The following is a 55,468-nucleotide window of genomic DNA, read 5'->3' on the forward strand; positions in this document are numbered from 1 at the left end:
TAACAGAGAAAAAATATCCACATTATAGTGTGGCGAAAATTAGTGAGTTTAATGGGGATTATAATACGAGACTTACGATTGCAAATGAGTATACTGGGCAACAAAAATATGTGTATTTAGATAGTAATAATCAAATTGTCGGAGATCAAAACGCAAGCGAAACATTTGCCAATGTAATGAGGGAATTACATAGTTCTCTTTTAGTTGGTGGTACTGTCGTCAACTATACTGTAGAACTTGCGGCATGCTGGACAATCTTCTTAATTGTTACTGGGCTCTATATGAGTATACGCCAATTCAAAAACACACCAGCATCCAATAAACGAGAAAAAGCAAAACGACGTCATTCTATTATCGGTATTATATTTACAATTCCACTCGTTCTGCTAGTCGCATCTGGATTGCCATGGTCAGGATTTATGGGTAACCAAATTTATAAAATCGCATCGTCGAATGAATCGATTGGATATCCAAAGTTGTATATGGCACCGCCTGAATCAAAGGTAAAAGAATTGCCATGGGCAACAAGAAAAGAAGCTCCTCCTGAATCGAATTCAAATGAACCGAAAGCAATTTCTGTCGATGAATTACAAAAAGGAATTGAAATAAAGAAGCCATATGTTATCTCACTACCAGCTGATCCGAAAGGTGTATTCACCGTTTCGAAATCAAGCGGTTCCGGTATTACAGGTATGGATGTGGCACCAAATGAAGAAATAACAGCTTACTTTGATCAATATAGCGGAGAACTCATTTCAAAAACGGACTATCGTGATTATGGCTTATTTGCACAATGGTTCACTTACGGTATCCCGCTTCACGAAGGACATTTATTCGGATGGCCAAATAAAATATTATGCTTACTAACGACATTATCTTTATTACTTCTCATTTATTACGGAATAAAAATGTGGTTCGCAAGAAAACCAAAAGGAAAATTAGCAGCACCGCCAAAGCAAAGAGATAAGAAAAGTATATTCGTTTTCTTTATCATGATGGTTATACTAGGCGCTGTCATGCCTTTATTCGGACTATCTGTTTTAGTTATTTTCGCAATTGAACTTCTTATATATGTATTTGCAAAAATACGATCATAATGAAAAAGCATTTGTACTCTCGTGTACAAATGCTTTTTATTTACTATTTTCTTTTTTTCTACCACTTATTAAAAAGACAATATCTACTATAATAATCAATGCAATAATAACTTGGGCTACATAATCCATCGTTGTAGGACCACCAGCTTTATTCATCATCACATACATTCCAGTTACAAACGAAATGGAAAGTAGGACGAGTAATGTTACTTCAATATTGTCATATAGATTTTGAAACAATCGCTTCACTTCCATCACCACCTTTACCATATTATAACAAAAACCACTCTACAAGAGTGGTTTTCTTCATCACTGCGCCATTTTCTTTCGGTACATCTTCCCGTTCCAATAGAAGAATCGTGAAGTGAGGCCTCCGTATTTTACAATGCGCCGCGCCATTTTGTGCATATTCTTTTGTGCTGATACTTTTTGATCTGATAAATAAATACCAAGTAACCCTCGGCTTATGAGACGATGAAACTTCGCATGAGGCAAATCACCAATGCTCTTCTCTGCTTCTTCTACAAAATGTTTCATACGATCTAATATCGCTTGCTCGTTTTCATAATAACTACAGAAATTCAAATCCCCGCCGGCGCGGTCTTCTTCTTGATCGATGAAATAATCAAGTAAAATGTGAAGTCCTTGTACGTATGGGAAGTATCCTTGTCTAATTTTCGCAATATCTTCATCATGTAATTCATCATGAAATGCATATGCTACAAGACAGAAGATTCCAAGTGTAGAACCAGCACATGCTGAAAATTCAAACCAGCTCATTTCAGGTAAATTTTCTTTATGTGCTTCAAACCATGTTTTTAAGCGTGGTTCTCTTTCGTCTAACTTCACGTGTTTATGAATTTGCAAATCACAATAATAACAAGCAAGTTCATGAAGAACAGGAGCAATTTTGTCATAGTGCTTCGTTTTCTTTAAAACATCTTGGCATGTTTCAACAAGTTCATCTAAGTAACCACCATCGTCTTGATCATCACGATAGCGATAATAATTACCGCCACCTTCTACTTCAGGTGATAATGCCATTAACATAGATTCATGCAGTGCGGCAAAATCATTCGGATCAAGCGATGTACTGCGGTCACATAAATTATCTAAATAATCGCTGATTGTTTGATACGCTACGATAAAACGAATGCATTCCTCTCGGTGCTCATTTGCTAACAGCGCTAAAATACCACCGCCTTCGCAATGAAACGTTTTATTCTCAATACTTGCGATTGCCTGACTATGAAGCTCATCATTCGGAATATGGTAGGCACGCTCTTTCCACACCGCTAGCTCATGGTGTACTACCGGAAACACATCACGGTATACTTTCGCCATGAGCGTTATGGGATTACTCGGTACGTTCACTTCTTCCTTCATCTCCTCTATTCAATGTACAAATAATTTACTTATTTGTTTCTATTATGTTATTGATGCGTATTTCAGTAAATGACTGAATATAATTCAAAATTTCATCACGCTCATACTCATTTAATAACTCGTGATAACAATTCGGCCATTCTTTAAAAGCCTTATCACTCATTTTAACATTATCAAACCACATGCGGACACGTGTTTTATCTACAAGTTTATCCTCACACGCCTGCATTAGCAAGAGCGGAACATCTGGAAAATCATCTATTTTTTTATGAGCAATTTCGATAGACTTAATCAATTCACTATACCAACGTACTGATACTTTGCGCAAGAACAATGAATCATTCTCCATTGCGTCCCGAACTTCATGATTACGAGTAGACATTTCCACTGTAAGATTCGTTGCAAATTGCAATTTTGGTGCAACAAAATTTAATATTTTTGAGGCAACTTGAAGCGGTGCTGAAGGTCCAGCTACTAAGCCTAAACATGGCGAACTTAAAATAATGCCGTCTACATCTTCTCTCTTCGTTTCTTGCATCATACGAATGACAATAAGACCACCCATACTATGACCAAATATAAAAATAGGTAACCTATACTTTCTTGCCTCTTTCACCCACAATTTAACTTCCTCTATGTATTCATCAAATGAATCAATATGTCCTCTATTTCTTGAAGTCGTTCCATGTGACGGAAGGTCCCCCATTACGACGTGGTAGCCGCTATGATTCCATGTTTCCGCAACGGATTCGTAACGTCCGTGATATTCCATTGCGCCGTGCACGATAACAACGACAGCTTTCGCTTCCTCTGCTTCATAATTCCACATACGGACCTCCTCCATTTCACTCTTTCTCATAATTTGATACACTGAAACTAGTCTCTAGGAAAGGAAGACTTTACATGATATATCCTTACAAAGAAAAAAATCCGAAAATTGCGAGTAGTGCTTTTGTCGCTGATTATGTTACGATTACAGGCGACGTTTCCATTGGTGAAGAATCAAGTATTTGGTTTAATACAGTCATACGCGGTGATGTTTCACCAACAATCATTGGAAACCGGGTAAATGTACAAGACCAATGTACACTTCACCAAAGCCCGCAGTATCCTCTTATTTTAGAAGACGACGTAACCATTGGGCATCAAGTTATTTTACATAGCTGTCATATTAAAAAAGATGCTTTAATTGGAATGGGATCTATTATATTAGATGGTGCTGAAATTGGTGAAGGAGCCTTTATCGGTGCTGGAAGCCTCGTTTCACAAGGAAAGAAAATCCCTCCAAACACATTAGCATTCGGTCGCCCAGCGAAAGTCGTTCGTGAATTAACAGAAGAAGACCGTAAAGACATGGAGCGAATTCGCACACAATATGTTGAAAAAGGCCAGTACTATAAATCATTACAGAAGTAACTTTTCCAGCTGCCATTAAAGTGGCAGCTTTTTATATAAAAACTAACTTTTTCTTTACAAAACATTATTACTCCCTCAATAAAATCTTATTAAAATAAAAGCTAATATCTCCATATATATGTAAACGAGGGAGGAGAATTTTCATGAAGGTCAGTGGACTGTATAAAATAGAATGTTACATTTTCAAAGGAATTAACCGATACTTTGATCAAAAAACATTAAATATCTTTTTCAGCAATATTACTCATATCGGTGGTGCTACTTTCTCAATCGCACTCACACTTTTCTTTTTAATTTTTGCAAAAGGGACTTTGCATCAAGCTGCAATCGCAACTGCTATTTCTTTAGCAATTAGTCATATTCCTGTACAAATATTAAAAAGATGGTATCCGCGAAAACGCCCTTATTTAACAATTCAGGATGCAAAATATCCAGTCCATCCATTAAAAGACCACTCTTTCCCGTCTGGTCATACAACAGCCGTTTTCTCTGTCTTTATTCCATTTATTTGCTATAATCCAAACTTATTTGTTTTTCTATTACCGTTAGCATTATGCGTTGGTATTTCTCGCATTTATTTAGGGCTTCACTATCCGTCTGATGTATTCGTCGGTATGTGCCTCGGCACTTGCTCTGGCATCATCTCTTTTTATCAATTCATCCCACTTTTCACATAAAGGAGTGATATGATGAGAGTCGCCATTTTTACCGATACTTTTACGCCACAAGTTAACGGAGTTGCGAAAACGTTAGAGCGATTAACACGATATTTTCAGAAAGAACAGATCGCCTATTCTGTTTTCGCCCCTCAGCATACAGCTGAAGATAATTTCGTAGCTAATGTGAACAAGATGAGAAGTATCCCGTTAACAATATTATATCCAGAATGTCGTTTTTCTTTTCCTACTCCGCGCATTAAACGAGAACTTCTTTCCTTTAAACCTGACATTATTCACATTGCCACACCTTTCAACATGGGACTTTGTGGATTGTATTATGCAAAAAAGTTAAACATCCCAGTTGTCGGTTCTTATCATACTGATTTCGATGCTTATTTACACTATTACAAAATTGAATTTCTCTCTAATATGCTTTGGAACTATTTAAAATGGTTTCATAGTCACATGCAAAAAAATTTCGTTCCTTCTTTTGAAACGTTACACCAACTAAAAAATAAAGGCTTTCAGGCCCTCTTCATATGGGGACGGGGTGTAGATTGCACACTCTTTCATCCATCTTACAATACAGACCTATTCCGAAAAAAATATAATATTACAGCAAAGTATGTCCTTTCCTATGTTGGACGGATTGCCCCTGAAAAAGATATTGATACGTTGCAAAATATTATCGCTAAAACAGCACATACTCGAAACGACATTCATTGGCTCATTGCAGGAGACGGTCCTCTAGCAACAAATTTGCGTGAAGCTGTCCCAAAAACAAATGTAACCTTTACTGGATATTTACAAGGTGAAGATTTAGCTGAAGCCTATGCTTCTTCCGATCTAATGATATTTCCATCTGCTACTGAAACATTTGGGAACGTTGTACTTGAATCGCTTGCATGCGGTACACCTGTCATTGGTGCAAATAGTGGCGGGGTTAAAAATATTATTACAGATGGAAAAACAGGAGTTCTTTGTCCGCCCAAAAATGAGGACGCATTTCTATCATCCATTTATCTTTTATTGCAAAATGAAGAAAAACTTGAGCAGATGGGAATAGTAGCTTCATCTTATGCGAAATCAAAAAGCTGGGATGAGATCTTTCGTGGCTTACTTAACCAATATGAAGAAGTCCTTCAGCATAACGCATCAGAGTTGCTTGCTTAAATAGAAAAACTCCCTTCAAAAAAACGAAGGGAGTTTATTACACAGTTGTAAACTTTACTTAAATAAATGATACACAAGGTGAAATATCATAGTATTTCTATATTCATTATAACAAAAACAAACATAAACAAACATACTTGTAATAAAAACCCATAAAAATTAATATATGGTTATACAGTGTTTAAACTGTATAGTGATTTTAAGAAATTCCCCTTAAAATCAACTTACTCACATACCTTTATACAGTAATTGTTCCCCAATTTCTGTATACAAAAAAACCTTTCATTCATTTGAAAGGTCTTTTTGAGCCTGCACATATTCTTCTTTCGTATTCACATTCATAAACCAATCCGCATTCGCTTGTACATCTTCACCAGCAATATATTTCACATTACATTGTGATAAAAGCTGGCCCATACTTCTTTTCTCTTCCTGAAGCAAAGCATAAATCTTTTCTTTCACGCGGTTATGATACGCTGCAAGTAACGGTTGTTTCCTTCCATTAATAATAGGTACGACTGCATCATATTCATCACTCGTTTGTTCTAATAAAATGGTAAACCATTCTTGTGAAACATTTGGCGCATCGCAAGGCATAATAGCATACCAATCTGCTTCTATGTATTTCATTCCTGATACAATTCCAGCAAGTGGGCCGTTCCCTTTATAGTGCGGAATATCTTCTATAACAGGAACTTGTACGAGTTGCTCTACTCGCTCTTTTATATCAGAATGACTAATGACTACAACCTCTTGGAGCGTCCTTGTCATCACTTTCAAAATATGCTCAATAAACGTACTCCCTTGCCAGCTCGCTAACGCTTTCGGCTCACCGAATCTACTCGACATACCGCCCGCTAATACAATTCCAGCCCATTTACTCATTGGCGATGCAGCTCAAATGTAATATGACCTAATTCTGGTAAAATTAGCTTATTCATCGCAAGGCGAACTGCTCCACTAGATCCTGGCATTGAAAAGACAACTTTGCGCCCAATTGTACCACCGATCGCTCTACTTAACATTGCGCTGCTTCCGATATCTTCTAAATAACTAATCATGCGGAACAACTCACCAAACCCGACAATTTCTTTATGTAATAACGCTGATACTGCTTCAATCGTCACATCACGCTTCGTAATACCAGTTCCGCCATTTGTTAACACAACATCAACATCTTCTCTATGATAACCAGCTAACACTGCTTGCTGAATACTTTCTTTATCATCTTTTACAATTTCATAAGAGGTCACTGTATGCCCTGCCTCTTTTAACAATTCATGTAATAGTTGTCCACTCTTATCTGTCTCTTCCGTACGTGTATCGGAAATCGTCACGATTTTGCAGCGCACTTCTTTTGGCGCTTGTTTTTTATGTTCAGTTACGCTCATTTTTTATCTTTCCTTTCATTTTCTTGTAAAATTATGCATGAAGCAAAGAATTCAACATGATACAATATAAGTATATTTATCCATATAAAGGATCTTTACATGATTCAAAATATAAAACGATACGTACCCATTATACCATTCCTAATTATATTATCCCTTTTTCAATGTATCGCTTACGAATTCGATATTAACTTTTTAAAATTGCATGTACTTTTGCCTGATGGTGGTATTCGTTACTATTTGACTAGCACATTAATTCCTCTCACACTTGCCTATATAATAGATTTTATTTTTAAACGTTCTATCTCTAAATAAGGAGGTCTACATATTATGGAACTTTATAAAAAATTAACAACAACATTTATCCTCTTATTTGTCGCTTCAATCACTGTCGGCTTTTCCTTAAAAAGCGCAATCCCATACGCTACATTAGTAAGTATTATATTCGCAACACTATTTTTACTCAGCAGTGCCTTTTGCGCGGGTAAAGCACGTCAAATGAAAGGTTGATTACATATATTCCAGAAGAAACCAATCCTTTGTAAATCATGTGAAAAAGAAATACAAACGTATGAAAAAGCATGGATTCATATGCCCTTTCCAGCAAGTGGTATGACTAATATGAAAAAGTATATTGAGCTAGACGGCGAAGTGTATTGTAGCTCATGCATTCAAATTAGAAGTAAAACAAAATAAAAAAAGCTTTGCGCTCACCGCGCAAAGCTTTTTTTCATATATTATAGACCAGCTTGCTCTTTTAAAGCTGCAGCTTTGTCTGTACGTTCCCATGTTAGGTCTACATCAGTACGTCCGAAGTGGCCGTAAGCTGCTGTTTGTTTGTAAATTGGGCGACGTAAGTCTAGCATTTTAATAATACCAGCTGGGCGAAGATCGAAGTTGTTACGAACTAGTTCTACTAGTACGTCTTCAGATACTTTACCAGTCCCGAATGTATCAACTGAAATTGATACTGGTTGTGCTACACCAATTGCGTATGCAAGTTGTACTTCTGCTTTGTCAGCAAGACCAGCTGCTACGATGTTTTTCGCAACATAACGAGCTGCATATGCTGCAGAACGGTCAACTTTCGTTGCATCTTTACCAGAGAATGCACCGCCACCGTGGCGAGCGTATCCACCGTAAGTATCAACGATGATTTTACGTCCTGTTAAACCAGCATCACCTTGTGGTCCACCAATTACGAAGCGGCCAGTTGGGTTAATGAAGAATTTCGTTTCTCCATCCATTAATTCTGCTGGAACTACAGCTTTAATTACATGCTCTTTTAAATCGCGATCGATTTCTTCCCATGTAACATCTGGATGATGCTGTGTAGAAATTACGATTGTATCTACACGTACAGGTTTACCATTTTCATCATACTCAACTGTAACTTGCGTTTTTCCATCCGGACGTAAGTATGATAATGTGTCATCTTTACGTACTTCAGTTAAACGGCGAGCTAATTTGTGAGCAAGCGAGATTGGAAGTGGCATTAATTCTTGTGTTTCATTACATGCGAAGCCAAACATTAAACCTTGGTCTCCCGCACCAATTGCCTCAATCTCAGCGTCAGTCATTAGACCTTCGCGTGCTTCTAGCGCTTGGTCAACACCCATAGCGATGTCAGCAGATTGCTCATCGATAGATGTTAAAACTGCACAAGTTTCTGCATCGAATCCGTATTTTGCGCGTGTGTAACCAATGCCTTGAATTGTTTCACGAACGATTTTTGGAATATCTACGTAAGTAGAAGTCGTAATTTCCCCCGCTACCAATACTAAACCAGTTGTTACAGTTGTTTCACAAGCTACACGTGCATTTGCGTCCTTTGATAAGATCGCATCTAAAATTGAATCAGAAATTTGGTCACAAATTTTATCTGGATGTCCTTCAGTTACAGACTCAGATGTGAACAGATGACGTTTTTTTGTCATGTGGTAAACCTCCCTACAGTAATTGTATATATTGTACGGAACTCATCCTTAATTTGCCACAAACTGCGACATACATTTATTCTCCCACACAAGCATACAGAAAAACCTTTCCTACTTTACATAGAGGAAAGGTTTAATTTGCTACTTGCATACTGCTTTTTGCCCTTTGCTCTTATCGTTCGAGACCGTTAGCCTCGCACAGGTTTTAGCACCTATTCACCTGTATTTACCACTACAAATGAGGTTGCTGGGCTTCATCGGGCCTGTCCCTCCGCCAGCTCGGGATAAGAGAGTATCCGTCCCAACCTATACTAAAGAAATGATATTCATTTGTCAATTAATATTCACATTTTCCTGAAAGTTTTTCTCAATACGCCTGGAATGAAATATTAATAAGGAAATAATACATTCACACAAACAAAAAGAAATAAATAGTATACATTATTTATATAATTGTGTTATACTCTTGTTGGGGATTACGAGAAATATTTCATTAAATGAAAAGGATGGTATATAAATATGAGTACTGTGAATGTCCAAATTGGTTTACACGAATTATTGAACGGAAGCAATGCACAGATTCAACTAAGTGTTCCGCAATTAGTGGAAAAAGTATTAATGCGAAATGAAGGGAAATTAACTTCTACTGGTGCCGTTTCTGCTTCAACAGGAAAATATACAGGACGTTCTCCTAAAGATAAATTTATTGTGAAAGAAGCATCGGTTGCTGACAAAATTGCTTGGGGAGCAGTGAATCAGCCGATCTCTGAAGAACATTTTAATAAATTATATACTAAAGTTTTAGAATACTTAAAAGAAAAAGAAGAGTTATTCGTCTTCAATGGATTTGCAGGCGCTGACCGCAATTACCGCCTACCAATTCAAGTTATTAACGAATATGCATGGCACAATTTATTTGTACATCAATTATTTATTCGTCCAACTGAAGAAGAATTAACAACTCATGAATCAGAGTTCACAATTGTTTCTGCACCGAATTTCAAAGCTGATCCAGCTGTTGACGGTACAAACTCTGAAGCATTCATTATGGTTTCATTCGAAAAACGTATCGTACTAATTGGTGGTACAGAATACGCTGGAGAAATGAAAAAATCAATCTTCTCTATTATGAACTTCTTACTACCTGAACAAGATATTCTTTCTATGCATTGCTCTGCAAACGTAGGTGAAGAAGGCGACGTAGCACTATTCTTCGGTTTATCTGGAACAGGTAAAACAACATTATCTGCTGATCCACACCGTAAATTAATCGGTGATGATGAGCATGGTTGGTCTGATAACGGTGTATTCAATATTGAAGGCGGTTGCTACGCAAAATGTGTAAACCTTTCTCACGAGAAAGAACCACAAATTTTCGATGCAATCAAATTTGGATCTGTTTTAGAAAACGTTATCATTAATAACCAAACGCGTATCGCAGACTATAACGATACTACTTTAACAGAAAATACTCGTGCTGCATACCCTATGCATGCGATCGACAATATCGTACTGCCAAGTGTTGCTGGACACCCAAATACAATCATTTTCTTAACTGCTGATGCATCTGGCGTATTGCCTCCAATCAGTAAGTTATCAAAAGAACAAGCTATGTATCATTTCTTAAGTGGTTACACTAGTAAACTAGCAGGAACAGAGCGCGGCGTTACATCTCCGCAAGCAACATTCTCAACTTGCTTCGGTTCACCATTCTTACCACTTGATGCATCTCGCTATGCTGAAATGCTTGGTGAAAAAATTGAGAAACACGATGCGAAAGTATTCTTAGTAAACACTGGCTGGACTGGTGGCGAATACGGCATTGGTAAACGTATGAACTTAGGTTACACTCGTGCAATGATTCAAGCAGCATTAAGCGGCGAACTTGCGAAAACTGAAACAGCTAAACATGACATCTTCGGTCTTGAAGTTCCACTTCACGTACCAGGTGTACCTGACGAAGTGTTAATGCCTGAACAAACTTGGGCTGATAAAGCTGCTTATAAAGAGAAAGCAATCGAACTTGCAAGCGAATTCAAAGAGAACTTCAAAAAGTTCGACAGCGTTTCTGAAGATATTATTAACTTAGGCGGTCCAATCGCTTAAGTACAAACTTTCTGTTGGAATAACCTTTTTACTCATATGAATAAGTGTCGTGTAACCGTAAAGTTTCGCGTACTCACCGACAAAACCCAATGCGGCTTAACGGTTATACACACTTACATAAAAAAGAAGCTTACGTTTTTAACGTAAGCTTCTTTCTATATCTTCTCTCTTCATCTGTGACTTAGTTCATGAAATTACAGAAAATTCATTTTATATTCATTCATTATTATTTTTTTATGATACAATTTACATATGCAGGAAAGGATGAGGCCTATGAAAAATTTTTCTCGTACAGGAAAAATTTTATTCAGTTACGGAGCGATCCAAATGTTTTGGGGACTTGTGATGCTTAATGTTAATTTATTTGAGCATACAAGTGAAACGATAAAATATATTATTCTAATTACCGGAATAATTTGTTGTATTATATCCACCTTTTTTAAAAAACATAAGAGTCATACTAATACGTGATTTCATGTTAGCTTATAGGAAGCAGAAACCTGTATTTTATGCAAAATTATGCTTCCTATTGTAACTACCCCTCGCCGGTCCCTCTATTCCATCTAAAAAGAGGCTTTTCATCTTTTTAGCTCTTTGTTAATTCTTCCTCATCTTTCATACTATAGTAGCCTAAATTCACAACGATTAAGAAATAACCACCCAGAATCCCTACTGCAAATGCCCACATAACCATGTGGTGCTCAATTTCGTACATAATAACAGCGCCCAAAATGGCAGCTGCAAAACGATTAAACATACCGAGCGTCGGTGCTTTCGTTTTCTTTACGATACTATCTCCAAGCTTCTCAATTCGTCTCCCTAAAAGCCAAACACAATACATACTTACGATAAGTCCAATTCCAGCACCTAGAAAATGAGCTGAAAACGGTGTTAACATCCAGCCTAGTAAAAGAAAACCTAGTAAATAATACGATTGAATTTTAAACGATCTTAATGACATACTAATCATGCTGTTCTCCTCTTCAGTAATTTTTATCTATCCAACAAAAGCTGTATAACTCATTTCTTTCGAGTTCATACTACTTAAAATTCATTTCACTCAAATTAAAAACAACATAAACAGTGTGTTTATGTTGTTTAAATGTTTTCAGGAAATAATATTATACAAGATTTCAAACATCATATTCACATAATTTGTGACGTTTTTCCAAACATTTTTCGTCCATTTATGAAAAAAGTGATATCAATTTCTGAACATACGGATATGATGTAATAAGTACACAAATAAAGGGGGCGTCTAATGATTTATTTTTTAATGGCTCTCATTCACCTCATTATCCCTGCACTTATTGGACTTTCATTGTATTGGTACACGAAAAATCATAGTATTTTCTACGCTGTCCTCGGTGTTCTTCTTCCAGGTATTATTCTTATCACACTCTTCCGTATTCCATTTTTAAACTTAATTCCACTTATTACTGCTATCTTATTTCTCGTCTTCTTACCAAAAATAAAAAAATAGGAAAGCAGATCATAGATGATCTGTTTTCCTATTTTGATATAGGTTCCCTCGCAGTAGAATGAATTTTTACTTTCTCCGATTTCACAAACCATAGACCGAAGAAAATAATAATTCCACCGATTATTTGTTGAAATGATACATATTCATTTGCCCATACAGCTGCAAATAAAACAGCTACAAGTGGCGTTATATACATATATACCATCGTATGTGATGCGCCAATTTTTTGAATACCAACATACCACATCACTAAACCAAATACTGTTACAAAGAAAATGGAATATAGTAAAGCGAATAGTGTCATTCCATGTGTAATGTGAAATGGCATTATAAATACATGTGGTCCACTTAACAATAAAAGCGGAATCGCGCCAACTAATGCTGACCATGCGGTAACACGTAGTGCTGAATATTTTTTAATTAATGGACCTGCTAAAACAGGATAAAGCCCCCAGCATATTGATGTAATAAGTCCAATTCCGTTACCATAAAAAGAACTAGCCAGCGAATGCCCTGCTATTAAAACTAATGCTGCCCCACCAAAAGCAATGATAGAGCCGATGACCTTTCTAGAAGAAAACTTTTCTTGTTTCAAAAAAATAGCAAATACAGTTGTAAAAATAGGTGAAATAGAAATGAGTAAAGAGGCATTTGTAGCGGACGTATATTTGACAGTTTCCATAAATAATGTTTGATACAGTACAATACCTACAACACTAACGATGATTAATCTAGGTATATCCTTTCGTTCCATATAAACCGACTTTTCAATAAAAAATGTAAGGAGTAACATAAGCGGTGCCGCCGATATCATCCGAAGTGCAGTAAACTCAATTGCTGTAAATTCTAAAAGTCCATATTTAGCAATCGTAAAATTAATCCCCCAAATAATAACGACACTTAAAATTAATAACTCCATCCCCCATTTTCTCATGCGTATCCCCTCCGCAAATAAAATTATACAGAAAATTCAATCACATGTACATTTCATTATGTGAAAAAATCTTTGTATTGTATGGAGAGGTTTTCTTTGTTTAGTACATGAAATTATATCAGCGACTTAGACAATAAAAAAAGATGGTCCAAAAATATTTTGGAACCACCTTTTCTTTCTTATACTCGAACGTGTAACTTCATATTTGGATTATAAAATTGGCTTGGGCTCTTCAGCTGAAAAGTTCCTCCAACTTCATGCCAATCAACTGTTAACTTATCATCCATAAATACAAGCTTTGTGCGATCTGCGATAAAATTCATTACGCTAGATTCGATATCCACATCGCGCTCATCTTTTTCTGCTACAGCTACTAAATCGATAATTCCGCTCATGACACAACCACAACCCTCATTATCGTAAAATAACTTTATATATTTCGTTTCATCCGGAATCATATCCATAATCTTTTTATATGCGGCTTCTGTTACAGTAACGTACATATGTTAATGCTCATCCTTTCTCGTATCATTCATATATTGTACCACTATTTTTCTAAAACATTGTATACAGAAAATTAAGACTAATATACAATATATGTCATAAAGGAGGTTGTATCACTTATGTTCAAATTACTGCGATACCCCATCTTCTTAGGGCTACTCGGTAGCTTTTTTATTTCTAGCGGAATGGTATTACAACATATACTTCCCTATTCTCCTTCTATTGGCTGGATTTCTTTTAAGCAGGAAAAACAAACATATCACTCATCGTTAAATCTAGCACATTTCTCCCCTATTTTTGAAATCTAGACATACAATACAATCGAACACACAAAAATATAAAATTCATACTATGTATATAGTGGTTCTATTTTTAAAACTAGTTTTTCAAAATATAGAAAGGAGAACATACATGTACCCACGTAATTGTTTTAGTTGCGACGGCAGACGCAATAGTGGCTCTACCGGAAACACTGGGCCCACTGGTAGCACCGGACCTACTGGTTCTGCCGGGCCTTCCGGAGCTGGTTTCCAAAGTACTACCGCCTTTAGTCTAGCAGCCGCTCCCACCTATAAAAAAGGAGATCACTCTCAAATAAGTGATCTCCCTTTTAAAAATAGTTTTTCATGATATCGGCAATATAACCTTCACAGTCGTTCCAACCCCAACTTCACTTTCAAAACTCATTTTACCGTTGTGGTCTTTAATAATTTTTTCTGTAACTACTAAACCTAAACCTGTTCCCGTTTCTTTTGTTGTGTAAAAAGCTTCATTTAGCTTCGGAATTTTGTCTTTTGGAATACCGCAACCTTCATCCTTAACTTGAACAATGATTGCATCTTCTACAGTCACTTTAATCGTAATCGTTCCGCCAACTGACATTGCTTCAATCGCATTTTTAATTAAATTAAAAAATACTTGCTTTAATCGTTTTTCATCGCATGTAATCGATGGTATGTCTTTACTATAAATACCTTGTATGTGCACTCCTTGCTTTAAAGCAGGCTTTCCCATAACTCGAATAACATAAGCGATAATTTCTTCTATATTATGAACTTCTGATTCTAGTGATTTAGATTTCTCAAATCCACTAAGTTCTGTAGCGATTGTATGAATTCGCTCTACTTCTTGTTTCATAATATCACTATATATTTTATCCTCAGGATATTTATTCGCTTGCTTATTAACAAATTTATCCAAATTAGCTAGAGGTCTTCTAATTTTGTAACCAATAACTGTAGCCATTTTCCCAACAGTTGCTAGCTTTTCTGTTTGTTGTATTTCTTTATCCATCATCTCAAGCGTACGAACGTAAGATTGAAACCTTAAAAACATAATCCAACATATGATAGTAAATACGCTATATAATGCCATCGGGATTAAAACGAGTGACGAGTGAATAAAGATTCCTATAAGAGCATATTTTCCAACAAGTATGCTCGGAACTAACAAAAAATATCTTTTGTTTACAAAGAGTGGGGCAAATAAAATAAAAAATCCTTCTACTATATTCCCACCATCAAACTCAGCATCACTACCATAGTAAATCATAAAATTATGGATAAAATCTAATAGGTTATATCCAATTAGAATAATATATTTCACTGCAAATAGATTCTTCCATTTCATGAAGTATACTCCAATACAAAACAAAATCACCATCAGAAAATACAGCCATAAACCTAAACCATCTTCAAATTTTCCTACTCCTTCTTGCCCGCCCCCTATTAAAGGTACAATAAATTCGTAGGCAAGATCGTACACAAAAAATATAATGAAAAATAAACTTAAAAATATTTTCAATGCCTTCATTTCTTCATGTTTAAATATATCGTCTTTATTCATATCGTAACTCCTAGCTTTTCTCCCTCTTGGATCTCACTATTTCCACGCTTTTTTGGGAGAATGATGTCTATTCTAGTTCCAATATCTCTTTCACTTGAAATATGTAATTCACCAAGATGCTGCTCGGTAACAAGCCGATTCGCTACCGTAAGTCCCAGGCCAATTTTATCTTGTTTCGTTGTATAAAAGGCTTCTGTAACACGAGCTAAATTTTCTTTCTTAATACCGTAACCATTATCAATTACACTTAGCATTACATAATCTTGTCCTTTGTTTTCTAACCGTAACTCTAATGTGCCACCTTGCTCCATTGCCTCCAGAGCATTTTTTATGACATATAGAAAGACTCCTCTTATTTTCCGCTCATCACATTCAACTTCTATCGTCTTTTCTTCCACATTAGAAATAAACTGGACGCTAGATTCATTCATTTTTTCGCGAACAATTTTTACTGCTTGTAATGCAATTTCACCTATATTATATTTCTTATAAATAGGGAGTTTACATGTAGCAACTTCCATCAATTCACTTATCATATTATTCATATTTTCTATTTCAAAAATCATCTGTTCGTAAATAGGATCCTCCCCATGCTTCTCTCGTTGTAATTGCGTAAACCCTTTTAATGAAGCAAGTGGATTTTTAATTTCATGTCCCACTGTCGCTGCCATTTTTCCGATTACTGCTAATTTTTGTGATTCACTAGCAATCTTAATACTTTCCTTTACCGCTGAAAGGTATTGTATAAATCGATTTAAAATGATGTATGCCGCTATTAATACGAGTGTATACATAATGAGGAACATAAATCCTTTTACTTCCTTTAATACGAATAAATAAATAACATATTTCCCTACAATTGTCGAAAGTACAAACACAAAATATTTTTTATTTAAAAATATAGGTACAAAGAAGATGAAAATAATTTCTATTATATTTACTCCATCAAATGCCGCCTCATTATAAAGCATATACGAAAGTATATTAACGATTTCTATTCCTATGTATGCAAATACACATGCATATTTAACAAGGTTCGCTTTCTCTTTTTTTATTAAATATACATTCACACTGAGTATTGCAGTTCCGCAAATAACTTGCCATAGTATGCTATGTCCCCTATCCGTTAATGATTTATTTTCTAATATGATTGCATAGAAAATTTGGTATGAAACAACAATGACATATAGCACCCATAAAAAAATTTTTGCATTCCTTTCTTCTTCTTTATATGATAGAAAACTTCCTTTCACTTCAACACCCCTTCAAAATAATATCTCGAAGAATACCATTTATTATAATAAATGATTTTCATAGACAAACAAAGATAAATCGAACATTTGAGGAAAATCATCCCAATAAAGCAAAGTATCTTCAGGCTATATAAGCATAAAAGCTATAAACAATAATACGTATATTATGGGAGGTGTTTTATGTGGACGGCAAAAAAAATAAAAAAACAGAACAACTTAAATCCTTCACGCGTGAGAATGAAGGAAAGAAAATGACGACAAATACAGGTGTTACCATTTCAAATGATGAAAATACTTTAACCGCTGGTGATCGTGGTCCTACCCTTCTAGAAGATTTCCTAATGCGAGAAAAGCTTGCTCATTTTGACCGTGAACGAATTCCTGAAAGAGTCGTTCACGCACGTGGATACGGTGCGCATGGTGTTTTCGAGCTATATGAATCTTTAGAAGAGCTAACAATGGCCCACTTTTTACAAGACCCTTCAAAAAAAACACCCCTTTTCGTTCGCTTCTCTGAAGTGGCTGGATCAAAAGGTGCGAATGAAACAAATCGAGATGTACGAGGATTCGCCGTTAAATTTTATACAGAAGAAGGAAATTTTGATTTAGTCGGAAACAATATTCCTATTTTTTTCATTCAAGATGGCATTAAATTCCCTGATCTTATTCACGCCCTTAAACCTGAACCGCATAATGAGATTCCACAGGGACAAACAGCACATGATACATTTTGGGACTTCATCGCCAATAACCAAGAATCGGCTGCGATGATGATGTGGATTATGTCTGATCGTGCCATTCCAAGAAGTTTTCGAATGATGCAAGGGTTTGGCGTTCATACATTTCGCTTAGTGAATAAAAATGGAAAGTCACGATTCGTAAAATTTCACTGGAAGCCGAAGCTCGGCATTCACTCATTAATTTGGGATGAAGCGCAAAAATTAGGTGGTGCTGATCCAGATTACCATCGCCGTGATTTATGGGAAAATATTAATGCTGGAAACTATCCTGAGTACGAACTTGGCATTCAAATTTTAGAAGAAGAGGATGAATTTAAATACGATTTCGATATATTAGATGCGACGAAAATTTGGCCTGAAGAAGATTTCCCCGTTAAAATCATCGGGAAAATGACATTAAATCGCAACGTCGAGAATGTATTCGCTGAAACGGAACAAGTCGCGCTTCATCCAGGAAGTATCGTCCGTGGTATTGATTTTACAAATGATCCGCTCTTACAAGGTAGGCTCTTTTCTTATACAGACACTCAATTGGCACGCGTCGGTACAAATTATCAAGAATTACCAATTAACCGTCCGATATGCCCATTTCACAACAATCAAAGAGATGGTGCATCTAAATATATAATCGACAAAGGAAAAATTGCTTACCATAATAATTCCTTAGCAAATAACACTCCTTACACTGTCCCCGGTACAAAGGGGGGGTTCGTTACATATCCTTCTACTGTATCAGGGCATAAAACGAGAGAAACAGCCGCTAGTTTCAAAGATCATTTCTCTCAAGCACGTTTATTTTGGAATAGTATGAGTAACGTCGAAAAGGTTCATATTATGCAAGCCTTCTCCTTTGAATTAGGAAAAGTAAAAAGTAAATCGGTCCGCCAACAAGTCGTAACTATGATTGGGCATATTAGTACTGAATTAGCTACGTTAGTCGCTGAAGCAATCGGAGCAAAAGTCCCAAATATTCAAGAATCGGGCGTTACGAAATCATCGCCAGCACTCAGTATGGCAAATACGACATTTAGTCCTAATACATTACGAGTAGGTGTCATTGTTGCAAATGGATATGACGGACAAAACGCGCAATATATACTAAATCAATTCAAACAAGTTGGGTTGCAGCCAGTAATTGTTTCCGAGCGATTAGGTATTGTGCAAGGAACGCAAAATGTACGTTGGGACGTGAATGACACTTTCTTAATGGGATCTTCACTTCTTTATGACGGGCTACTTCTTATTGGAGGAAACCTTGATGAACAGTTTCTTAATAAAGCGAGTTCATTTGTCGTAGAATCATATAATCACTTTAAGCCAATTGGTGCCTTTCAAAATGGATCTACCGTTATTCAATCTTTAAATATTGAAGGAAAGCCTGGCGTCCTAATAGAACAAAATCCTACGCAACTTGCAAATGAATTCATTAAAGCCATGACGAAACAACGCTTTTGGGATAGAGCATATGAATAGGTTAGGGGGATAATTTATGTTTGTTACCGTCGAGAAAGATGTGCATATTTTTGTGCAAGACGTTAATCCTGGACCCGATAGTAAAACCGTGTTTTTCGTTCATGGCTGGCCTTTAAATCATCAAATGTACCAATATCAACTCAATGTGTTACCACAGCATGGTTTCCGCTGCATCGCTATGGATATACGCGGAAACGGGCAATCTGATAAACCGTGGACTGGTTACACTTACGATCGTTTAGCAGACGATATCGCCATTGTTCTCGAAGCACTTCAAGTAGAAAATGCTACATTAGTCGGTTTCTCAGTAGGTGGTGCTCTTTCTATTCGGTACATGTCCCGCTATAATGGCCATCGTATTTCTAAACTTGTATTAGTCGATGCTGTTTCCCCCTCTTTCGTTAAAAATCAAGAATCGCCCTATGGTGTCCCAAAAGAACAAGCAGATACCCTCATTAATCAAATGTATGCCAATATGCCAAAATTTTTAAATGATGTATCTTTATCATTTTTTAATAGAAACTTAGGATCTGCTACGTTAGAATGGTTTTCTTATCTCGGTATGCAGTCTGCTTCCTACGCTCTCATCAAAATATTGCAAGCAGCCGCAAATGAAGATGTAACGAAAGATTTAAGTAAAATTAACGTCCCAACAAAAATATTCCACGGTGTTCACGATCAACTTATCCCTTACAAAAGCGCTGAGCTCACGCAAAAGCGGATTAAAAATTCTCAGTTACATCCTCTTACAAATAGCGGTCACGGCTCTCCAATCGATCAAGCGGATGAATTAAATGCAGAACTTATAAAGTTTTTGCATTCATAAAAATCTATACCAAATCGTTTCGATAGGAACGCAGTTTTTGAAAAGATTAAAATTCACATATTTCTCACAAATCAATCAATAAAACGATTACATTTTCATTTATACTAAATATACAGGTAATACTCCCTAAACCCAGCTTGTCTGGTTACCCCGTTAAATACTTTGAACTACCCCCACTTAACACTCTAACGAGCTGTTTGAAGTGGGGGATTCCTACGAACACCAAGGTATCCCTCAGTTTTATGAGTAGGCAATCCCCGTAATCCCTACGGTTAGGAGCCTTATGGCCTCTTTTCTCAGATTTTCCGCTGCATTCACATCTCTATCATGATATATACCACAAGAAGGACACTTCCATTCACGCAGGTTCAGGCTTTTCACATCTTTATTTTTGTAGTCGCAATGCGAACAAGTTTGGGAACTAGCGAATGTTTTCGACACCACAATCACTTGTTTCCCATACCAGCGTGCCTTATACAACAACATCGCTTTGAATTGTGACCATGATACTTCTTGAATCGCTTTCGCTAGTTTGTGATTCTGTAACATATTCGATACTTGCAAATCTTCTATCCCAATCACATCGTGGTTTTTGATGATCCTTGTAGAGAGTTTTTGCAAGTAATCCGTTCTTGCATTTTTGATTCGTTCATGAATACGAGCGACTTTAATTCGCTGTTTATGCCAGTTCGCTCCGCCTTTTGTACGTCTAGATAGAATACGCTGGGCATGAGCGAGTTTCTTTTCTAATACCCGAGACCATTTTGGATTACCGAATACCTCACCCGTTGAAAGAATAGCAAAGTTTTTCACACCAACATCTATACCAACAGCGGAATCGGTCTTCGGCAATTCTTGTACTTCTGCTTCAGCAAGAATCGAGACAAAATATTTTCCACTTGGATTCCTTCTGACAGTAGCACTCAAAATTCGTCCTTCTACCTCACAACTTTTGACAAATTTGATAAGACCAAGTTTCGGTAACTTCAATTTATTATCTATAATCGCAATGTTTCCATTTGTATGTTTCGTTGTATAGGATTGGACTTTATTGTTCTTCGATTTAAACCGAGGTGCTTTGTTTTGTTTTTTGAAGAATCTTGCATACGAGTCAGCGAGGTTGTGAAGAGAAGATTGAAGAGCGATACTGTCCACTTCTTTTAGCCATACAAATTCTTTTTTGAGAGTAGGTAATTGCGAAGAACAAGTGCCATAGGATAACCCTTTTCCTGTTTCTTTATATCTATCATTCCACTTTTCCAAAAAGTAGTTAAATACAAATCGTGAACAACCAATTGTTTTCGTAATAGCTATTTTTTGTTCTAAACTAGGATAGATCCGAAACTGATACGCTTTATGGATAAGCATCGCTTTTCACCTCACTTCCTTTTTTTATTTGTTTACAATCTTTTTCACGATATGCATGAGAACGATATCATGATGTAGCAAAAAAATACTAATCACGTATCATTTCTTCTTTTTTGTCGAAAGTCCTCTGTCCCTTTCAAAAAAATATACAAATGAAAGAAATTTTACAATGAAACCATTTCATAGATATAAAAATGCCTCGGAGATATAACATTTTCTTTCTATAGGAACGAACTGATTAGAATACCGGTACCTCATACTGATTCTTCACCAAAAAGAACCTTTAGGCTTTTTCCTAACCGTCATTCAGCTCCCACCTACTCATTGGACCATGTCCTACCCATTTCCTTGAGGTGGCAGTTTTCTGTCGGGAAATGATAAAAAAAGAACTTGTATCGTTATACAAGTTCTTTTTGTTTTTCTATTTAAAAAGTATATCTTTACTATACTGCTTTCCAGCAAGTAAATCATATTGGATCATTTTATATTGCTCTAACATTTCTTTTTGTTTCTTTGTTAAATCTGTTATCTCTTCTCCATCTTTATTAACCTTTAACTCCTCTTTAAGGACTGGTATTTCTTTATGCATTTCTGATAAAAATTGATAAAACGGTGATTTATTTATCCCTGCATAATCAAAAACAAGATTAGAAAAATAAATTGGACTTACTAAACCTAAATTGTCATTTGGCAAATCGAAGTTTGCGTACATTAACAATGGCGTTTCTGACATAGCTAATCTTTCATTTAGAGTTTCTTCATTTTCTATATATCCAGCTTCTTCATAGATAGCTTTATTTACCCCTAATATCGGTAAGTGATCTCCAAAGAAAACCAATATAGTAGGCCTTTCTAGCTCTTGAATTTGTTCTACTAAATATTTTAGAGCCTCATCAGAACGACGTACACCCTCAGTATATGTTTCTAATTCTGCTTTCGATCCCTCTTCTGTTAATCCGCTAATTTCTATTTGCTTTTCTTCAAATCGTCCTGGATTGAATGGGAAATGATTTTGCATCGTAACTGCATGAATAAACGTAGGTTGCTGTCTCTTATTCAATTCCTCTATTATTTCTTTACTAATAGATACATCGCTAATATAATCCCCATCTACCTCTACGTTTTGCATTGTATCTTCTGCATTGAAATTATCAATTCCTAAAACATTATATACATCATCCCGCTTATAAAATGACCTTCCATAAGCATGAATTGCATTCGTATAATATCCATGTTTTTTCAATTCACTTGCGATAGACGGAATTTCTCTTTGTCCTGTCACCGCTTGTTGATATGGTATAGAACCTTGCTTTAAAAAGCTCATTGAATAGCTCGTTAACGCTTCAAATTCTGTATTCGCTGTATTTCCCCCGAATACAGGAGCTACTGTTTGTCCACCCGGAAAATTCTCAATATAGTGATGTAAATTCGGCACCGGATCTTCGCTAAATGAAAGATTCGTTAGCTTTGTTGGATCCCAAAAAGCTTCACTCATGAAAAATATAATATTTGGCTTCTCGCTCTTTTCTTTTTTCCCTACATTGCTTCCATATTGTTTCTTTATATTATTTGAAATTTGTTGCATAGTTTCTTTTGAATATTCTTCTGGCTTCTCAATGACAGTTGTGTCTAAGTTACTGACAAATCCTAAAACAAAACCATTATCAGTATAGTTTACATTTTGATTCCAAGCCACGAAGGTTACCCCGTATTTTTGCAATACATTACTCATAAATGTATTAGGATAATTACTATATGCATACACCATAAACGTAGAACCACATATTAAAATAATTCTCGTAATTATATTAGGTTTTATCACTGGAATATGCTTTCGTATATACATAACTAAATATACAAGCAGAGTAATCCCGAATATTCCCAAAAATATAGTCCACCAACTAAAATAGTCCATAACCATTGGTATAACGGACTGCATTTGAGTAATCTGTATGAAATCAGACGGATAGAATGGATCTCCTCTAAAAATAAGTTTAAAATGGTTCACAATACCAAAGATAATTAACACCAAACTTGTTATCGTGACACTCAAAAAGATTCGTCCAAGCAAACTATACACAAAAACATATATCATATAAATAAATAATAGGCTTAGTATATACTGTCCGTATCGCTGGTAAATCCAGTTATTAACTAATACAAGGCTCATATTCTCCTGCATCATGATATACATCCAATTCATTGTATGGGCAATTAAAAATAGTAAGGCGTAAGCTCTAATAGCCGGCCTAAGTTTATGACCGATGCCTTTATTTAAATGAATAATGTATAGTAGTACACCCCACAAAACAATAATAAGTATACTTAGCTGTATTTTCCCATTAAAAAATTCTTTAGTTCTCTCGAATTCGAAAGATCTTAACATAACAAAAAACAGCGTTTCTAAACAAATCGCCCACATTCCACTAAGAATGATAGAAATTAATAGATTCTTCCTCGGCTCTTGAGGAGAAAAACTAAGATAAAATTCATCTCTTCTTCGTTGTCGTGTTAAAAAATCAAAACGCAATTTATTCCCTCTTTCCTTTACCCCTTCGTCTCGCATCAACAAACATATTGTCATATACAAAATAACATATTTGTATACAGTTAGTCTCCCTATGTGTTTGCATTATACACATGTATCCTTAATTTCCCCTTAAAAATACAGTGAAACTTTAATAAGTCCGAACCATTCAAGATTGAACGGGATAAAACTTCTTCGCTCTATATTCTAACAGCATAAATGAACTATGCTTCACAAAATTATTACCATAAAAAAAGAACCTACCAACACTGACAGGTTCTCCTTCAGTCTAACAGACATGAGCATATGTATTATATAAGAGAATACATCCATACTTTCCATATAATACATACAAGTACGATAACTACAAAATCAAAAAGATCTAATCTTGGCCCCTTTTTCATATTCATCTCTAGCCACATATGAATCCATTTTCTTTTTGTATATTTTTGAATGTTTTTCTTTGCAAATCGATAAACGAGTACTTGCATAATAAAAAATCCGACTACGAAAATGAACAAGAAAATGAGAAAATCGACCACAAAATTCCTCCCTATTTTTGCAGCGATTTTTCTACTATTTGATTTCTCAAAACCCACTCTTCAAATTGAGCACTTCCAAATTCCCAGCTAAGATCACGAGCATGTACAGAAAAAACGTAATGACCAGCATATTCGTCCATAAATCTACCTGTCTCAATCTCATCTTTCTGAAGACCATATGCTCCAAAATTAAAATACACATCCCACACGTCTTCATTCTTCCGCTTATAAGCAATCGATTCCATATCACATTCTGTTCCGAAATAATCAAGATGTAAATGTACGCTATCATCATATTCGTACTCCATTTTATCACCCCTTATATTTGTACTTCTTTATCACCCAAAAAATTCCTGCTATCTACACTCACATATGGGCACTTACCTACATATCATGCTTGTAGAGTGACTTCTAGGAGGTGTCATATAGTGAAAAAATTTATAGCTGTTTTTTGCATCATGTTACTAGCTGTTTTCACATTTGCTGCTTGCAGTAGTAAAAAAGAAGGTACGAAAGAACAAACTCAAAACATTCGCATCGGCGAAGTTACCCATTCTCTCTTCTACGCCCCGTTATATGTCGGGATTGAAAAAGGATTTTTTAAAGATGAAGGATTAAATATTGACCTCCAAACAACAGCTGGCGGAGACAAAACGATGACCGCCCTATTATCTGGCGGAATCGATATTGCTCTCGTCGGTTCTGAAACGTCTATTTACGTTCATCAACAAGGAGCAAAAGACCCCGTCATTAACTTCGCACAACTTACACAAACAGATGGAACATTTTTAGTTTCGCGTAAAAAGTTAGACTCTTTTAATTGGAATGACGTAAAAGGTGTTACGTTTTTAGGACAACGTAAAGGCGGCATGCCGCAAATGGTTGGAGAATACGTTTTAAAGAAAAATGGCATTGATCCTCACAAAGATACGAACTTAATTCAAAATATCGAGTTTGCTAATATTGCAAATGCCTTCGCATCTGGTACAGGAGAATTTGTACAGCTCTTTGAACCGACTGCAAGTATACTTGAAAAAGAAGGAAAAGGTTATATCGTCGCATCTTTCGGAGCTGAATCTGGCACTGTTCCTTATACAACGTTTATGGCAAAAGAAAGTTTCTTAAAGAAAGATAAGGCTGCTGCTGAAAAATTCACACGTGCGCTCTATAAAGCGCAACAATGGGTTGATACACATAGTCCAGAAGAGATTGCTGATGCTGTGTCTCCATTATTTAAAGACACTTCAAAAGACATTACAGTAAAAGTAATTGAACGGTATAAAAAGCAACATTCTTACGCGACAAATCCGCTATTAGATGCTGAAGAATGGAAACAGCTCCAAACGATTATGAAAGAAGCTGGCGAATTACAAAAAGAAGTTCCACATGAAGCGCTCGTCAATACAAAAATTGCCGAAAGCGTTATTAAGAAATAGAGGCGAAGTGTATGAGTTTTTTACAAATACGTAACGTTTCTCACTGCTTTTTCGCAAAAGAGAATGCCAAACTGATTCTCGAAGATATGAGTTTACAAGTGGAAGAAGGCGAATTTATTTCTATACTCGGTCCAAGTGGTTGCGGCAAAACGACACTCCTCTCCATTATTGCCGGGTTACTTGATCCTATTGAGGGCATCGTCTTTTTAGATGGTGAGCCTATTACAACGAAAACTGCATCTATGGGGTATATGTTGCAGCAAGATTACTTGTTTCCTTGGAAAACAATTGAAGAAAATATTATGCTTGGACTTCACACCCGAAAAATTTACAATGAACAGACGAAAGAACATACTTTACAACTTTTAAAGCAAGTCGGTCTACATGATGTAGAAGAGCAATACCCTCATGAACTGTCCGGCGGTATGCGTCAACGTGCCGCTCTCGTTCGAACGTTAGCGACCGATCCGAAAATTTTATTGCTAGATGAACCTTTTTCAGCTCTCGATTATCAAACGAAGTTGAAACTAGAAGATCTCGTCTTCACATTATTACGTAACTATAAAAAAACATCACTACTTGTAACACACGATATTGAAGAAGCCATTGCGATGAGTGATCGTATTTATTTACTACAAGCGAACCCTGGAAAAATCGCAAAAACATTTATCGTCCCAGAAAGCATCCGTTCCTTATCACCGTTAGAATCACGCCACCACCATGACTTCCCAAACCTCTTCCAAGAAATATGGAAGGAGCTGGAACGCCTTGGATAATATAAAGCAACTACATGAACAGTTTCGGAAGAAAGAACGTAGGCGCGCATGGTTAGCACGCTCACTGCAGCTTTTACTACTCATTCTTTTCTTTGCACTATGGGAAATAGCTAGCAAAAAAGAGTGGATTGATCCTTTACTCTTTAGCTCCCCTTCAAGCATTTGGGATCTCTTCCTTAGTAAATGGATTGACGGTTCGCTTTGGGTTCACATATGGACGACATTACTTGAAACAGGAGTAGGCTTCATTCTTGGAACAGTGCTCGGCGCTATTATCGCTACTTTTCTTTGGTGGATGCCACTTCTCGCTCGCGTGCTCGACCCCTATCTCGTCGTCCTAAACGCCATGCCAAAAGTGGCACTTGGACCTATTATCATTGTAATCTTCGGTCCAAATATTTCTTCGTCGATTGCAATGGGAGTAATCATTTCCATCATCATTACCATTCTCGTTATTTACAGCGCATTTCAAGAAGTCGATTCTAACTATATAAAAGTGATGGACACATTTGGCGCCAATAAGTGGCAATGTTATAAGCAAGTCGTTCTCCCTGCATCCTTCCCAGCAATTATTTCCACGTTAAAAGTGAACGTTGGTTTATCATGGGTCGGTGTTATATTCGGTGAACTTCTCGTCTCTAAACAAGGTCTTGGCTACTTAATTAGCTACGGATTCCAAGTATTTAATTTCACGCTCGTCTTACTGAGCGTACTACTCACCTGCGTCCTCGCAACACTTATGTATGTGTTTGTTGAGGCATTTGAAAAACTTTTAATTGGAAAACGAAAAAGAAGCTGACTTAGGGCGATAAACTATAGTCAGCTTCTTTCTTTACCTTTTATCACACATCTTTGTTTCATTTGTAACGTTTCCATCTGCAACCGTAACTGTATGGAAACAATCTTTCACACGTACTGTAACGACATTTTCTTTTCGATCTATTACATGATAATCATCATACTTTTTATTTAATGCACTACGAATTTGCTCTCCTTCAAAAATCGGAAAACCGTGAGACATTACCCAAATGAGACCAGCAACCGCAAGAATCGTTTTCATACGTTTCATTACCTCCTTGAGAGTAAACTTATAGTCCCTACAATATGCGCATTATAATTGTGTCTAATTTGTGACATTTTTATACTAATTCTCTTTTAAAGCTTCAGTTCCTTCTTCTTTTTAAAAAAAGACAGAATTTTCAATTTTATCAACAAAAAAACGCAAAGAACTAAAATTCTTTACGTTTTATTGGCTAAAATATATACCTCTCATTATTGTCCGCTTTGTTGTTCGATCGTTTTTGAGATATCATCTAATCCCGACAACACTTCCGCTCTCATTTTTACAAGCTCAGGGAACTGATAGAAGAACGCAATTTTTTTATACTTTAACTCCGATCCCCCTTTCACCTTTTTTGAATCTTGCAAAATAAATGCTGTAAACGTATCTGCAATATCTTCCGCTACATTTGTCGTTCCATACTGTGATACAAAATCCTCATGCTTTTCTTTAAAAAATTCAATTTGAGTTTCTTCACTTTCTTCCACTTTCTTTTCTGTCCACTCCTGCTCAATGTCCTTCCAGAAAGAGTTATAAAATTGATTAATATAAGATTTTCCCTTCGCACATCCCTCTTGTAAGAAAAGAGTTTCACAGTTATTTCGGTACGTTGAAATATCTTTATCTTCTTCAAAATCCTTTACATACTTTTCATCTACTGGTATTTGCTTATGCCCGAGCGTCAACACGTGAGCCGTCTCATGAATTAATGTTTTCATCACTTCATCGATATTTACTGCAGAATCAAGCGTATCTAAGCTTAGGATCCAATCTTTCGGATTCTCCATACTAGGCATAACGTGGGCAACAACACCGTCATAACCGTCCGTTATTAAATCAAATTCTGTTATATTCCCTCGATATTTAGCTGGAATGAGCGTACGGTACATATCCCATAAGTCTTCATGATAACCTCTATCTTGACGCTGTTGTAGCACCTCTTCTTTCGCTTCTTTATCTTCAGCGAATACTTTATTTAAACGTTTCCGTTCTATTTTTTCAAAATAAGGATCTACAATTTCATCACCATCAATATAATAAGAGGCTAAAAAGAAATAATTTTCGTCATCCTCTTTTTTCTGCTCTGCCTCTTTCATATCCTCATTTTCATGCTCTTCTATATCATAATCTTCTACTGCTTCAAGCTCAGATAATCCATCTATTTTTTCATATACTTTTTGAAGTTTATTATCTCCTATTTCCACGCATTCTTCTTCTGTTTTACAAACTTCTTTTTCCTTCATACTCTTCATAGAACTATCGCATCCTGCTAGTAAACCAATTGCGACGATAAACCCTACTAACTTGCCATACAGTCTCTTCATATAAACCTCCGTCGTTCCATTCTACAAAAATATCATAATCATTTTTTAACGAATATGCGATAATTAATTATAAAAATTGTAAGGAGGTTCCCCATGATTCGAGCAGTCTTCTTCGACTTAGATGGAACACTTTTAGATCGGTGCCAATCTCTAGAACAATTTATTTATGATCAATATAATCGCTTTGCCTCTCACTTAATGAGCATAGAAAAATTAGAGTATTGTTCTCGGTTTCTTGAACTCGATAATAATGGATATACGTGGAAAGATAAAGTATATGCTACTCTCCTTTCTGAATACAATATTACCACTTTAACGCCAGAGCAACTGCTGCACGACTACATTACAAATTTTCAACATCATTGTATCCCTTTCCAAAACATGCATGAATTACTTCAACGTTTAACACAACAAAATATTAAAATTGGTATTATTACAAATGGCTTTACTGACTTTCAAATGAGCAATCTCCGCGCACTAAACATACATACGTATACAAATACAATTCTCGTTTCCGAAGCGGAGGGAATAAAAAAACCACATCCTGAAATTTTCGAACGAGCTTTGCAACAGCTAGACGTTAAGGCCGCAGAGTGTCTTTACGTTGGAGATCATCCAGAAAACGATGTGCTTGGTTCTGAACGAGTAGGAATTCTTGGTGTTTGGAAGAGAGATTCGTTTTGGGGTGACTTTGAACATTCACGCACGGTGAACGATTTGTTGGAGGTGCTTTCGTTTTTAGAGGTAGAGATGAAAACAAAATAATAGTTAATAAATTATATCAGCGATTTTTGCAATATATTGACTTACCGACAAAAAGTGACAACAAAAAGAGGAGGTCGCTACTCTAGCGACTCCTCTTCCTTTATGATTCATATACTGTAAACTGCGGTTTACTCGGATGATCCTTAACTAGCGCATCATCTGGAAACTTTGAAACTTTTTGATATAAGGCAATGTCACCGATACAACTCGCTGTTAGTAAAATTCCTAAAAATGAGAGTGGCTCCAGATTCATAACTAATCCCAATACAATTGGCAAAATTCCAGTCGGTAAAAACGGTAACATTAACACTTTCTTCATTTGCTTTACTGTAATTTCTTTTTTAGAATGAGCGTATGCTACACCTAATTTCCAATTGACGCCCCATGTTAGTTCACTCCACGGAACACCTCCGATATAACGAAATCCAATTAAATGTATTGCCTCATGAATACAAACGAAAACAATCATTCCAATAATCAAAAGAAACATAACGGGCAAGGTAAATTCAAATTGAACCCCGCCTGAAAGAAATATATGCAAATAACCAATTCCAAACGCCAAAGCGAATATTATAAGAAATGTATAGATATTTAATTTAACCATCGAAACAGTAACAGTCGTTTCTTTTCTTTTATCCATCTTTCCCCTCCTAAAATGTAAATATATCTTTACAAAAATTGTATAATATATCCAAAACAATGTAAAGATATATTTACATTCATTCTTACAAAAAAAAAGAAACCAGCCACTTTACTTCGTAAAACAGCCGATTTCTTCTATATGTTTCATCGTACGCGCCAATACATCGTCGCGCATTATAAAGCTAAATTTTCTATCAGTTTTAATATTATCAGGAATGTCTGTTAATAAAACAGACCCTTTCGTTTCTTCGTAATGCGTATGCTGCTCTACCGCACTAATTGTTGCAAAATAAATGTTTTTAATGATTATTTTGTCTTTTCCAGATACTTTATATTGTCCTAAGTAAGTTAAATCAGAAACTATGCCGCCAGTTTCTTCATGAACCTCTCGAACTGCCGCTTCTTCCGGTGTTTCCCCTAATTCTACTTTACCACCTGGAAATTCAAGACCGCGACGTAAATGATGCGTTAATAACCATTGATCCCCGTACCGGCATACAACCCAAACATGCTTTGGCTCAGGAGAAAATGGATAACGTTCAAACGATAATTGTACAGTATTGTGGTAATAATCTTTAAATTTGTACATGCCATTACTCCCCTATTGATGGTTACAAGTTTTTCCTACCACAAATTGTAGCATATTCTCGCTTTTCTGCATAATATTATCCAATTACAATCCATTGATTATTCCCATTTGCGCGACTAATTCTTTCGTCTCATGATTTCCTAAATCGTAAATCATTTTATATGCTTTTTGTAGCTGTTCATCATATCGGTCATTATTTGAATCGTGATGATACTCAACAAAAGGAACGTGAGAACGTACAAATGAACCTAAATCCTCTACATATGCTTGATCAAAGTACTCTCTTAACTCCGTAATTTCCTCATCACTTGCGGAAATCTCAAAATTATACGTATCCGCCGTCTTCACTTGTGAAATTTGACCGTTTCCTATTGATATATAATATGTTTTTTTCGTCTCCATGTAACACCCTTCTTTCATCCTTTTAATTTCTATTGTTTTCATCAATTACAAAATTATGTAAAATAAAGAAAAGGAGGGATTCTATGTTCAAAATATTAATTATCGGTATTATAATCGTCCTAGTCATACTAGTACTCTCCGTCATGACGATTAATAAAGGCTATGCATATAAACATTCCGTTGATAAACCAGAAGATAACCCTTATACAAAAAACAGCAAGAAGAATTCATAATACGCTTCATATACTACTTATTTTAGCCCACATCATATCCAGCATTCGTTTACTGGCAGGTCAACATAACTTTCTACTACTTTCACAATTTCTATTAGGAGTTTTACTACTTCTTATTACCATTGAGCAAATAAGGAAAAAGGATTCAGGAACTAGATTTATTTGTATTGTTGCAGGTGCTTTCATTTAGATTGTTATCATCATTACCTACATAAACTAGAAGGAGGGCTTTTATGTTAAAAGGCGTTCGAATTACTTTTGCACTTATCACTTTATCTATAGCAACCTATAGTTTTATTAGCGGTAACAGAGACATTATGCCTTACATGTTCATTTTCTTAGGGGCTATGGCTTTCACTATAGGTTTAGAGGAAATAAAAAAACAGAAACAATCTAGCAGCATGCTTGCTTTCATGGCCGGAGCTGGTGCTTTATTACTTGGCTTCTCAGAAATATTTCGGTAAGTCGTTTATTTAAAAAAGGGGGAAATAATATGCTAAAAACCTTTCGCATATTATCCGCTCTTATCGTCATCGTTCTCGCTCTATCCGTAATATTTACAAACGCACTTGTTACAATGCCTTATATGCTCATCGCCTTATCTGTTATGACCTTCATCATGAGCGCAGAAGAAAAACAGAAACAAAAGAAAGTACATAGTACACTCTCCTTCTTTTCTGGCGTATTCACTTTAATCGTTGCTATTGTTATTATTTTCTCTCGGTAACTTCTCTTTCTACTAAGGAGGGCTAAAATGCATATTAGACAAATACAACTCATCATCGTTTTTATTACTTTAATCTTATGCTTATACAGCACCTTTACAATGAACTTTCAAATCTTTTCACCTATCATTTTGTTCCTCTTTAGTTTATATGGCATTTTAGTAGGAATTGAGACGATTCAAAAACAAATTGGAACTATTAGCATCGGCTTAAGTCTTTTTACGATTGTTTTTGTTATTCCATTTATAATGTTCTTTTAAAGGAGGATTACATGTTAAAAAACATTCGAATTATAATCGCCACTATCGCTCTTTCTCTTGCACTATTTAGCCTATTTGCAAACTTCACTATTCTTTTACCTTACGTGTTTATTCTTTAAGTATTATGTTTATCCTGTTTGGAATTGATGAAATGAAGAAACAAGAAAAAGCTAAGGCATTTGTTTATTTTCTCGGTTCTGCCTTTGTTTTATATGTTGGGGTGTCTAGTATACTTTCATAAAAAAGAGGTCGTCCAACACATATGTTAGACGACCTCGTCTTTTTATTTGATTCATAATATTGTCAGTTTTTGTCGGCAAGTCGATATCCAGTGTCGAAACGTCGATATATTAAAAAAATCGTTGATATAATTCAAGTTGCGTTCGATATATTCGAAAAATCGTCGATATAATTTTATTTATTATCGTGCTACAAAAAAAAACTGCCCTTTCACAGGCAGTTTTCCCTTCTTATCCCGATTGGTTCAACTAATAATCAATGGTTGATAGGGCCACTCCCCCATCAACCATTGATTAAAGTTTCACTTTATCCAAATACTTTCTCAAGTTCATCTTTATCTTGGCTTAACCAGAAGTTCATTAAGCGTTGTGCTCCTTCTAAATCGTGAAGCTTCGCTTGGCCACATTGTGTTTCATTTGCAGCTGGAATTTCTGTAATTTGAACCGCATCTTTTAATGTTAGTTCTAATAAATCAATAATTTCTCTAACCGTTGGTGTTCCGCTTACTACAAGATAATATCCTGTTTGGCAGCCCATTGGTGAAATATCGATAATATCAAAATGCGGATAACGATCAATATATTTACGTAAATTAAATGCTAATAAATGTTCTAACGTATGAATAACATCTGGTTTCATTGCTTGTTTATTCGGTTGGCAAAAACGAATATCGAATTTATTTACAATACCGTCACTACCTACGTTGTGAACTCCACAATGTCTTACATAAGGCGCCTTTACAATCGTATGATCTAATTCAAAGCTTTCTACTGATGGCATACAACATCTCTCCCGCTTTTAATTTAATTCCGTTATATCCAATATGATATAACGGAAATCAACATTAGTAAAGTATTATGTACAGTCGTGCTATAATACTTTAAGACTATGCTGAAAAGGAGACCATTATGAAACAGATTTTTATTGGGATTATACGCTTTTATCAAAAGTTCATTTCTCCGATGACACCACCAACGTGCCGCTTTTACCCAACTTGTTCTCATTACGGATTAGAAGCATTTCAAAAACATGGTGCTCTGAAAGGATTTTGGCTTACATGCAAGCGTATATTAAAATGTCACCCTTTCCACCCGGGAGGATTTGATCCTGTCCCAGATAAAAAAGATGACAAAGTAAATTCTTAATTGTCGTAACCATTCACAACTAAATCTAATTTTCCTGTGTCAGGATCTATAACAAGACCGTGAACAGGTACTTCTTCAGGAAGTAATGGATGGTTGCGAAGTATTGATACGCTATGTTCTACACTTTCTTCTACACTAGAGAATCCTTGTAGGAATCTTTCTAAATCGATTCCAGAATAACGAAGTGTATCTAATTTCTCTTCTGTTATACCGCGCTCTTTCATCTTCTCAATTGTACTGCTTGCTTGAATTTTTGCCATACCACAATCGTGGTGACCAACTACACAAACTTCATCAGCACCAAGTTCATATACAGCAACTAAAATACTACGCATAATACTTCCAAACGGATGTGAAATAACAGCGCCTGCTACTTTAATAATTTTCACATCACCGTTACGCATATTCATCGCTTTCGGTAATAATTCAACAAGACGAGTATCCATACAAGAGATAATTACCATCTTTTTGTTTGGAAATTTACCTGTTTCGTACTCTTCGTATTTTTTTTCTTCAACGAATTTTTCATTGTATTGTAAAATCTCTTCTAATGACTTCATAGTAAAGAACCCTCTTTTCTCTCATTTACATTACTTATATAGTGTACCAAAATTTAAAAAACTCAAAAAGGATATTGCTTTATAGTAAGAAAAAGATATTTTCAGATAACCGACATAATTCTTTCAAAATATACACACACCTTTGTAACAAGTCCCCTCTATTTAAAACGTATTTTCACTATAAACTGATTGTAGATAATGTAAAAAAGGAGTGAATATTCATTATGTCCGACGTTCTGTTACTGAGTCGTTTTCAATTTGCAATTACTATTTTTTATCACTTTTTATTTGTACCTTTGACAATCGGACTTGTTATTTTAGTGGCATGTATGGAAACTCAATACGCCCGCACATTGAATCCAACATACCGCAAAATGGCAAATTTCTGGGGTAAATTATTTACAATTAACTTCGTAATGGGGATTATAACCGGGATTACGATGGAGTTCCAATTTGGAACAAACTGGTCTGAGTACTCCAAATATATGGGAGATATTTTTGGATCACCTCTCGCAATCGAAGCACTCGTTGCCTTCTTCTTAGAATCTACTTTCATGGGAATATGGTTATTCGGTAAAGACAAAATTTCACCAAAGTTCCGTGCCTTCTGTATGTGGATGGTTGCACTTGGAACAAATATTTCCGCCCTTTGGATTATTACAGCAAACGGTTTTATGCAAAACCCTGTTGGCTACGTCGTACGTAACGGCCGCGCTGAACTAAATGATTTCTGGGCACTTGTGACAAATCCATATGCTTGGAACATGTTCTTCCATACTGTAATTGGTTGTTATATCGTTGGTGCTTTCTTCGTTATGGCAATTAGTGCTTATCATTTATTACGTAAAAATGAAGTGGAGTTCTTCAAAAAATCATTTAAGTTTGGCTTAATGTTAGGTTTATTCGCTGCAACTGTTACACCGTTTATGGGGCATCAGTCTGGTGTATCAGCAGCTAAGTATCAACCAGCAAAAGGTGCTGCGATGGAAGCTGTTTGGGAAACTGGAAAAGGACAAGGCTTTTCGATTGTTCAAATTCCTGATGTAAAGAACGAAAAGAACTTTGAATTCCTTACTATTCCGAAACTAGGAAGTTTCTTCTATACAAACTCATTTGATGGCGAAATTGTTGGTTTAAAAGATATCCCGAAAGATGAACGTCCAAATGTTAACCTCGTGTACTATAGCTTCCGCTTAATGGTTGCACTTGGTATGTTCTTTATGGCATTAACTTGGTACGGTTTCTACTTAAATCGAAAAGGAAAACTAGAAAACTCAAAACGTTATTTAAAAATTACAATATGGTCTGTCTTACTACCATATATCGCAATTAACGCTGGTTGGATTGTTGCCGAAGTAGGTCGTCAACCATGGACAGTTTATAAACTAATGCGTACAGCAGAATCTGTATCACCTATATCTGTTCCACAAATTTGGTTCTCATTAATTAGTTTAATCTTGTTCTACACATTACTTTTAATTGCAGATGTATACTTAATGCTAAAGTTCGCGAAAAAAGGACCAGCAGCATTAGAAGAACCTGCTACTGAGGGAGGTGCAGCTCATGTCTCATGATATGCTTGCAATCATCTGGTTTGGTTTATGGGGCGTGATTTGGACAGTTTACTTCATTCTTGATGGGTATGCACTTGGTAACGGAATGATTTTTCCTTTCGTTGCGAAAGACCGACAAGAACGAAATCAATTACAAGAAGCAATCGGCCCATTCTGGGGTGGTAATGAAGTATGGTTAATTACAGCTGGTGGCGCAACATTTGCTGCTTTCCCAGTCACATATGCAAATATGTTTAGTTATTTATATACACCACTATTTTTAGTATTACTCGCACTGTTTGCTCGTGCTGCTGGACTTGAATTTATGCATAAAGACGATTCACCAATTTGGCAAAAAACTTGTAAATGGGCATTTACAATTGGTAGTTTCCTAATCGCCTTCTTATTCGGTGTTACATTCGCTAACCTTTATTACGGACTACAAATCGGAAAAAATGGCTATGAAGGAAATTTACTCAGCTTACTAAATCATTATGGTATTTTAGGTGGCCTGTTCTTCACTGCTATATTCGTCGTATCTGGCGCCCTTTGGGTTATGATTAAAACGACTGGTGAAGTATCTGATCGCGCTTATAAAATCGCAAGACCATTTTCAATGGCAGCTGCTATCATTTTAGCTATTTTCTATGTAGCAACTGCAAATCGTACAAATTTATTCCAAAACTTCACAGAATATCCTGTACTATTCATTCTGCCAGTACTTGCAATGTTAATGAGTGTCCTCGCACTTATTATGGTGTACAAACATAAAATAGGTCTCGCATTCACATTCGTTTGCTTAACAATCGCAATGTTTATGACAACTGGATTTGCAGGTATGTTCCCAAGAATGTTACCATCTCGTATTAACGATGCTTATAGTACAACGCTATATAACGCAGCTGGTAGTCAATTAAACTTAAAAATTATGTTCTTCGTTGCAATGGTTATGGTACCAATTGTTATTGGATATCAACTTTGGAGCTACAGTATCTTTAAAAATAAAATTCATAAAGACTCTGCTAAAGGGTATCACTAAAATAAAAAAGACACTTCGTTGAAGTGTCTTTTTTACGTATGATTTTCGATAAGATGTTATATTTCCAATCTAACAACTATAATACAGAAGAATCATTAACAGCTCACAGCTAGATTGTAGCACAGGGCAAGTTCATCATTTTATGCAATTTTACATATTTATCTATAAAGTAAACTGTATTCCTTGATCGTTCACATCGCTATCCCTTACATCTGCTGTACTAATACCACTAAATGTTTGTACTTTTTTTCCTGTATTCGATGATCCTGATCCATTATAAGCTTTCGTTTTTTCAATCGGCTGCACGTTATATTTATCTCCTAAATTAATCGTTCCGTTACAGTTTTCAATAATAACACCTTCCACAACTGACGGCATTTTGTCACCTACTTTCATTTCCTTACTTTTAGTTTATGAGAATTGCCTAAAAAAATAGCATGTTTCCATAAGAAAAAGCACTCAGGTTGAGTGCTTTTTTATTTACCGCTCTTCTCTCTCTCACAAGCAATTCCATCGCCATCACGATCTAAATGCTTACCATAGTACGGACTATCTCTTGTAATATCATAAAATCCAGCATCGTTTGCTTCTTTACAATTAGCAAAGCGCTTTGGCTCTTGATTTGCTCCTGGTCTTTCCTCATATGGTAATGTCGCATTATATAAGAACTGTACATATTGCTCACGAGTCACATCATCACCAAACCCAGAAATTCCATTTCCGTACCCACTAACAATATTTTTACTTGTTAAATCTAAAATTGCTTTATAAGACCAATGCCCTGTTGGAACATCTTTGAAAATAATACTTGCTTGTGCCGTTCCAATAGATGTAAAGGGAGTTGTTACGACAATCGCGCCTGTTAAAAATATTTTCTTTAAATTCATTCTAAGATCCCCTTTTACTTCCCTTAATAACCATTTAACACAATAATAAGTTATTAGAATACAATTTGTCATATCGTGTCGAACACAAAAAAGAATCCTGCTGGATTCTTTTTTGCTAAGCATGAATGGCAATTTTGGAGACAGTTGACTTCTTCAAAAATTTATTAGGGGTAATATTTTGAAAAAGAAAGCCTTTCATATGTAGGTTATCACCACTGGAATATATAGTAAATTGATAATGTTTATACGGAAGATTGCTAATGTTTAGTATAGATACTTTCCACTATATTAACAGTGAAAAGTATCTACATGAAACAACAAAAAGGTGCCTTCAAAGAGGGCACCTTTCATAAACAGACGCTATAAAACAGAATTATTTATTGTTATACGATTGTTAGATACAAAAAGTAGAGGGAAATGTTTGTAAGAAATTCTGCTTTATATAGTCTGCCTACCACTTATATTTTAATCCTCTTCACTTGAAAATAAATATAATATGCATAATTACATATCAAAAAGAAAAGACACTCCATAGAGTGCCCTTTCAACCATTTTACTTCTAATAAATCACCTTACATACATTTTAACATATGTATCCATACATTTTATTGAGAAAATTCGGAATCATTTTTCCTTTCATTTTCAATTATAAAATCATGTAATATAGAAGGTATGTCAAATTATTATACAAATTGAGGTGTACTATATTTATGTATTTTGGAATCATTCCTCTTATATTGTTTATTATTTTTCTTATCTCATATTTAAAAGATCCACGAAAAATAATAAATGGCTTTTTATTTAATGCCTTTTTCTGTTCATTTCTATTATTTTGCGCTATAGCCTCATATGAGTCTGGTAGTAACTCTTTACATTTTATCGTTATTATTCCCATGTTAGCGCTAATTGTAATGATACCTTTTGCTATAGTCGCTTTAATGTTTGGACTATTTCTTAATGCAAAAATTTTAATGCAACGTGAAGGAAGACGCTTCACAAACTCTTTAACTTTACTTGCTGCTTTAGGGATTTTATTCTTTATTATGCTCGCTATCATAAATCCCGCAAATTTATTCTCAGAGCATTTTCAATTTATTTTCACTGCGATTTCGCTTATAACTATTTATTTCTTTGTACATTTGTCTAACTTCTTAAGCGCATATTTTTTATATCAATTCAACAGACCAAGGCGTAATCAAGATTTCATCATCGTTCTTGGTAGTGGCTTAATTAATGATAAAGTACCGCCTTTACTGGCAAGTCGCATTAATAAAGCAATCGACTTTTATTGGAAACAAGCCGCTGTAAATACACCACCAACAATCATTTTCTCTGGCGGACAAGGTCCGGATGAAGGCCTTCCTGAAGCAGAAGCAATGCAAAAATATGCTGTTGAAAAAGGAATTCCGATTGAACATACAGTGCAGGAAAATCGCTCTGTCAACACATATCAAAATATGTCGTTCTCTAAAGAAATTATGGATTCTTTAAAACCTAAAAGTAAGTATAAAAGTATTTTTACAACGAATAATTTCCACCTTTTCCGCGCTGGTATATATGCAAGACAAGCTGGACTTAATAGCCAAGGAATTGGATCAAAAACAGCATTTTATTACTGGCCTAACGCAATGATTCGCGAATATGTCGCAATTGTCGTTATGGGACGTAAGCGCCATATGAAAGTGTGCGGGACTATTTTAGGTTTCGCTTTATTCCTAACAGTAATTAGTTTTATTGTTTCTTAACATTCTCCCATCCTTTCATAAGGATGGGATTTCTTATACTTATTTCAAAAATATTTTAAAGATAATATGGTGATAATATTCCCTGCATACATCCATTAAAGGAGAATTTTTTCAAATAAAATGTTAAAATTAAATTTAGGTGTGAATTACGTAACAAATAAGAAACTAGTTTGAAACGAGGAAATTACATGGAGAAAATTATCAAAAACAAGCCCAATAAGCTAAAAATTGCTTCAAAAGCTTTGATGATTATTATTGGGGCATTTATCACAGCGTACGGATTAGAAGCAGTATTAATTCCAAATAACGTATCAGACGGTGGCGTGACTGGTTTAAGTATCGTTAGTTCAAGATTATTTGGATTGCCATTAGGTGCTCTAATCGCAGTTATTAACATTCCTTTCGTTTGGTTAGGATATAAGCAAATCGGTAAAAGCTTTGCTATTTATTCCATTATCGGGATTGCTTCATTAGCAATAGGTACCGTTGTCATGCACGGAATACCAGCTATTATTGAAGGCGATACACTACTCGTTACAGTTGTTGGTGGTATTATTATCGGTTTCGGTATGGGACTAGCATTACGTAACGGCGGCGCATTAGATGGAATCGATATGCTAGCTGTATTACTTTCTCGTAAGTTACCTTTTGGAACAAGTGACCTTATTTTATTCTTAAACATGTTCGTATTTATTTTTGTATCAACAGTATTCGGTCTTCAAGGAGCTATCCTTTCGGCAATTGCTTACTTTATCGCTTCGAAAGTGATTCATATCGTTGAAGTTGGTTTAAGTGGTTCGAAAACATTTAAAATCATCACGAAAGAACCTGAATTAATGGTAGAAACAATTCGCGATCGTTTAGGCCGAAGCGCAACGTATAACGAAGTATACGGTGGTTATTCAAGAGAGAAATTCAAAGAAATTTCTTGTGTAATTAACCGTTTAGAAGAAAGTAAAATGAAAGACTTGATTAATGAAATCGATCCAAATGCCTTTATTACAGTTTATGACGTAGCAGAAGTAAAAGGCGGTAACTTTAAGAAACGTGATATTCATTAATCATTATGAATAAAGAGGGTGTGCCAACAATTTGGTGCACCCTCTTTTTATTATGAAGTTGCTATTGTTGTCAGTTTTGTCGGTAAGTCGATATATTTCAATAATTGCCGATATAATTTTACTCCCCCCATCTTCCCCCTCTCTTAATCCACGCTACATATTTTTGAAAGGCCGGCAATTCATGTTGAAAGCGAAGCGGGACATATAGAAAGAGAGTACATGTACATAGTATCCATAGAACACCTACTACAAAGTGAAATTTCATCGTTGTGCTAATAAACAAACTGAGGAGTAAGACGAGGAACATAATCAAACTAAGCCTTTTATATATAGTCATAACAATCTCCTCCTTATAACTTAATTGTACCAACTACAAGGGATTAATTTCCATAATAAAAAAGACCGAAAAGCAAATTACACTTTTCGGTCTCTATAACTATCTTCTCTTCGTAATCTTTCCTGAACCACCAACCCTCGTTTTCGGGGGAGATGTATTCCTTGGCGGCGTTTTAATAGATGATTTCGGCTTCACATCTGATCCGCTCGAGCCACCTGGTGTTTTTGTAATTTTCCCTTTGCTTCCAGTAGAAGGTGGAGGGGTACTACTTCCTTTTTTCGTAATACTTCCTGTATCTCCTACAGAAGATTTCGAATCTACATTATCCCCTCGCTTAATGATAGATCCTTTCCCTTCCTTCGTAATTGGAGGCGGGGTTTTCTTTTCTTCTTTCGTAGGTGGTCTTTCTGGAACAACTGGTTTATGATTTTGTCTGTCATTATATCCTCGGTAATCACCGGATGACGATTTTTTTGAACCGAATATATCGTTTAATATACTTCCCATAATATATCCTTGCAGGAAGGATGGTTGGTAATTTTGACGAACAAATTCTTCATTACTTACTTCAATTAACGTATCAGATGGTTTCTCTTTATCCTTTTGCAAACTATACATTTTATCAGAATAAACGAGGAACATTTGATTTTCATCTTCTTTAGATGCTTGCTTCGGTTTCCTTTCAGCTATAAGTTCCTTCGCGACTTCAGGAACTGACCGATTGGCGGCCCTATACACGTAAGATTCTTGTTTACCTTCTTTTGCGACAGATTCAAGTGGATAACGGTCTTGAATCGACTTTGTCTGTCCGCCTTGACAACCTGATAAGGCATATCCAGCAACAACAAGTAATAGAACGATAGCAAGTATAGGGATTACGAACGATTTAATCATGGTAAACAATCGGTTTGACATGATTACGCCCCCTTACGTTGCTCTTATAATTTGTACATCAGCAGGAATAATTGCTTCTCCCTCATACATCATTGTGCGACCATTTTGCCATTCAATACGTAATAATTTTCGGTTATCTGATTGGAATTCCCATACGTACTGTTCCTCTGAAGCAGAGAATGGTGTTTTCCCCATCACAACAACACGTCCGTTATATTGCTCTTCCATGTGGTACTCCGTATCATCCATTTCAATTGTTGTCGGAATTTCATCAATCGAATCTAAACGACCATCAATTGGTGTATATAATTTGTAATACGTATTTTCACGGTCTTCAATTTTTAAATAACGAATATCTTTCCCGTCTTGCAGTGTTAAAACAATTTCTTTACGAGAATGCATACTCGTTTTCCCAGTTAATTCGTACATGACTAATGAAACTTCAATCATATCGCCAGGAGCTAACGTTAACAAACTTTTCTCTGTTTTCGGCGGCTCTGGGCTCTTTATTATATTTTTAATTCGTTTAAATAAACTCATGATTTACCCCTCCTTCTCTCTTTATAAACAAGCACCTAAAATAAGTGCACCAACGATATGTAATGATCCGGCCAACATCGCATGCGCAACACTGCCTTCTTTCGTGCCTTCTTCTAAATCTAAACCAGACATTTTCTTTAACACAAATTCGATAAACATTTCTACCACTAATAAAATAACGAAAGAAACTGCTGATGCAAGTAGCGCTTGCCATAAGTCATTTGCTTTCGTTATCGATTGAGATAAAATGTACCCTTGCGCGAATAATTTCATAACGAAACGCGTTGTTACAGCTGTATTCCCATTCTTTATTTCTTTTAAATCATTGTATTTAGTAAAAATTGAATCAACCCACATAATTGCAAATAAAAGTACTGCACTCGCTCCAGTCCATACAAGCATGGCTAACACATTTGTCCATGTCATTGCAAAACCTCCTCTAAAAAGTAATAGAAAACCGACATGAATTCTCTTCAGACATGTCGGTTTCTTTGTCTATTCTATATTATTTCTCATACTGCTTCATAATACGAGCTAATTCATCGTCAACAGCAGAATTTTTGTTTAAGCTTGCGAATTCATCATCTAATGACTTTTCTTTTTTATAAACTTCGCCACTTGCTTCTGCTTCAGCCTCCAATTGAAGAGCTTTCTCTTCCATACGGCTTAAACCAGCTTTTGCTGAGTTTGAATCAAAACCAGACATCGCCTGATTAATATTCTTTTGTGCTTTCGCCGCATTTACACGTGCTACAAGTGTTTCACGTTTATTTTTCAGCTCTGTTAATTGCTTACGCATTTCTTCTAACTTCAGGCGAAGATTATCAGCAGCAGCTTTGTTTTGCTCATAGCTTGCTTTATATTCATTCATCTTTTGCTCTGCATTTTGTTTTTCTTCAAGAGCACGACGCGCAAGATCAAGATTGCTTGCTTGAACAGCCATATGAGCTTGCTCTTCACGTTTTTTCACAAGTGCTTCTTGCTCTTCAAATAATATTTTAAATTTCTTCTCAAGTGCAATTTGAGCTGCTACACTTTTCTCAGCTTCTTGTACATCCGCTTGCATATCGCGTAAATATTGATCCGTCATCTTAACTGGATCTTCCGCTTTTTCAATTATTGAATACACATTCGACATTGTTAAATCTCTTAATCGTTTAAATACAGACATCCAAATTCCTCCTATGATATACCTCATATTTTAAATTCACTACTTGGAAAAATAAAAATCTCCCTTAACAGTAAAGAATAGTCATTTTTACAGCTATGTGTTTATTATAACAAAACAAAGATGTACTTACATGTTATTTCCAAAATACATCCAATATAATATGACATTCTAGATACAATATTGCATTTCTAATATATTCTCATTATTTCTCTTTAAAATTAACTTACTTTTGTGCACTTTCACTAAATTACATAAGTGTAATGTTACTGTAAGCTAACTCGATAGTTACGTTGCAATATTTCTTATACACTAATACCAGAAGCAACGAACAAGCTTCTCATCATTTCAGAACTAATACAAAAATGTATTTACTATAAAACAGATAAAAGGAGAAATCATCATGAAAAAATTAGTAGGAATCGGGTTAGCAGCAGCAATTTCACTTGGAGCATTATCAGGTTGTTCTTTATTAGGAGAAAAAGCGAACGGCTTTGTACTGTACGGATCAGAAGAGCAAGTTCAGCAAATTACAGATAAAAACAAAAAAGAAGTGAAAGAAAAAGACTTCTATAAAATGAAAATGACAACATTAGACGGTAAAAAAGTTCTTGTCATGGATAAGAAAACTGGTGAAGAACTAGTGAAGAAAGAATTACTTAGCAAAGTTAATGAAAAAGACGACACGAAACCACTTGATAAATTACCAACTGTAACGACAGAGCAAGGTGTATTATTTGCTAAAGAAAAAGTAGAAAATGCTACACTTGATGGAGCAAAATTAAAATACGAAGGCAATACAATTATCGGAAGTGGCCGTGCATATGCCGACATGTTCGCGATTGTTGACGATGCAACTTACGGAAATGTAAAAGGCGATGAAAAATCTGTTGGGGTATTAAAATTCGATAAAGACCCTAGTAAAGAATTCCCTGGCTACAACGGCGTAGAAGCTTCTCAACTTGTAAAAATTAAAAAGTAAAACAAAAAAAGCTTTGCGAAATTCGCAAAGCTTTTTTGCTATTTATGAGCAACTTGCTCCATATCCGGACTACAAGTTTGCGACTGACATGATTTATTTAAAGAACATGCTGCGCATTTTCCTTTTTTACTTCTCTTTACAAAATTTACTAACGTGTATGCTGCATAACCAAAAATGATAGCTCCAATTATAATATTGACCATCACCCTAATACATCTCCTTCTAGAATCCGAGTAAGGATCCAACTTGGTATATAATGAGCGTTAATACATAAGCAACAACGAGTGGATAAATGACAGAGAAAATCGTCCACTTCGCTGATCCTGTTTCACGTTTAATAACGGCTATTGTCGCTAAACACGGAACATATAATAAAATAAAGAACATAAATGCATATGCTGATAGCGCCGTATAATGTGCTCCCATTACATTTCCTAGCACATCTTCTTTCACCGCATAAATAATTGCCATTGTAGAAACGACAACTTCTTTCGCTAAAAATCCTGTTAAAAGGGATGCCGCAGCTTGCCAAGTTCCAAATCCAAGCGGTGCAAATAGTGGTGCGATAAATCCACCAATCATCGCTAAGTAACTGTCTCCCATATCAACACCCAATCCTGATGGACCTGCATAGTTTAATAACCAAATGACAACCGAACCACCGAAGATAAATGTACCTGCTTTACGAACAAATCCTTTCCCTTTCTCCCACGTACTTAACCATAACGTTTTCACTTGTGGTACGCGGTAAGGTGGTAGCTCAATAACGAAAATAGATTTTTCCGCTTTTAAAATAGTAAGAGACATAATTTTTGTAACGAGTAACGCTAGAACAATACCTGCAACATATAAAGAAAACACCACAGTTGCCTGACTTTGTGGGAAGAATACTCCCGCAAATAATGCATATACAGGTAAACGTGCCGAACAAGACATAAATGGTGTTACAAGAACTGTAAGTAAACGTTCTTTTTCTTGTTCAATCGTTCTCGCTGCCATAATACCTGGAACGTTACATCCAAAACCGATAATCATCGGAATGAACGCTTTTCCGTTTAAACCGAAGAACTCCATAATTCTATCCATAACAACTGCAATTCGCGCCATATATCCTGAGTCTTCTAATAATGAAATGAAAAAGAATAGTGCAAAGATTTGTGGAACGAATACTAATACCGCACCAACACCAGCAATAATACCTTCTGTAACGAGCGCTTGAATAAAGTCAGAAGCACCAATACTTGTGAGTCCAGCCGTTACCCAATCCGTAAGCTGTCCGCCAAAAAATCCATCTAACATATCAGATAAAGGTGTACCAATCCACGTAAACGTAACCTGAAAAATAAAAAACATAACTGCTAAAAAGATTGGAAGTCCTAAAATTTTATGTGTAATTAATCTATCAATTTTTTCCGAAAAAGGAATTTTTCCTTCTTTCTCATGCTGCATAACATTTGTTTTTAACTTTTCAATATACGCTTCACGAGTTTTGTAAATGTGCTCCTCTAACGTACAATCAAGTTTTCCTTCTAAGCGAGATCGAACGGCTATGAGTTCCTTATAAATTGGTAATGCTTTCATTTCTTTTTCTACTACTTCGTTATTGCTTAAAAATTGAAGTGCTAACCATCTCGGATGCTCGTAATTCACTGTCTCTAAAAGAGCAATTACTTCTCCAATTCCTTCATCCATTTGTACACCATATGAAATAAGGAATGGCTTTTTCTCTTTTTTGTCATTTTCTTTAAGAGTCGTAAGCAGTTCTTCACAGCCTTTTCCACTTCTTGCAACAACAGGAACGACTGTTACACCTAATAGTTCTGATAATCGTTTTACATCAATGACAATTCCTCTTTGCTTCGCCACATCAACCATGTTTAAACCAATTGAGATTGGCTTACCAAATTCAAGTAACTGCAACGTTAAATGCATATTTCTCTCGAATTGCGAAGAATCCACTATATTTAACATATGATGAAATTCGTCTGTTAGTAGAAAATTCGTAACGACACCTTCGTCACGTGAAACTGGATTCAAATCATACACTCCTGGTAAATCAATTAATGTTCCTTGCTTATCTTTTAATTTACCAACCTTTTTTTCTACTGTTACACCACTCCAGTTTCCTACATATTCATAAGAACCAGTAAGTGCATTAAATAATGATGTCTTCCCTGTATTCGGATTCCCTAGCAAAGCTACCTTATTCACGCTAATTCCACCTTTATCATTTTCGCGTCACAATGACGAATACTAATTAACTGTCCACGACACTCCAATGTACAAGGACCTTTGAACATCGCTTTTTGCTTCATACGAAGTTCGCTTCCTTCAGAAAGACCGAAAGCAGCCAGTCTTCTCTTTAGTAAATGATCTAAAGACTGAATATTTTTCACTAACACTTTCTCACCGATTTTAATATCTACTAAGCTCATAACCTTCCCCCTCCGAAGAGAATGATAATTATTTTCAGAAGAATTATAGCACACTCTATTTCTTGAGCACTATACCCTTTGACTTCATATTTATTAACATTTCTCTACAATTTTATTTCAATCATTGTCATAATTGATTGGTTTGCCATTCTCATCCATTTCGCTTACAATAAACAGTAGCAAATAAAGAATCTCGTTATCACAGGGGGAGCCATGCCGCTGAGAGGGAACACTTCGTTCCGACCCTTCGAACCTGTTAGTTAATGCTAACGCAGGGATTGTGCAAACGTCCGAAATACATACCTCTTTTTTATTTACGTATTTCGTATCCTCCTATGATATCTATTCTTTTTTGTACAACTTGGATTTAGGGGGAGACAACATGCGTAACACCAATTTACAAGCGATGATCGAATCTGCTATTCTTGCAGCCTTCGCCATGGTCATCGACATTTTACCATTATCAATTAAACTTCCAACAGGCGGATCCATCTCATTTGCTATGATTCCTATTTTTATTATTGCATACCGCTGGGGCTTTAAATCAGCTTTCTTAGGTGGTTTAGTTTGGGGACTATTACAAATTGTCGTGGGAGATGCTTACATTTTAACACCTGTTCAAGCATTTATTGAGTACTTCATTGCCTTTGCTTTTATCGGATTTGCTGGTTTATTCTATCGTCCAATTCAAAAGGCACTTTTAACAACCAATAAAAATAGCGAAGAACAATCCAATTTAGGTAGCCGTAAAGACAAACCTTCTTCAAAACAAAACGAAGGTAAGAAAGTCCTTGCTTATATTATCCTTGCTACATTTATCGGTAGCTTTGCTCGCTATTTCTGCCACTTTATTGCCGGCATTATTTTCTGGGGACAATATGCACCGAAAGGTCAATCAGCCGTGTTATATTCATTAATCGTAAACGGCAGTACAATGCTCGGTTCTTTTATTTTATGTACCGTTTTGCTTATATTTTTATTCCTTACTTCACCACGCTTATTCAAAAGCATCAATGCTTATCAACTAAATTCGAAAAAAAAGAGCGCTTAATGAGCGCTCTTTTTTTCATATCGTAATATCAATTAAAAATACAATAAATGCACAAAAGAAAATAAATACCATTATACTTAGCCACTTGCTATGCACGGTTCATCGACTCCTTACATAACCTCATTTTCTAACCAGATTATATCGCTTAAAAATAAAGATTAGGTAAAGATAATATGAAAATAAATTAAAAAAGCGTAGATTACATTGTCTACGCTTTTTTCGGTAAATAGAAGTAAAATAATACACCATCTTCTGTATTTTCTGCCCCATATTCAGCATCGTGCAGTTCTAAAATATTTTTAGAAATAGCTAGACCAAGACCCGTTCCGCCTTGTGAACGCTGGCGAGCTGCATCCACGCGATAAAAACGGTCCCAAATTTTATCCAATTGCTCTTCTTCAATGTGAGTACCTTTATTTTCAATACACACTTTTATACGATCCTGCTCATCTATTGTGGAAATCATAATATCTTCTTTATTTGGTGTATAACGTATGGCATTCGTAATGAAGTTTACGATGACTTGTTCAATCCGACTTTGATTTGCCATCACTTCAACTGAACATATATTTTTATGCACACGAAGTTCTTTTTTCTCTATCTCCACAGAAAGGTATTCACATATATCTTCAATTACTGAATCAATATAAAATAAATCCTTTTTCATTTTATATGTACCTGACTCAAATTTAGCTAACTCAAGCATATCCAAAATTAAAGTATCCATTTTATCTACTTCTCGTTCCATCGCCTGAAAATAGTACTCTTTTTTATGCTCAGCTACTCCATCTTTTAAAATAGAAATGCAGCTTTTCATAATACTCAGTGGTGTTTTTAATTCATGCGAAACACCAGAAATAAATTCTTTCCGCGTATTTTCTAACTTTCTTTCCTTTTCAATATCTTGTTCTAGCTGTCCAATATGCGAATGGAGCTTATTAGATAATACATTAATATTTTTCGATAAATCACCAATTTCATCTTTTGAAGTAATCGGTATTTGTTCTGTGAAATCTAAGTGTGCTATTTTCTTCGTCGTATCATTTATTTTTAATAACGGCTTTGCAATTTGTTTAGAGTAATAGAACGAAGCTAGAAAAATGAGAACGACTACAAATGCAATGATGTAAATGTAGTAATCTTGCACCATTTGTACAGCTTCATCTACAGGCTGTAAAGAAGCCATCGCATAAATATATGTCACCGATCCATCTTTTTCTTTTATTGGTTTGATTAACAATTTATATTTTATATCATTTTTTTCATAGTCCATTGTTTTTGTTGAATACTCTATTTGATTACTTTCTTTTAGTAATACATCCGTTTGAAACTCTTTTATGCTATCTAAAAATAGACTATTTTTATAAATTGGATTTACAAAACCTTTTACATCTGGAAACTGTACTTTTGTAACAAACCCACCTATGTAAGCATCTGGTTCTCGGGCAGCTTGCTCCTGAACAGCCGGCTTCTTTTCCTTACCTACTTGTTCCTCAGCTGCTTTCTTTTTCTCCTCATCTAATTTACTCATTTTCTCCTTAAATGCTTTTTCTAACGGTTTATTAGATCCACTTAAATTCTGCTTCGATAACGAGAAAGAGAATGGAATAAAACTATCTTCTTTTTTCACTCCAGAAAAATAAATTCCTTGGCCTAGAAACTGATCTGATGATTTATTATCAATCTCTTCTGTATTGACGAGATTGTATAAAGGAATTTTGAATATTTGTTGTCCAAAGCTCTTTTGTTGCCTACGATCTATCGTTACCTCAAAATAAAAATCATCTGCATGTTTTAAATTCCCATTCTGATCTAATGTCGTAATCCACGTATTATTTTCTCTTAAAAAGTCTTGCTCCAACTTCTGAATTCCTTCTGTACTTCCTGCATAATTTAAATAGCCCTTTTCAAAGGAATCTAAATTCACTTTAATATCTTCTACTTTTCGGTTCGCATAATATTGTTTAAAAAATATCGTTTGTCCAATAAATATCGTCGCTAAAATTAACATACATAATGCTGTTGTGAGAGTAAATAGTTTTAGTACAATCCCTTTTCTCATACATTCCCCTCAAATTTATAACCGGTTCGCACTACAGTTGTAATGTACTTTGCTTTCTCTCCTAATTTATTTCGCAAGTTACGAATATGACTATTCACTGTGCGATCATCCCCAGCAAACTCATATCCCCAAATTCTTGAAATTAATTGCTCTCTTGTTAGGACAATTCCTTGATTTTTCATGAAATACACTAATATTTCAAACTCTGTATGTGTTAATGTAATATTTGCTCCATCAACAGTAACAGTACGTGACGGAAAATGGACATGAATGCCATGAATTGATAACGTATCACCTTCATTCTCTAAAGGTTTCTTTGTTACTTTTCTACTTTCTAACAGCCTTTTCGCTCTTGCTAATAAAATTGGTGGGCTATACGGCTTCGTCACATAGTCATCCGCCCCAAGTTCAAATCCAAGTAACGTATCATCTTCATCTACACGTGCCGTCAGCATAATAATAGGAACCTCAGATGTTTTACGAATTCTTCGGCAAACAGACCATCCATCAAGTTCTGGCAACATAATATCTAAAATAACTAAATCAACCTCTTCTTCCTCAAATACAACTAAAGCCTCTTTCCCGTCCCTTGCTTCAAACACTACATATTGCTCGCTCAAAAAATAATCTTTTAAAATTTCACGCAAAATATCTTCATCTTCCACAATTAAAATGTTTTTTGACATAACTTATGTATCCCCCTCTCGCTTTCAGAAACTACAACTTCATTTTGAATAACTAGCAGTTAACTTCGCCTCGATAATATATCTATCTGGCGCATCCCCTATATAATTAAATGGATAGCAAGTCGTCAGTGTTAATATCTGCTCTTCTTTTTTTATAATAACAGTGCGATCATCCGCATGGGTAACCCACGTCTTTTGAATTTCATATGTGTACGTTTTATTATCATACTCTAAAACAAGAGTGTCTTTTTCTTTTAACTCTCCTAAATCTGTAAAGACAGTATCCCGGTGCCCACTTAGTACAGTATGGCCTCCTCCAGATGGCGTTGTCGTTACATCACTAACGAACATGCCAACCCCTTTTTTCAGCGTTGCATCATCCGCTCCCCAATATACCGAAAACTTCTTCTTTATTTTCGGTATATGTAACATCGCTACCTTTTCTCCTTCTTTATGCTCTGTTTGAGAAGAAGGCACTTGAGAAGTTACGGGTGTTTCATATGAAAGTTGATTATGTTGTATATTGTTAAGACTCTTTATTTCTTCTTTCGTTAATTGCCCGGCAGAGCTTTTTCCTTTATACCATTCCACAGCATAATATGATCCCATACATAGTCCTATAGCCATCAATATAATTCCGATATAATTGAGTACCTTCATATTTCATCCCTCCATGCCAAAAATGGTAGGAATAACCTACCATTTTTAATATATGAAATTATCCCATTCTTTATAGAACAATATTTTAATTACGCCTTAACTTTATTGCGGCGATTCAAACCAAATAGTGTACCGATTGCTACAAGACATGCACTTAGGCCCATCATCACTACATTATTTGATGCAGTGTTTGGTAATTTTTCACCTTGTACAACTGGCTTTGCTACTTCTTTTTTTACCGCACCATTTTTTTGTTGTACTTGTGCCGCTTCTTTTTTTGCCATATCATTTTTCAACTGTTCTTGTGCTGCTATCTTTTTCTCTTCTTCACTCTTTTGCGTGGCTTTTATCGCTTCCTCTTTTTTAGCCATATCACTTTTTTCTTGTACTTGTGCCGCTTGCTTTTTCTCTATATCATTTTTTTGCTGTTCCTTAATTGCTTCTTCTTTTTTAACTTTATCTTGCTGCAATTGCGCTGCTTCTTCCTTTGTTAATGTTCCAGTAGATGCACTCGCTACTGAAGAATATCCTACTGTTAAAAGTGCCATTGCACAAATTGGTAATAGTTTCTTTTTCATTTTATTTCTCTCCTTTTATACGTTTTACATCACTTCGCATCGGATGTATCACTAGAATAAACAAGAGATATAAATATAAGATGCAGATGAAATATATTTCATTTAAAGATTTCATTGTAGAAAAATAAAAAAACATCGCAATATATACGATGTTTTTTCGGGTGTGTGTTTCAATATTTACATGTTACTTTCGAGTGATTTAGAAGTAGAATGGGCCGGAGCGATAACTAATTGTCTCGGCTCAGTTTTCTTTAAGTGATTTTTGACGTTACACTTACGACGTTGAACAACCCATGCTTTAATAGGGTTTGTCAAAATAATCTTTTGCTCTTCGTTAGGGGCCTCTTCTTCAAACCTACAACTTTCGCTCCATTTATTCCATTTCATTGTAAATTTAGAAGAAGAATGATCGTCTTCTCGATCAAACAAGTGCAAAAAATCCATTTCGCCAGCTAGCATTACGGTGTTGCTAGTTGCTAAAAAAGAAAAGGTCGTCCAACGTTTCTCCATGCCCTCCTACTCCTTTTTCACATATAGAGTGCCTAAAACTTAATTTACCTAAAATATGTTTGCCTTTTACCTTACACCTATAGTCTATCCAAAACACTACTATGCAACTATCGATTTGCCTTACAACTACCTTACATTTTTGTAAGAAACAAAAAACCTTCACTCTCTATACGTGAAGGTTTCTCAGTTCTCATCTATATGATCTTTCATATGATCGACTCCAGCTTCTTGCAACTGTGACATCATACCGTGGGAAATTGCGCCTAATACTAAAGTCATTCCAATTAGTGAAATCCGAATCGCTGGTACATCAATTATGTAAGCTAAACTGCCAAGAACAATTGTTAAAAACAATGCTTTTATAAATGTTGCACTTGTATACTCTTTCTTTCTCATCATAATCACCCTTTTGGAAGCGTTTTCTTTATATAATCAGTATATCATATCATCCGACTATTTTGTGGGGATTTCTGTAAAAAACTTATATCTTCTTTGACTTTTCCCTTTCTTTCCTTTACAGTCGAAATGTTCACAAGTTTTACACTGTAGGAGGACTCCAATGAATCTTGAAATAAAAGATACTTTAATTTCTGAAGAACAATTACAAGAAAAAGTAAAAGAACTAGCACTTCAAATCGAACGTGACTTTGAAGGAGAAGAAATCGTAGTAATCGCTGTATTAAAAGGATCTTTCGTATTCGCTGCCGATTTAATTCGTCACATTAAAAACGATGTAACAATCGACTTTATTTCTGCATCTAGCTACGGAAATCAAACAGAAACAACTGGAAAAGTAAAACTATTAAAAGATATCGATGTAAACATTACTGGAAAAAACGTAATTGTCGTAGAAGATATTATCGATTCTGGTTTAACACTTCACTTCTTAAAAGATCACTTCTTTATGCATAAACCGAAAGCATTGAAATTCTGTACGTTACTTGATAAACCTGAGCGTCGTAAAGTGGACTTAAAAGCTGAATATGTTGGCTTCCAAATTCCAGACGAATTTATCGTTGGCTACGGTATCGACTGCGCAGAAAAATATCGTAACTTACCATTTATCGCTTCAGTTGTAACGGAATAATATAATAGAATAAACTTCCACCATCAATTACTGGTGGAAGTTTATTTTCTATCACGATTCGTAAAAGACAAAGGGAGAGAATAAAAATGACAAAGACAAAATTTGAAAAAGTACTCCTCATCGTAAATCCAAAAGCAGGGCAAGGCGATTTACATACGAACTTAACGAAAATTGTACCACCTCTTGCGGCAGCTTTTCCTGACTTACATATCCTTCATACGAAAAAGCAAGGTGATGCAACAAAATATTGCGAAGAGTTTGCTAGTAAAGTAGATTTAATTATCGTCTTTGGTGGTGATGGAACAGTATTTGAATGCACAAATGGCTTAGCACCTCTCGAAACTAGACCTACACTTGCAATTATTCCAGGTGGAACTTGCAATGACTTCTCTCGCACACTTGGTGTTCCGCAAAACATTGCAGAAGCAGCAAAACTTATTACACAAGGACACGTAAAACCAGTTGATGTCGCAAAAGCAAATGGACAACACTTCTTAAACTTCTGGGGCATTGGACTTGTCTCTGAAGTATCAAACAATATCGATGCAGAAGAAAAAGCAAAGCTTGGTAAAATTGGTTACTACTTAAGCACAATTCGAACTGTAAAGAATGCTGAAACATTTCCAGTAAAAATTACGTACGATGGACAAGTATATGAAGACGAAGCTGTCCTTGTTATGGTTGGAAACGGTGAATATCTTGGCGGTATCCCGTCCTTTATTCCAAACGTAAAGTGCGACGACGGAACACTTGATATTTTTGTTGTAAAATCAACAGGCATTCAAGCGTTTAAAGACTATATCGGAAAGAAACTATTTGAAGACTCAAATGAAAATGACATCTTCCACGTAAAAGCGAAATCCATTCATATTGAAACAGAAGAAGAAAAAGAAGTAGATACAGATGGAGAAAGCTCGCTTCATACACCTTGTCAGATTGAATTGTTACAAGGACACTTTACGATGATTTATAATCCTGCGGTTGTTTAATCAATACTTTATTATACTTTAATAATTACTAAATTTCGCATTTTTGCGAAAAATACAGTATAATTAATAAATAAAAGGTTGTTAACAAAAAACGTTAACAACCTTTTTATTTTTTCAAAAAAACTTTTCACTTTAGAGGAGCAATCACATGTATTGGAGAAAAAATGATAAGCCTGTAGAAGATCCCGAAGCGATAGCTGTATGGGAATGCACAGCAGAAGACTGCCGTGGATGGATGCGTAAAAATTTTTCATTAGAAGAAGAACCAAAATGTCCATTATGCAAAAATGATATGAATAGTAGCGAGCGTTTATTACAAAAGCTCTAAATCCTGCTTTTCTTCACTTTAATTATTAAAATAAAGGATTATCTTTCTCCTTATCTAA

The 55,468-nt window shown here is 35.5% G+C and carries 69 protein-coding genes, 2 pseudogenes and 2 riboswitches (1 of these 73 only partly in view); of the genes and pseudogenes, 33 read left to right on the top strand and 38 right to left on the bottom strand.

Going from position 1 to position 55,468, the window contains the following annotated elements; all coding sequences use genetic code 11:
* Window positions 1-1,097 carry the 3' portion of a PepSY-associated TM helix domain-containing protein gene (locus tag JDS82_RS08810; RefSeq protein WP_199713093.1) on the top strand. It extends 205 nt beyond the left edge of the window, so 1,097 of the gene's 1,302 nt are visible here — the last part of the coding sequence; the start codon falls outside the window, past its left edge; its stop codon occupies window positions 1,095-1,097.
* Between the two features lie 36 nt (window positions 1,098-1,133).
* Here JDS82_RS08810 and JDS82_RS08815 read toward each other — a convergent pair whose 3' ends face one another.
* Genes JDS82_RS08815 through JDS82_RS08825 form a run of 3 tightly spaced genes read right to left on the bottom strand, consistent with a single transcriptional unit; the run spans window position 1,134 to window position 3,312 of the window.
* Window positions 1,134-1,367, bottom strand: a complete 234-nt coding sequence (locus JDS82_RS08815; RefSeq protein WP_120341814.1) for a hypothetical protein — start codon at window positions 1,365-1,367, stop codon at window positions 1,134-1,136.
* A 39-nt stretch (window positions 1,368-1,406) separates the two neighbouring features.
* Window positions 1,407-2,471 carry a DUF2600 family protein gene (locus JDS82_RS08820; RefSeq protein WP_199713094.1) on the bottom strand — a complete coding sequence of 355 codons (1,065 nt, stop codon included), beginning with the start codon at window positions 2,469-2,471 and terminating at the stop codon, window positions 1,407-1,409.
* Window positions 2,472-2,508: 37 nt separating this feature from the next.
* A complete protein-coding gene (locus JDS82_RS08825; RefSeq protein ID WP_199713095.1) occupies window positions 2,509-3,312 on the bottom strand; it encodes an alpha/beta hydrolase in 804 nt (267 codons plus the stop codon).
* Between the two features lie 74 nt (window positions 3,313-3,386).
* On the opposite strand from JDS82_RS08825, the gene JDS82_RS08830 reads away from it, so the two are divergent.
* The 3 genes from JDS82_RS08830 to JDS82_RS08840 all read left to right on the top strand — a co-directional run bounded on the left by JDS82_RS08830 (window position 3,387) and on the right by JDS82_RS08840 (window position 5,731).
* Window positions 3,387-3,899 (top strand): gamma carbonic anhydrase, encoded by a 513-nt coding sequence (locus JDS82_RS08830; protein ID WP_000640213.1) that lies wholly within the window; start codon window positions 3,387-3,389, stop codon window positions 3,897-3,899.
* A 143-nt stretch (window positions 3,900-4,042) separates the two neighbouring features.
* Complete coding sequence (locus tag JDS82_RS08835; RefSeq protein WP_000868580.1) at window positions 4,043-4,576, top strand: phosphatase PAP2 family protein; 534 nt, start codon at window positions 4,043-4,045, stop codon at window positions 4,574-4,576.
* A gap of 12 nt (window positions 4,577-4,588) precedes the next feature.
* Entirely contained in the window at window positions 4,589-5,731 is a 1,143-nt protein-coding gene (locus tag JDS82_RS08840; protein WP_199713096.1) for a glycosyltransferase family 4 protein, read from the top strand.
* A 282-nt stretch (window positions 5,732-6,013) separates the two neighbouring features.
* Here JDS82_RS08840 and JDS82_RS08845 read toward each other — a convergent pair whose 3' ends face one another.
* Window positions 6,014-6,616 (bottom strand): molybdenum cofactor guanylyltransferase, encoded by a 603-nt coding sequence (locus JDS82_RS08845; RefSeq protein WP_199713097.1) that lies wholly within the window; start codon window positions 6,614-6,616, stop codon window positions 6,014-6,016.
* Window positions 6,613-7,122 (bottom strand): MogA/MoaB family molybdenum cofactor biosynthesis protein, encoded by a 510-nt coding sequence (locus JDS82_RS08850; protein ID WP_000117134.1) that lies wholly within the window; start codon window positions 7,120-7,122, stop codon window positions 6,613-6,615. The genes JDS82_RS08845 and JDS82_RS08850 overlap by 4 nt, the downstream gene beginning before the upstream one ends.
* Window positions 7,123-7,452: 330 nt before the next feature.
* Here JDS82_RS08850 and JDS82_RS08855 point away from each other — a divergent pair, with 330 nt between their 5' ends.
* Window positions 7,453-7,632 carry a hypothetical protein gene (locus JDS82_RS08855; protein ID WP_000424811.1) on the top strand — a complete coding sequence of 60 codons (180 nt, stop codon included), beginning with the start codon at window positions 7,453-7,455 and terminating at the stop codon, window positions 7,630-7,632.
* A gap of 6 nt (window positions 7,633-7,638) precedes the next feature.
* Window positions 7,639-7,818: a hypothetical protein gene (locus JDS82_RS08860; protein WP_000486782.1), complete on the top strand. Its 180-nt coding sequence runs from the start codon at window positions 7,639-7,641 to the stop codon at window positions 7,816-7,818.
* A gap of 41 nt (window positions 7,819-7,859) precedes the next feature.
* Here JDS82_RS08860 and metK read toward each other — a convergent pair whose 3' ends face one another.
* The gene (gene metK / locus JDS82_RS08865) at window positions 7,860-9,059 is read right to left on the bottom strand and encodes a methionine adenosyltransferase (protein WP_000163113.1); all 1,200 of its coding nucleotides are present in this window, start codon (window positions 9,057-9,059) and stop codon (window positions 7,860-7,862) included.
* Window positions 9,060-9,228: 169 nt separating this feature from the next.
* A riboswitch (SAM riboswitch) is annotated at window positions 9,229-9,350 on the bottom strand.
* Between the two features lie 228 nt (window positions 9,351-9,578).
* On the opposite strand from metK, the gene pckA reads away from it, so the two are divergent.
* Together pckA and JDS82_RS08875 are read left to right on the top strand one after the other, a co-directional pair.
* Complete coding sequence (pckA, locus tag JDS82_RS08870; RefSeq protein WP_000108819.1) at window positions 9,579-11,165, top strand: phosphoenolpyruvate carboxykinase (ATP); 1,587 nt, start codon at window positions 9,579-9,581, stop codon at window positions 11,163-11,165.
* Window positions 11,166-11,438: 273 nt separating this feature from the next.
* On the top strand, window positions 11,439-11,636 hold the full coding sequence (locus JDS82_RS08875; RefSeq protein WP_000788114.1) for a hypothetical protein: 198 nt from the start codon (window positions 11,439-11,441) through the stop codon (window positions 11,634-11,636).
* Between the two features lie 115 nt (window positions 11,637-11,751).
* Here the strand turns inward: JDS82_RS08875 and JDS82_RS08880 are convergent, their stop codons facing one another.
* A complete protein-coding gene (locus JDS82_RS08880) occupies window positions 11,752-12,135 on the bottom strand; it encodes an ATP synthase subunit I (protein ID WP_000624934.1) in 384 nt (127 codons plus the stop codon).
* A 291-nt stretch (window positions 12,136-12,426) separates the two neighbouring features.
* Between JDS82_RS08880 and JDS82_RS08885 the strand changes: the two genes are divergently transcribed.
* Complete coding sequence (locus JDS82_RS08885; protein ID WP_000639043.1) at window positions 12,427-12,648, top strand: hypothetical protein; 222 nt, start codon at window positions 12,427-12,429, stop codon at window positions 12,646-12,648.
* Window positions 12,649-12,676: 28 nt separating this feature from the next.
* On the opposite strand, the gene JDS82_RS08890 is transcribed toward JDS82_RS08885, so the two are convergent.
* Together JDS82_RS08890 and JDS82_RS08895 are read right to left on the bottom strand one after the other, a co-directional pair.
* Window positions 12,677-13,582, bottom strand: coding sequence for a DMT family transporter (locus tag JDS82_RS08890; RefSeq protein ID WP_001233582.1), 906 nt, complete (start codon window positions 13,580-13,582; stop codon window positions 12,677-12,679).
* 179 nt (window positions 13,583-13,761) lie between these two features.
* Complete coding sequence (locus JDS82_RS08895) at window positions 13,762-14,085, bottom strand: iron-sulfur cluster biosynthesis family protein (RefSeq protein ID WP_000289558.1); 324 nt, start codon at window positions 14,083-14,085, stop codon at window positions 13,762-13,764.
* 120 nt (window positions 14,086-14,205) lie between these two features.
* Between JDS82_RS08895 and JDS82_RS08900 the strand changes: the two genes are divergently transcribed.
* Window positions 14,206-14,394, top strand: a complete 189-nt coding sequence (locus JDS82_RS08900; protein WP_199713135.1) for a hypothetical protein — start codon at window positions 14,206-14,208, stop codon at window positions 14,392-14,394.
* Window positions 14,395-14,437: 43 nt separating this feature from the next.
* Window positions 14,438-14,668 (top strand): annotated as a pseudogene (locus tag JDS82_RS29700) (collagen-like protein); the annotation flags it as partial.
* A gap of 42 nt (window positions 14,669-14,710) precedes the next feature.
* Here JDS82_RS29700 and JDS82_RS08905 read toward each other — a convergent pair.
* Together JDS82_RS08905 and JDS82_RS08910 are read right to left on the bottom strand one after the other, a co-directional pair.
* Window positions 14,711-15,931, bottom strand: coding sequence for an ATP-binding protein (locus JDS82_RS08905; RefSeq protein WP_064056373.1), 1,221 nt, complete (start codon window positions 15,929-15,931; stop codon window positions 14,711-14,713).
* On the bottom strand, window positions 15,928-17,184 hold the full coding sequence (locus JDS82_RS08910; RefSeq protein WP_199713098.1) for an ATP-binding protein: 1,257 nt from the start codon (window positions 17,182-17,184) through the stop codon (window positions 15,928-15,930). The genes JDS82_RS08905 and JDS82_RS08910 overlap by 4 nt, the downstream gene beginning before the upstream one ends.
* A 182-nt stretch (window positions 17,185-17,366) precedes the next feature.
* Between JDS82_RS08910 and JDS82_RS08915 the strand changes: the two genes are divergently transcribed.
* Entirely contained in the window at window positions 17,367-19,397 is a 2,031-nt protein-coding gene (locus JDS82_RS08915; protein WP_199713099.1) for a catalase, read from the top strand.
* 16 nt (window positions 19,398-19,413) lie between these two features.
* Window positions 19,414-20,223, top strand: coding sequence for an alpha/beta fold hydrolase (locus JDS82_RS08920; RefSeq protein WP_199713100.1), 810 nt, complete (start codon window positions 19,414-19,416; stop codon window positions 20,221-20,223).
* Between the two features lie 240 nt (window positions 20,224-20,463).
* Here the strand turns inward: JDS82_RS08920 and tnpB are convergent, their stop codons facing one another.
* The 4 genes from tnpB to JDS82_RS08940 form a co-directional block, all read right to left on the bottom strand.
* On the bottom strand, window positions 20,464-21,591 hold the full coding sequence (gene tnpB, locus JDS82_RS08925) for an IS200/IS605 family element RNA-guided endonuclease TnpB (protein ID WP_199713101.1): 1,128 nt from the start codon (window positions 21,589-21,591) through the stop codon (window positions 20,464-20,466).
* A 421-nt stretch (window positions 21,592-22,012) separates the two neighbouring features.
* The gene (locus JDS82_RS08930; protein WP_199713102.1) at window positions 22,013-24,157 is read right to left on the bottom strand and encodes an LTA synthase family protein; all 2,145 of its coding nucleotides are present in this window, start codon (window positions 24,155-24,157) and stop codon (window positions 22,013-22,015) included.
* Between the two features lie 272 nt (window positions 24,158-24,429).
* Window positions 24,430-24,660 (bottom strand): hypothetical protein, encoded by a 231-nt coding sequence (locus JDS82_RS08935; RefSeq protein ID WP_000227436.1) that lies wholly within the window; start codon window positions 24,658-24,660, stop codon window positions 24,430-24,432.
* Between the two features lie 11 nt (window positions 24,661-24,671).
* Window positions 24,672-24,968: a DUF3986 family protein gene (locus tag JDS82_RS08940; protein WP_000455571.1), complete on the bottom strand. Its 297-nt coding sequence runs from the start codon at window positions 24,966-24,968 to the stop codon at window positions 24,672-24,674.
* 120 nt (window positions 24,969-25,088) lie between these two features.
* Here JDS82_RS08940 and JDS82_RS08945 point away from each other — a divergent pair, with 120 nt between their 5' ends.
* Genes JDS82_RS08945 through JDS82_RS08955 form a run of 3 tightly spaced genes read left to right on the top strand, consistent with a single transcriptional unit; the run spans window position 25,089 to window position 27,671 of the window.
* Complete coding sequence (locus JDS82_RS08945) at window positions 25,089-26,096, top strand: ABC transporter substrate-binding protein (RefSeq protein ID WP_000713416.1); 1,008 nt, start codon at window positions 25,089-25,091, stop codon at window positions 26,094-26,096.
* Between the two features lie 11 nt (window positions 26,097-26,107).
* Window positions 26,108-26,872 carry an ABC transporter ATP-binding protein gene (locus JDS82_RS08950; RefSeq protein WP_199713103.1) on the top strand — a complete coding sequence of 255 codons (765 nt, stop codon included), beginning with the start codon at window positions 26,108-26,110 and terminating at the stop codon, window positions 26,870-26,872.
* Window positions 26,865-27,671, top strand: coding sequence for an ABC transporter permease (locus tag JDS82_RS08955; RefSeq protein WP_000368787.1), 807 nt, complete (start codon window positions 26,865-26,867; stop codon window positions 27,669-27,671). The genes JDS82_RS08950 and JDS82_RS08955 overlap by 8 nt, the downstream gene beginning before the upstream one ends.
* 33 nt (window positions 27,672-27,704) lie before the next feature.
* On the opposite strand, the gene JDS82_RS08960 is transcribed toward JDS82_RS08955, so the two are convergent.
* Window positions 27,705-27,932 carry a hypothetical protein gene (locus tag JDS82_RS08960; RefSeq protein ID WP_000849118.1) on the bottom strand — a complete coding sequence of 76 codons (228 nt, stop codon included), beginning with the start codon at window positions 27,930-27,932 and terminating at the stop codon, window positions 27,705-27,707.
* A 212-nt stretch (window positions 27,933-28,144) separates the two neighbouring features.
* Window positions 28,145-29,257, bottom strand: a complete 1,113-nt coding sequence (locus tag JDS82_RS08965; protein ID WP_199713104.1) for a recombinase family protein — start codon at window positions 29,255-29,257, stop codon at window positions 28,145-28,147.
* 93 nt (window positions 29,258-29,350) lie between these two features.
* Here JDS82_RS08965 and JDS82_RS08970 point away from each other — a divergent pair, with 93 nt between their 5' ends.
* Window positions 29,351-30,022 carry an HAD family hydrolase gene (locus JDS82_RS08970; RefSeq protein WP_199713105.1) on the top strand — a complete coding sequence of 224 codons (672 nt, stop codon included), beginning with the start codon at window positions 29,351-29,353 and terminating at the stop codon, window positions 30,020-30,022.
* A 100-nt stretch (window positions 30,023-30,122) separates the two neighbouring features.
* On the opposite strand, the gene JDS82_RS08975 is transcribed toward JDS82_RS08970, so the two are convergent.
* The 3 genes from JDS82_RS08975 to JDS82_RS08985 form a co-directional block, all read right to left on the bottom strand.
* Window positions 30,123-30,662, bottom strand: coding sequence for a DUF3267 domain-containing protein (locus JDS82_RS08975; RefSeq protein WP_199713106.1), 540 nt, complete (start codon window positions 30,660-30,662; stop codon window positions 30,123-30,125).
* A 111-nt stretch (window positions 30,663-30,773) separates the two neighbouring features.
* Window positions 30,774-31,253 (bottom strand): antimutator 8-oxo-(dGTP/GTP)ase, encoded by a 480-nt coding sequence (mutTA, locus tag JDS82_RS08980; RefSeq protein ID WP_000276389.1) that lies wholly within the window; start codon window positions 31,251-31,253, stop codon window positions 30,774-30,776.
* Window positions 31,254-31,337: 84 nt separating this feature from the next.
* A complete protein-coding gene (locus tag JDS82_RS08985) occupies window positions 31,338-31,655 on the bottom strand; it encodes a hypothetical protein (RefSeq protein WP_000448410.1) in 318 nt (105 codons plus the stop codon).
* Window positions 31,656-31,738: 83 nt separating this feature from the next.
* Between JDS82_RS08985 and ytzI the strand changes: the two genes are divergently transcribed.
* From ytzI to JDS82_RS09015, 6 genes and pseudogenes are all read left to right on the top strand, one after another.
* Window positions 31,739-31,888 (top strand): YtzI protein, encoded by a 150-nt coding sequence (gene ytzI, locus JDS82_RS08990; protein ID WP_000472802.1) that lies wholly within the window; start codon window positions 31,739-31,741, stop codon window positions 31,886-31,888.
* Window positions 31,881-32,078: a DUF3953 domain-containing protein gene (locus tag JDS82_RS08995; protein WP_050552255.1), complete on the top strand. Its 198-nt coding sequence runs from the start codon at window positions 31,881-31,883 to the stop codon at window positions 32,076-32,078. Before ytzI ends, JDS82_RS08995 begins: the two co-directional genes overlap by 8 nt.
* 43 nt (window positions 32,079-32,121) lie before the next feature.
* A complete protein-coding gene (locus tag JDS82_RS09000; protein ID WP_000912049.1) occupies window positions 32,122-32,352 on the top strand; it encodes a YczI family protein in 231 nt (76 codons plus the stop codon).
* Between the two features lie 29 nt (window positions 32,353-32,381).
* Window positions 32,382-32,615, top strand: coding sequence for a DUF3953 domain-containing protein (locus tag JDS82_RS09005; RefSeq protein ID WP_000920678.1), 234 nt, complete (start codon window positions 32,382-32,384; stop codon window positions 32,613-32,615).
* 27 nt (window positions 32,616-32,642) lie between these two features.
* Entirely contained in the window at window positions 32,643-32,873 is a 231-nt protein-coding gene (locus tag JDS82_RS09010) for a hypothetical protein (RefSeq protein WP_199713107.1), read from the top strand.
* An 11-nt stretch (window positions 32,874-32,884) separates the two neighbouring features.
* Window positions 32,885-33,114, top strand: a pseudogene (locus tag JDS82_RS09015) (YczI family protein).
* A 305-nt stretch (window positions 33,115-33,419) separates the two neighbouring features.
* Here the strand turns inward: JDS82_RS09015 and luxS are convergent.
* Window positions 33,420-33,893 carry an S-ribosylhomocysteine lyase LuxS gene (gene luxS, locus JDS82_RS09020; RefSeq protein WP_001141371.1) on the bottom strand — a complete coding sequence of 158 codons (474 nt, stop codon included), beginning with the start codon at window positions 33,891-33,893 and terminating at the stop codon, window positions 33,420-33,422.
* Window positions 33,894-34,021: 128 nt separating this feature from the next.
* On the opposite strand from luxS, the gene yidD reads away from it, so the two are divergent.
* Window positions 34,022-34,258 carry a membrane protein insertion efficiency factor YidD gene (gene yidD / locus JDS82_RS09025; protein ID WP_000809334.1) on the top strand — a complete coding sequence of 79 codons (237 nt, stop codon included), beginning with the start codon at window positions 34,022-34,024 and terminating at the stop codon, window positions 34,256-34,258.
* Here yidD and JDS82_RS09030 read toward each other — a convergent pair.
* Entirely contained in the window at window positions 34,255-34,818 is a 564-nt protein-coding gene (locus tag JDS82_RS09030) for a beta-class carbonic anhydrase (RefSeq protein WP_000838167.1), read from the bottom strand. The two genes, yidD and JDS82_RS09030, sit on opposite strands and share 4 nt — an antisense overlap.
* A gap of 224 nt (window positions 34,819-35,042) precedes the next feature.
* Between JDS82_RS09030 and cydA the strand changes: the two genes are divergently transcribed.
* Both cydA and cydB read left to right on the top strand, forming a co-directional pair.
* On the top strand, window positions 35,043-36,392 hold the full coding sequence (gene cydA / locus JDS82_RS09035) for a cytochrome ubiquinol oxidase subunit I (protein WP_046956116.1): 1,350 nt from the start codon (window positions 35,043-35,045) through the stop codon (window positions 36,390-36,392).
* Window positions 36,382-37,410, top strand: coding sequence for a cytochrome d ubiquinol oxidase subunit II (gene cydB, locus JDS82_RS09040; protein WP_000017650.1), 1,029 nt, complete (start codon window positions 36,382-36,384; stop codon window positions 37,408-37,410). Before cydA ends, cydB begins: the two co-directional genes overlap by 11 nt.
* 162 nt (window positions 37,411-37,572) lie before the next feature.
* Here cydB and JDS82_RS09045 read toward each other — a convergent pair whose 3' ends face one another.
* Together JDS82_RS09045 and JDS82_RS09050 are read right to left on the bottom strand one after the other, a co-directional pair.
* Window positions 37,573-37,806 (bottom strand): spore germination protein, encoded by a 234-nt coding sequence (locus JDS82_RS09045; RefSeq protein ID WP_033658693.1) that lies wholly within the window; start codon window positions 37,804-37,806, stop codon window positions 37,573-37,575.
* 80 nt (window positions 37,807-37,886) lie between these two features.
* The gene (locus JDS82_RS09050; RefSeq protein ID WP_001049555.1) at window positions 37,887-38,297 is read right to left on the bottom strand and encodes an excalibur calcium-binding domain-containing protein; all 411 of its coding nucleotides are present in this window, start codon (window positions 38,295-38,297) and stop codon (window positions 37,887-37,889) included.
* A gap of 710 nt (window positions 38,298-39,007) precedes the next feature.
* On the opposite strand from JDS82_RS09050, the gene JDS82_RS09055 reads away from it, so the two are divergent.
* Both JDS82_RS09055 and JDS82_RS09060 read left to right on the top strand, forming a co-directional pair.
* Entirely contained in the window at window positions 39,008-40,042 is a 1,035-nt protein-coding gene (locus JDS82_RS09055; RefSeq protein ID WP_199713108.1) for a YdcF family protein, read from the top strand.
* A gap of 188 nt (window positions 40,043-40,230) precedes the next feature.
* Window positions 40,231-41,103 carry a YitT family protein gene (locus JDS82_RS09060; protein ID WP_199713109.1) on the top strand — a complete coding sequence of 291 codons (873 nt, stop codon included), beginning with the start codon at window positions 40,231-40,233 and terminating at the stop codon, window positions 41,101-41,103.
* A 118-nt stretch (window positions 41,104-41,221) separates the two neighbouring features.
* On the opposite strand, the gene JDS82_RS09065 is transcribed toward JDS82_RS09060, so the two are convergent.
* The 5 genes from JDS82_RS09065 to JDS82_RS09085 all read right to left on the bottom strand — a co-directional run bounded on the left by JDS82_RS09065 (window position 41,222) and on the right by JDS82_RS09085 (window position 44,045).
* Entirely contained in the window at window positions 41,222-41,440 is a 219-nt protein-coding gene (locus JDS82_RS09065; RefSeq protein WP_199713110.1) for a hypothetical protein, read from the bottom strand.
* 99 nt (window positions 41,441-41,539) lie between these two features.
* Window positions 41,540-42,355: a DUF4247 domain-containing protein gene (locus tag JDS82_RS09070; protein WP_199713111.1), complete on the bottom strand. Its 816-nt coding sequence runs from the start codon at window positions 42,353-42,355 to the stop codon at window positions 41,540-41,542.
* Between the two features lie 12 nt (window positions 42,356-42,367).
* Entirely contained in the window at window positions 42,368-42,874 is a 507-nt protein-coding gene (locus tag JDS82_RS09075) for a DUF4178 domain-containing protein (protein WP_199713112.1), read from the bottom strand.
* 21 nt (window positions 42,875-42,895) lie between these two features.
* The gene (locus JDS82_RS09080; protein WP_000220323.1) at window positions 42,896-43,300 is read right to left on the bottom strand and encodes a DUF350 domain-containing protein; all 405 of its coding nucleotides are present in this window, start codon (window positions 43,298-43,300) and stop codon (window positions 42,896-42,898) included.
* Window positions 43,301-43,379: 79 nt separating this feature from the next.
* Window positions 43,380-44,045 carry a PspA/IM30 family protein gene (locus JDS82_RS09085; RefSeq protein WP_000110279.1) on the bottom strand — a complete coding sequence of 222 codons (666 nt, stop codon included), beginning with the start codon at window positions 44,043-44,045 and terminating at the stop codon, window positions 43,380-43,382.
* Window positions 44,046-44,445: 400 nt separating this feature from the next.
* Here JDS82_RS09085 and JDS82_RS09090 point away from each other — a divergent pair, with 400 nt between their 5' ends.
* Window positions 44,446-45,024 (top strand): lipoprotein BA_5634 family protein, encoded by a 579-nt coding sequence (locus JDS82_RS09090; RefSeq protein WP_199713113.1) that lies wholly within the window; start codon window positions 44,446-44,448, stop codon window positions 45,022-45,024.
* 38 nt (window positions 45,025-45,062) lie between these two features.
* On the opposite strand, the gene JDS82_RS09095 is transcribed toward JDS82_RS09090, so the two are convergent.
* Genes JDS82_RS09095 through JDS82_RS09105 form a run of 3 tightly spaced genes read right to left on the bottom strand, consistent with a single transcriptional unit; the run spans window position 45,063 to window position 47,459 of the window.
* Window positions 45,063-45,230, bottom strand: a complete 168-nt coding sequence (locus JDS82_RS09095) for a FeoB-associated Cys-rich membrane protein (RefSeq protein ID WP_000989599.1) — start codon at window positions 45,228-45,230, stop codon at window positions 45,063-45,065.
* Window positions 45,231-45,246: 16 nt separating this feature from the next.
* Window positions 45,247-47,235, bottom strand: coding sequence for a ferrous iron transport protein B (feoB, locus tag JDS82_RS09100; protein ID WP_199713114.1), 1,989 nt, complete (start codon window positions 47,233-47,235; stop codon window positions 45,247-45,249).
* Entirely contained in the window at window positions 47,232-47,459 is a 228-nt protein-coding gene (locus JDS82_RS09105) for a FeoA family protein (protein ID WP_199713115.1), read from the bottom strand. Before JDS82_RS09105 ends, feoB begins: the two co-directional genes overlap by 4 nt.
* 194 nt (window positions 47,460-47,653) lie before the next feature.
* Window positions 47,654-47,755, top strand: a riboswitch (TPP riboswitch).
* Window positions 47,756-47,841: 86 nt separating this feature from the next.
* Between JDS82_RS09105 and thiT the strand changes: the two genes are divergently transcribed.
* Window positions 47,842-48,510: an energy-coupled thiamine transporter ThiT gene (thiT, locus tag JDS82_RS09110; protein ID WP_199713116.1), complete on the top strand. Its 669-nt coding sequence runs from the start codon at window positions 47,842-47,844 to the stop codon at window positions 48,508-48,510.
* 208 nt (window positions 48,511-48,718) lie between these two features.
* Here the strand turns inward: thiT and JDS82_RS09115 are convergent, their stop codons facing one another.
* From JDS82_RS09115 to JDS82_RS09140, 6 genes are all read right to left on the bottom strand, one after another.
* Window positions 48,719-50,572, bottom strand: a complete 1,854-nt coding sequence (locus JDS82_RS09115; RefSeq protein ID WP_199713117.1) for a sensor histidine kinase — start codon at window positions 50,570-50,572, stop codon at window positions 48,719-48,721.
* Entirely contained in the window at window positions 50,569-51,258 is a 690-nt protein-coding gene (locus JDS82_RS09120) for a response regulator transcription factor (RefSeq protein WP_064470174.1), read from the bottom strand. Before JDS82_RS09120 ends, JDS82_RS09115 begins: the two co-directional genes overlap by 4 nt.
* 39 nt (window positions 51,259-51,297) lie before the next feature.
* Entirely contained in the window at window positions 51,298-51,918 is a 621-nt protein-coding gene (locus JDS82_RS09125) for a class D sortase (protein ID WP_000866448.1), read from the bottom strand.
* A gap of 89 nt (window positions 51,919-52,007) precedes the next feature.
* Complete coding sequence (locus tag JDS82_RS09130) at window positions 52,008-52,496, bottom strand: LPXTG cell wall anchor domain-containing protein (RefSeq protein ID WP_000728030.1); 489 nt, start codon at window positions 52,494-52,496, stop codon at window positions 52,008-52,010.
* A gap of 177 nt (window positions 52,497-52,673) precedes the next feature.
* Window positions 52,674-53,006, bottom strand: a complete 333-nt coding sequence (locus tag JDS82_RS09135; protein WP_071743626.1) for a hypothetical protein — start codon at window positions 53,004-53,006, stop codon at window positions 52,674-52,676.
* A 183-nt stretch (window positions 53,007-53,189) separates the two neighbouring features.
* Entirely contained in the window at window positions 53,190-53,405 is a 216-nt protein-coding gene (locus JDS82_RS09140; protein ID WP_002096247.1) for a hypothetical protein, read from the bottom strand.
* Between the two features lie 160 nt (window positions 53,406-53,565).
* Between JDS82_RS09140 and hpt the strand changes: the two genes are divergently transcribed.
* The 3 genes from hpt (at window position 53,566) to JDS82_RS09155 (ending at window position 55,410) form a co-directional block, all read left to right on the top strand.
* Window positions 53,566-54,093 (top strand): hypoxanthine phosphoribosyltransferase, encoded by a 528-nt coding sequence (hpt, locus tag JDS82_RS09145; protein ID WP_001047287.1) that lies wholly within the window; start codon window positions 53,566-53,568, stop codon window positions 54,091-54,093.
* An 86-nt stretch (window positions 54,094-54,179) separates the two neighbouring features.
* Window positions 54,180-55,082 (top strand): diacylglycerol/lipid kinase family protein, encoded by a 903-nt coding sequence (locus JDS82_RS09150; RefSeq protein ID WP_199713118.1) that lies wholly within the window; start codon window positions 54,180-54,182, stop codon window positions 55,080-55,082.
* A gap of 148 nt (window positions 55,083-55,230) precedes the next feature.
* Entirely contained in the window at window positions 55,231-55,410 is a 180-nt protein-coding gene (locus JDS82_RS09155; RefSeq protein ID WP_076541021.1) for a cold-inducible protein YdjO-related protein, read from the top strand.
* The last annotated feature ends 58 nt before the right edge of the window (window positions 55,411-55,468 follow it).

It is taken from the genome of Bacillus cereus group sp. N14 (assembly GCF_016483555.1).
Classification (GTDB): domain Bacteria; phylum Bacillota; class Bacilli; order Bacillales; family Bacillaceae_G; genus Bacillus_A; species Bacillus_A wiedmannii.

Coding starts and splice junctions, on each gene's coding strand:
- JDS82_RS08905 (WP_064056373.1), bottom strand. CDS start 15,931: ATGAATAAAGACGATATATTTAAACATGAAGAAATGAAGGCATTGAAA.
- JDS82_RS08880 (WP_000624934.1), bottom strand. CDS start 12,135: ATGATTAGTATGTCATTAAGATCGTTTAAAATTCAATCGTATTATTTA.
- JDS82_RS08885 (WP_000639043.1), top strand. CDS start 12,427: ATGATTTATTTTTTAATGGCTCTCATTCACCTCATTATCCCTGCACTT.
- yidD (WP_000809334.1), top strand. CDS start 34,022: ATGAAACAGATTTTTATTGGGATTATACGCTTTTATCAAAAGTTCATT.
- JDS82_RS08835 (WP_000868580.1), top strand. CDS start 4,043: ATGAAGGTCAGTGGACTGTATAAAATAGAATGTTACATTTTCAAAGGA.
- JDS82_RS08845 (WP_199713097.1), bottom strand. CDS start 6,616: ATGAGTAAATGGGCTGGAATTGTATTAGCGGGCGGTATGTCGAGTAGA.
- JDS82_RS09060 (WP_199713109.1), top strand. CDS start 40,231: ATGGAGAAAATTATCAAAAACAAGCCCAATAAGCTAAAAATTGCTTCA.
- JDS82_RS09000 (WP_000912049.1), top strand. CDS start 32,122: ATGTTAAAAGGCGTTCGAATTACTTTTGCACTTATCACTTTATCTATA.
- JDS82_RS09090 (WP_199713113.1), top strand. CDS start 44,446: ATGAAAAAATTAGTAGGAATCGGGTTAGCAGCAGCAATTTCACTTGGA.
- JDS82_RS08975 (WP_199713106.1), bottom strand. CDS start 30,662: ATGGATAAAAGAAAAGAAACGACTGTTACTGTTTCGATGGTTAAATTA.
- JDS82_RS09075 (WP_199713112.1), bottom strand. CDS start 42,874: ATGAGTTTATTTAAACGAATTAAAAATATAATAAAGAGCCCAGAGCCG.
- JDS82_RS09140 (WP_002096247.1), bottom strand. CDS start 53,405: ATGATGAGAAAGAAAGAGTATACAAGTGCAACATTTATAAAAGCATTG.
- JDS82_RS09065 (WP_199713110.1), bottom strand. CDS start 41,440: ATGACTATATATAAAAGGCTTAGTTTGATTATGTTCCTCGTCTTACTC.
- JDS82_RS09045 (WP_033658693.1), bottom strand. CDS start 37,806: ATGAAAGTAGGTGACAAAATGCCGTCAGTTGTGGAAGGTGTTATTATT.
- JDS82_RS09130 (WP_000728030.1), bottom strand. CDS start 52,496: ATGAAAAAGAAACTATTACCAATTTGTGCAATGGCACTTTTAACAGTA.
- JDS82_RS09085 (WP_000110279.1), bottom strand. CDS start 44,045: ATGTCTGTATTTAAACGATTAAGAGATTTAACAATGTCGAATGTGTAT.
- JDS82_RS08895 (WP_000289558.1), bottom strand. CDS start 14,085: ATGTACGTTACTGTAACAGAAGCCGCATATAAAAAGATTATGGATATG.
- JDS82_RS08900 (WP_199713135.1), top strand. CDS start 14,206: ATGTTCAAATTACTGCGATACCCCATCTTCTTAGGGCTACTCGGTAGC.
- JDS82_RS08940 (WP_000455571.1), bottom strand. CDS start 24,968: ATGGAGTACGAATATGATGATAGCGTACATTTACATCTTGATTATTTC.
- pckA (WP_000108819.1), top strand. CDS start 9,579: ATGAGTACTGTGAATGTCCAAATTGGTTTACACGAATTATTGAACGGA.
- mutTA (WP_000276389.1), bottom strand. CDS start 31,253: ATGTACAAATTTAAAGATTATTACCACAATACTGTACAATTATCGTTT.
- JDS82_RS09155 (WP_076541021.1), top strand. CDS start 55,231: ATGTATTGGAGAAAAAATGATAAGCCTGTAGAAGATCCCGAAGCGATA.
- JDS82_RS09005 (WP_000920678.1), top strand. CDS start 32,382: ATGCTAAAAACCTTTCGCATATTATCCGCTCTTATCGTCATCGTTCTC.
- JDS82_RS08985 (WP_000448410.1), bottom strand. CDS start 31,655: ATGGAGACGAAAAAAACATATTATATATCAATAGGAAACGGTCAAATT.
- JDS82_RS09120 (WP_064470174.1), bottom strand. CDS start 51,258: ATGTCAAAAAACATTTTAATTGTGGAAGATGAAGATATTTTGCGTGAA.
- JDS82_RS09105 (WP_199713115.1), bottom strand. CDS start 47,459: ATGAGCTTAGTAGATATTAAAATCGGTGAGAAAGTGTTAGTGAAAAAT.
- JDS82_RS08840 (WP_199713096.1), top strand. CDS start 4,589: ATGAGAGTCGCCATTTTTACCGATACTTTTACGCCACAAGTTAACGGA.
- metK (WP_000163113.1), bottom strand. CDS start 9,059: ATGACAAAAAAACGTCATCTGTTCACATCTGAGTCTGTAACTGAAGGA.
- JDS82_RS09080 (WP_000220323.1), bottom strand. CDS start 43,300: ATGACATGGACAAATGTGTTAGCCATGCTTGTATGGACTGGAGCGAGT.
- JDS82_RS08855 (WP_000424811.1), top strand. CDS start 7,453: ATGGAACTTTATAAAAAATTAACAACAACATTTATCCTCTTATTTGTC.
- JDS82_RS09055 (WP_199713108.1), top strand. CDS start 39,008: ATGTATTTTGGAATCATTCCTCTTATATTGTTTATTATTTTTCTTATC.
- JDS82_RS08890 (WP_001233582.1), bottom strand. CDS start 13,582: ATGAGAAAATGGGGGATGGAGTTATTAATTTTAAGTGTCGTTATTATT.
- JDS82_RS08825 (WP_199713095.1), bottom strand. CDS start 3,312: ATGTGGAATTATGAAGCAGAGGAAGCGAAAGCTGTCGTTGTTATCGTG.
- cydA (WP_046956116.1), top strand. CDS start 35,043: ATGTCCGACGTTCTGTTACTGAGTCGTTTTCAATTTGCAATTACTATT.
- JDS82_RS08950 (WP_199713103.1), top strand. CDS start 26,108: ATGAGTTTTTTACAAATACGTAACGTTTCTCACTGCTTTTTCGCAAAA.
- hpt (WP_001047287.1), top strand. CDS start 53,566: ATGAATCTTGAAATAAAAGATACTTTAATTTCTGAAGAACAATTACAA.
- cydB (WP_000017650.1), top strand. CDS start 36,382: ATGTCTCATGATATGCTTGCAATCATCTGGTTTGGTTTATGGGGCGTG.
- JDS82_RS09010 (WP_199713107.1), top strand. CDS start 32,643: ATGCATATTAGACAAATACAACTCATCATCGTTTTTATTACTTTAATC.
- JDS82_RS09070 (WP_199713111.1), bottom strand. CDS start 42,355: ATGTCAAACCGATTGTTTACCATGATTAAATCGTTCGTAATCCCTATA.
- JDS82_RS08815 (WP_120341814.1), bottom strand. CDS start 1,367: ATGGTAAAGGTGGTGATGGAAGTGAAGCGATTGTTTCAAAATCTATAT.
- JDS82_RS08850 (WP_000117134.1), bottom strand. CDS start 7,122: ATGAGCGTAACTGAACATAAAAAACAAGCGCCAAAAGAAGTGCGCTGC.
- JDS82_RS08965 (WP_199713104.1), bottom strand. CDS start 29,257: ATGAAGAGACTGTATGGCAAGTTAGTAGGGTTTATCGTCGCAATTGGT.
- JDS82_RS09135 (WP_071743626.1), bottom strand. CDS start 53,006: ATGGAGAAACGTTGGACGACCTTTTCTTTTTTAGCAACTAGCAACACC.
- tnpB (WP_199713101.1), bottom strand. CDS start 21,591: ATGCTTATCCATAAAGCGTATCAGTTTCGGATCTATCCTAGTTTAGAA.
- JDS82_RS08930 (WP_199713102.1), bottom strand. CDS start 24,157: ATGCGAGACGAAGGGGTAAAGGAAAGAGGGAATAAATTGCGTTTTGAT.
- thiT (WP_199713116.1), top strand. CDS start 47,842: ATGCGTAACACCAATTTACAAGCGATGATCGAATCTGCTATTCTTGCA.
- JDS82_RS09150 (WP_199713118.1), top strand. CDS start 54,180: ATGACAAAGACAAAATTTGAAAAAGTACTCCTCATCGTAAATCCAAAA.
- JDS82_RS09115 (WP_199713117.1), bottom strand. CDS start 50,572: ATGAGAAAAGGGATTGTACTAAAACTATTTACTCTCACAACAGCATTA.
- JDS82_RS09030 (WP_000838167.1), bottom strand. CDS start 34,818: ATGAAGTCATTAGAAGAGATTTTACAATACAATGAAAAATTCGTTGAA.
- luxS (WP_001141371.1), bottom strand. CDS start 33,893: ATGCCATCAGTAGAAAGCTTTGAATTAGATCATACGATTGTAAAGGCG.
- JDS82_RS09125 (WP_000866448.1), bottom strand. CDS start 51,918: ATGAAGGTACTCAATTATATCGGAATTATATTGATGGCTATAGGACTA.
- JDS82_RS09050 (WP_001049555.1), bottom strand. CDS start 38,297: ATGAATTTAAAGAAAATATTTTTAACAGGCGCGATTGTCGTAACAACT.
- JDS82_RS08960 (WP_000849118.1), bottom strand. CDS start 27,932: ATGAAAACGATTCTTGCGGTTGCTGGTCTCATTTGGGTAATGTCTCAC.
- JDS82_RS08875 (WP_000788114.1), top strand. CDS start 11,439: ATGAAAAATTTTTCTCGTACAGGAAAAATTTTATTCAGTTACGGAGCG.
- JDS82_RS08830 (WP_000640213.1), top strand. CDS start 3,387: ATGATATATCCTTACAAAGAAAAAAATCCGAAAATTGCGAGTAGTGCT.
- ytzI (WP_000472802.1), top strand. CDS start 31,739: ATGTTCAAAATATTAATTATCGGTATTATAATCGTCCTAGTCATACTA.
- JDS82_RS08970 (WP_199713105.1), top strand. CDS start 29,351: ATGATTCGAGCAGTCTTCTTCGACTTAGATGGAACACTTTTAGATCGG.
- JDS82_RS08920 (WP_199713100.1), top strand. CDS start 19,414: ATGTTTGTTACCGTCGAGAAAGATGTGCATATTTTTGTGCAAGACGTT.